The 56,805-nt window shown below is 71.0% G+C and carries 51 protein-coding genes (1 of these 51 only partly in view); 20 read left to right on the forward strand and 31 right to left on the reverse strand.

Annotated features, from left to right (window positions below; translation table 11 throughout):
• From D3272_RS11670 to D3272_RS11750, 17 genes are all read right to left on the reverse strand, one after another.
• On the reverse strand, positions 1-2,404 hold a 2,404-nt coding region (locus D3272_RS11670; RefSeq protein WP_129219357.1), incomplete at its 3' end, for an MGH1-like glycoside hydrolase domain-containing protein.
• A gap of 32 nt (positions 2,405-2,436) precedes the next feature.
• Positions 2,437-3,096 (reverse strand): potassium channel family protein, encoded by a 660-nt coding sequence (locus D3272_RS11675; protein WP_129219358.1) that lies wholly within the window; start codon positions 3,094-3,096, stop codon positions 2,437-2,439.
• Entirely contained in the window at positions 3,093-3,638 is a 546-nt protein-coding gene (gene cyoD / locus D3272_RS28395; protein ID WP_129219359.1) for a cytochrome o ubiquinol oxidase subunit IV, read from the reverse strand. The genes D3272_RS11675 and cyoD overlap by 4 nt, the downstream gene beginning before the upstream one ends.
• Entirely contained in the window at positions 3,635-4,345 is a 711-nt protein-coding gene (locus D3272_RS11685) for a cytochrome (ubi)quinol oxidase subunit III (RefSeq protein WP_129219360.1), read from the reverse strand. The genes cyoD and D3272_RS11685 overlap by 4 nt, the downstream gene beginning before the upstream one ends.
• Complete coding sequence (gene cyoB, locus D3272_RS11690; protein WP_129219361.1) at positions 4,342-6,345, reverse strand: cytochrome o ubiquinol oxidase subunit I; 2,004 nt, start codon at positions 6,343-6,345, stop codon at positions 4,342-4,344. The genes D3272_RS11685 and cyoB overlap by 4 nt, the downstream gene beginning before the upstream one ends.
• A 2-nt stretch (positions 6,346-6,347) precedes the next feature.
• Positions 6,348-7,247 (reverse strand): ubiquinol oxidase subunit II, encoded by a 900-nt coding sequence (cyoA, locus tag D3272_RS11695; RefSeq protein WP_342634176.1) that lies wholly within the window; start codon positions 7,245-7,247, stop codon positions 6,348-6,350.
• Positions 7,248-7,512: 265 nt separating this feature from the next.
• Entirely contained in the window at positions 7,513-8,100 is a 588-nt protein-coding gene (locus D3272_RS11700; protein ID WP_129219363.1) for a hypothetical protein, read from the reverse strand.
• A gap of 13 nt (positions 8,101-8,113) precedes the next feature.
• Positions 8,114-9,916, reverse strand: coding sequence for a glycoside hydrolase family 15 protein (locus tag D3272_RS11705; RefSeq protein ID WP_129219364.1), 1,803 nt, complete (start codon positions 9,914-9,916; stop codon positions 8,114-8,116).
• Positions 9,917-10,020: 104 nt separating this feature from the next.
• The gene (locus D3272_RS11710) at positions 10,021-11,292 is read right to left on the reverse strand and encodes an HlyD family secretion protein (protein WP_129219549.1); all 1,272 of its coding nucleotides are present in this window, start codon (positions 11,290-11,292) and stop codon (positions 10,021-10,023) included.
• Between the two features lie 58 nt (positions 11,293-11,350).
• Positions 11,351-11,551: a DUF1656 domain-containing protein gene (locus D3272_RS11715; RefSeq protein ID WP_129219365.1), complete on the reverse strand. Its 201-nt coding sequence runs from the start codon at positions 11,549-11,551 to the stop codon at positions 11,351-11,353.
• Complete coding sequence (locus D3272_RS11720) at positions 11,548-13,443, reverse strand: FUSC family protein (protein WP_165361319.1); 1,896 nt, start codon at positions 13,441-13,443, stop codon at positions 11,548-11,550. Before D3272_RS11720 ends, D3272_RS11715 begins: the two co-directional genes overlap by 4 nt.
• Positions 13,444-14,343: 900 nt before the next feature.
• Positions 14,344-15,207 carry an AraC family transcriptional regulator gene (locus tag D3272_RS11725; protein ID WP_129219367.1) on the reverse strand — a complete coding sequence of 288 codons (864 nt, stop codon included), beginning with the start codon at positions 15,205-15,207 and terminating at the stop codon, positions 14,344-14,346.
• A 520-nt stretch (positions 15,208-15,727) separates the two neighbouring features.
• Entirely contained in the window at positions 15,728-16,543 is an 816-nt protein-coding gene (locus D3272_RS11730; protein WP_129219368.1) for a TetR/AcrR family transcriptional regulator, read from the reverse strand.
• A 360-nt stretch (positions 16,544-16,903) separates the two neighbouring features.
• A complete protein-coding gene (locus D3272_RS11735; protein WP_165361320.1) occupies positions 16,904-17,758 on the reverse strand; it encodes a c-type cytochrome in 855 nt (284 codons plus the stop codon).
• Positions 17,759-18,002: 244 nt separating this feature from the next.
• Entirely contained in the window at positions 18,003-18,326 is a 324-nt protein-coding gene (locus D3272_RS11740) for an EthD family reductase (protein ID WP_129219370.1), read from the reverse strand.
• 132 nt (positions 18,327-18,458) lie between these two features.
• The gene (locus D3272_RS11745; protein ID WP_129219371.1) at positions 18,459-19,220 is read right to left on the reverse strand and encodes a triose-phosphate isomerase; all 762 of its coding nucleotides are present in this window, start codon (positions 19,218-19,220) and stop codon (positions 18,459-18,461) included.
• 14 nt (positions 19,221-19,234) lie between these two features.
• On the reverse strand, positions 19,235-20,164 hold the full coding sequence (locus D3272_RS11750) for a sugar phosphate isomerase/epimerase family protein (protein ID WP_129219372.1): 930 nt from the start codon (positions 20,162-20,164) through the stop codon (positions 19,235-19,237).
• 137 nt (positions 20,165-20,301) lie between these two features.
• Between D3272_RS11750 and derI the strand changes: the two genes are divergently transcribed.
• The 12 genes from derI (at position 20,302) to D3272_RS11810 (ending at position 35,451) form a co-directional block, all read left to right on the forward strand.
• The gene (derI, locus tag D3272_RS11755) at positions 20,302-20,760 is read left to right on the forward strand and encodes a D-erythrulose-4-phosphate isomerase (RefSeq protein ID WP_129219373.1); all 459 of its coding nucleotides are present in this window, start codon (positions 20,302-20,304) and stop codon (positions 20,758-20,760) included.
• Positions 20,761-21,001: 241 nt separating this feature from the next.
• The gene (locus D3272_RS11760; RefSeq protein WP_165361321.1) at positions 21,002-21,952 is read left to right on the forward strand and encodes a sugar-binding transcriptional regulator; all 951 of its coding nucleotides are present in this window, start codon (positions 21,002-21,004) and stop codon (positions 21,950-21,952) included.
• 157 nt (positions 21,953-22,109) lie between these two features.
• Positions 22,110-23,726: an FGGY-family carbohydrate kinase gene (locus D3272_RS11765; protein WP_129219375.1), complete on the forward strand. Its 1,617-nt coding sequence runs from the start codon at positions 22,110-22,112 to the stop codon at positions 23,724-23,726.
• Complete coding sequence (locus D3272_RS11770; protein ID WP_129219376.1) at positions 23,723-25,225, forward strand: glycerol-3-phosphate dehydrogenase; 1,503 nt, start codon at positions 23,723-23,725, stop codon at positions 25,223-25,225. The genes D3272_RS11765 and D3272_RS11770 overlap by 4 nt, the downstream gene beginning before the upstream one ends.
• Before the next feature lie 28 nt (positions 25,226-25,253).
• Positions 25,254-25,907: a DUF2291 family protein gene (locus D3272_RS11775; protein ID WP_129219377.1), complete on the forward strand. Its 654-nt coding sequence runs from the start codon at positions 25,254-25,256 to the stop codon at positions 25,905-25,907.
• A complete protein-coding gene (locus tag D3272_RS11780; protein WP_129219378.1) occupies positions 25,907-27,439 on the forward strand; it encodes a sugar ABC transporter ATP-binding protein in 1,533 nt (510 codons plus the stop codon). The genes D3272_RS11775 and D3272_RS11780 overlap by 1 nt, the downstream gene beginning before the upstream one ends.
• Positions 27,440-27,486: 47 nt before the next feature.
• Positions 27,487-28,560 (forward strand): ABC transporter permease, encoded by a 1,074-nt coding sequence (locus tag D3272_RS11785; RefSeq protein WP_129219550.1) that lies wholly within the window; start codon positions 27,487-27,489, stop codon positions 28,558-28,560.
• Positions 28,561-28,619: 59 nt separating this feature from the next.
• The gene (locus D3272_RS11790; RefSeq protein WP_129219379.1) at positions 28,620-29,579 is read left to right on the forward strand and encodes a D-ribose ABC transporter substrate-binding protein; all 960 of its coding nucleotides are present in this window, start codon (positions 28,620-28,622) and stop codon (positions 29,577-29,579) included.
• Between the two features lie 60 nt (positions 29,580-29,639).
• Positions 29,640-31,127 (forward strand): FGGY-family carbohydrate kinase, encoded by a 1,488-nt coding sequence (locus tag D3272_RS11795; RefSeq protein WP_165361323.1) that lies wholly within the window; start codon positions 29,640-29,642, stop codon positions 31,125-31,127.
• Positions 31,128-31,228: 101 nt separating this feature from the next.
• Positions 31,229-32,977 (forward strand): glycerol-3-phosphate dehydrogenase/oxidase, encoded by a 1,749-nt coding sequence (locus D3272_RS11800; protein ID WP_129219381.1) that lies wholly within the window; start codon positions 31,229-31,231, stop codon positions 32,975-32,977.
• An 84-nt stretch (positions 32,978-33,061) separates the two neighbouring features.
• Complete coding sequence (locus D3272_RS11805) at positions 33,062-34,153, forward strand: phosphotransferase (protein WP_245496528.1); 1,092 nt, start codon at positions 33,062-33,064, stop codon at positions 34,151-34,153.
• Positions 34,150-35,451, forward strand: coding sequence for an aspartate aminotransferase family protein (locus D3272_RS11810; protein WP_129219383.1), 1,302 nt, complete (start codon positions 34,150-34,152; stop codon positions 35,449-35,451). Before D3272_RS11805 ends, D3272_RS11810 begins: the two co-directional genes overlap by 4 nt.
• Positions 35,452-35,596: 145 nt before the next feature.
• Here D3272_RS11810 and D3272_RS11815 read toward each other — a convergent pair whose 3' ends face one another.
• Positions 35,597-36,967 carry an SDR family oxidoreductase gene (locus tag D3272_RS11815; RefSeq protein WP_129219384.1) on the reverse strand — a complete coding sequence of 457 codons (1,371 nt, stop codon included), beginning with the start codon at positions 36,965-36,967 and terminating at the stop codon, positions 35,597-35,599.
• A 357-nt stretch (positions 36,968-37,324) separates the two neighbouring features.
• A complete protein-coding gene (locus D3272_RS11820) occupies positions 37,325-37,693 on the reverse strand; it encodes an antibiotic biosynthesis monooxygenase family protein (protein WP_129219385.1) in 369 nt (122 codons plus the stop codon).
• Between the two features lie 719 nt (positions 37,694-38,412).
• On the opposite strand from D3272_RS11820, the gene D3272_RS11830 reads away from it, so the two are divergent.
• Complete coding sequence (locus D3272_RS11830) at positions 38,413-38,814, forward strand: hypothetical protein (RefSeq protein ID WP_129219386.1); 402 nt, start codon at positions 38,413-38,415, stop codon at positions 38,812-38,814.
• A gap of 186 nt (positions 38,815-39,000) precedes the next feature.
• Here D3272_RS11830 and D3272_RS11835 read toward each other — a convergent pair whose 3' ends face one another.
• Positions 39,001-39,879, reverse strand: coding sequence for an NAD-dependent epimerase/dehydratase family protein (locus tag D3272_RS11835; RefSeq protein WP_129219387.1), 879 nt, complete (start codon positions 39,877-39,879; stop codon positions 39,001-39,003).
• A 116-nt stretch (positions 39,880-39,995) separates the two neighbouring features.
• On the opposite strand from D3272_RS11835, the gene D3272_RS11840 reads away from it, so the two are divergent.
• Positions 39,996-40,541 carry a helix-turn-helix domain-containing protein gene (locus D3272_RS11840; RefSeq protein ID WP_207210196.1) on the forward strand — a complete coding sequence of 182 codons (546 nt, stop codon included), beginning with the start codon at positions 39,996-39,998 and terminating at the stop codon, positions 40,539-40,541.
• A gap of 702 nt (positions 40,542-41,243) precedes the next feature.
• On the opposite strand, the gene D3272_RS11845 is transcribed toward D3272_RS11840, so the two are convergent.
• The 10 genes from D3272_RS11845 to D3272_RS11890 all read right to left on the reverse strand — a co-directional run bounded on the left by D3272_RS11845 (position 41,244) and on the right by D3272_RS11890 (position 49,885).
• Positions 41,244-41,456: a hypothetical protein gene (locus D3272_RS11845; protein ID WP_129219389.1), complete on the reverse strand. Its 213-nt coding sequence runs from the start codon at positions 41,454-41,456 to the stop codon at positions 41,244-41,246.
• 126 nt (positions 41,457-41,582) lie between these two features.
• Positions 41,583-42,461 (reverse strand): D-amino-acid transaminase, encoded by an 879-nt coding sequence (locus D3272_RS11850; RefSeq protein ID WP_129219390.1) that lies wholly within the window; start codon positions 42,459-42,461, stop codon positions 41,583-41,585.
• Positions 42,462-42,551: 90 nt separating this feature from the next.
• Entirely contained in the window at positions 42,552-43,976 is a 1,425-nt protein-coding gene (locus D3272_RS11855; RefSeq protein ID WP_129219391.1) for an amidohydrolase family protein, read from the reverse strand.
• A gap of 22 nt (positions 43,977-43,998) precedes the next feature.
• Positions 43,999-44,673 (reverse strand): aspartate/glutamate racemase family protein, encoded by a 675-nt coding sequence (locus D3272_RS11860; protein WP_129219392.1) that lies wholly within the window; start codon positions 44,671-44,673, stop codon positions 43,999-44,001.
• Positions 44,670-45,575 carry a polysaccharide deacetylase family protein gene (locus D3272_RS11865; RefSeq protein WP_129219393.1) on the reverse strand — a complete coding sequence of 302 codons (906 nt, stop codon included), beginning with the start codon at positions 45,573-45,575 and terminating at the stop codon, positions 44,670-44,672. The genes D3272_RS11860 and D3272_RS11865 overlap by 4 nt, the downstream gene beginning before the upstream one ends.
• Positions 45,562-46,377, reverse strand: a complete 816-nt coding sequence (locus tag D3272_RS11870; RefSeq protein WP_129219394.1) for an ABC transporter substrate-binding protein — start codon at positions 46,375-46,377, stop codon at positions 45,562-45,564. Before D3272_RS11870 ends, D3272_RS11865 begins: the two co-directional genes overlap by 14 nt.
• 24 nt (positions 46,378-46,401) lie before the next feature.
• The gene (locus D3272_RS11875; protein WP_129219551.1) at positions 46,402-47,148 is read right to left on the reverse strand and encodes an amino acid ABC transporter ATP-binding protein; all 747 of its coding nucleotides are present in this window, start codon (positions 47,146-47,148) and stop codon (positions 46,402-46,404) included.
• 29 nt (positions 47,149-47,177) lie between these two features.
• Positions 47,178-48,041 carry an amino acid ABC transporter permease gene (locus D3272_RS11880; protein ID WP_129219395.1) on the reverse strand — a complete coding sequence of 288 codons (864 nt, stop codon included), beginning with the start codon at positions 48,039-48,041 and terminating at the stop codon, positions 47,178-47,180.
• Positions 48,038-48,898: an ABC transporter substrate-binding protein gene (locus D3272_RS11885; protein ID WP_245496512.1), complete on the reverse strand. Its 861-nt coding sequence runs from the start codon at positions 48,896-48,898 to the stop codon at positions 48,038-48,040. Before D3272_RS11885 ends, D3272_RS11880 begins: the two co-directional genes overlap by 4 nt.
• Before the next feature lie 30 nt (positions 48,899-48,928).
• Positions 48,929-49,885 (reverse strand): N-carbamoyl-D-amino-acid hydrolase, encoded by a 957-nt coding sequence (locus D3272_RS11890; RefSeq protein WP_129219396.1) that lies wholly within the window; start codon positions 49,883-49,885, stop codon positions 48,929-48,931.
• Between the two features lie 214 nt (positions 49,886-50,099).
• Between D3272_RS11890 and D3272_RS11895 the strand changes: the two genes are divergently transcribed.
• Positions 50,100-51,047: a LysR family transcriptional regulator gene (locus tag D3272_RS11895; RefSeq protein WP_129219397.1), complete on the forward strand. Its 948-nt coding sequence runs from the start codon at positions 50,100-50,102 to the stop codon at positions 51,045-51,047.
• On the opposite strand, the gene D3272_RS11900 is transcribed toward D3272_RS11895, so the two are convergent.
• Positions 50,996-52,324 carry an NAD(P)/FAD-dependent oxidoreductase gene (locus tag D3272_RS11900; protein WP_129219398.1) on the reverse strand — a complete coding sequence of 443 codons (1,329 nt, stop codon included), beginning with the start codon at positions 52,322-52,324 and terminating at the stop codon, positions 50,996-50,998. The genes D3272_RS11895 and D3272_RS11900 overlap by 52 nt on opposite strands.
• A gap of 294 nt (positions 52,325-52,618) precedes the next feature.
• On the opposite strand from D3272_RS11900, the gene D3272_RS11905 reads away from it, so the two are divergent.
• The 5 genes from D3272_RS11905 to D3272_RS11925 form a co-directional block, all read left to right on the forward strand.
• A complete protein-coding gene (locus D3272_RS11905) occupies positions 52,619-53,095 on the forward strand; it encodes an Lrp/AsnC family transcriptional regulator (protein ID WP_129219399.1) in 477 nt (158 codons plus the stop codon).
• A gap of 135 nt (positions 53,096-53,230) precedes the next feature.
• Complete coding sequence (locus tag D3272_RS11910; protein WP_129219400.1) at positions 53,231-54,136, forward strand: GNAT family N-acetyltransferase; 906 nt, start codon at positions 53,231-53,233, stop codon at positions 54,134-54,136.
• Positions 54,137-54,194: 58 nt separating this feature from the next.
• Positions 54,195-55,337 carry an acetylornithine deacetylase gene (argE, locus tag D3272_RS11915; RefSeq protein WP_129219401.1) on the forward strand — a complete coding sequence of 381 codons (1,143 nt, stop codon included), beginning with the start codon at positions 54,195-54,197 and terminating at the stop codon, positions 55,335-55,337.
• A gap of 148 nt (positions 55,338-55,485) precedes the next feature.
• Complete coding sequence (locus tag D3272_RS11920) at positions 55,486-56,325, forward strand: GNAT family N-acetyltransferase (RefSeq protein ID WP_129219402.1); 840 nt, start codon at positions 55,486-55,488, stop codon at positions 56,323-56,325.
• A gap of 76 nt (positions 56,326-56,401) precedes the next feature.
• A protein-coding gene (locus D3272_RS11925; RefSeq protein ID WP_129219403.1) for an aldehyde dehydrogenase family protein crosses the window boundary here: on the forward strand, positions 56,402-56,805 show its start. Its footprint extends 1,033 nt past the window's final position; the window shows 404 of its 1,437 coding nt (coding positions 1-404); the start codon lies at positions 56,402-56,404; its stop codon lies beyond the right edge, outside the window.

Consider the following 56,805-nt stretch of genomic DNA (forward strand, 5'->3'; position numbering starts at 1 on the left):
GGAAGCGTTCCAGGGCCTGGACGATCAGGATGTTGATGGGAAACCAGATCGGTCCGCGCCAGTTGCTGTTGCCGCCGAACATGCGACTATTGCCTTCGCCCGGCACGTAGTCGACCTCGAGATCCTTCCCGTCGTGGCGGACGTGGAGCGGGTGGTCGGCGTGGCGTTTCGAGACGCTGCGGATGCCGTGCGGCGACAGGAACTGGTCCTCGTCCAGCATGCGGTCGAGCAACCGCAACAGGCGGTCCTTGGGGGTGAGGGCGACGAACCAGGCGTCCGCATAGGGACCGTCCCTCACCTCCGTCCTGGCGACATAGGCGGCGAAGCGCGGGTTCTTGGCGAGCCCCTCCTCGATCTGGCGCACCAGGCCTGGCAGGCGGTCGTGCTGGTCCCGCCGCATCGCACAGACGGCGAACAGCGGGACGAGGCCGACGATGCTCTGCACCTTGACGGGCACCGGTGCGCCGTCGCCGATGACCAGTTGATCGTAGAAGAAGCCGTCCTCCTCGTCCCACAGCCCCGAGCCGCCGAAGCCGTTGATGGCGTCGATGACGAGCAGGTCGTGGTGGAAGAACTTCAGCGCCATGTCCTCGTAGACCGGCAGCACCTGGGCCAGTTCGATCGCGATCGTCAGCATGCTCGAGCAGAACAGGCCCATCCAGGCCGTGGCGTCGGCCTGGTTCAGGGTCGTGCCGTCCTTCAGGCTCAAGCTCCTGTCGAACAGGCCGATGTTGTCGAGCCCCAGGAACCCGCCGCCGAACAGGTCGTTGCCCGCATCGTCGTTGCGGTTGACCCACCACGTGAAGTTCAGCACCAGTTTCTGGAAGGCCCGCTCGAGGAAGTCGATGTCGGCCTTGCCGGTTTGGCGCCGGTCGATCGTGAACACGTCCAGCACCGCAGCAGCGTGGACGGGCGGGTTCACGTCGTCGAAGTTCCACTCGTAGGCGGGGAGCGCGCCGTTCGGATGGAGGCAGCGCTCGTTCAACATCAGGAGGAGTTGGGACTTGGCGAAGGCCGGGTCGATGCGCGCCATCGGGCCGAGGTGGAAGGCGAGGTCCCACGCCGCGAACCAGGGATATTCCCACTTGTCCGGCATCGAGATCACGTCGTGCAGCGACATGTGGCGCCAGTTGCCGTTGCGGAGGCCCGCGCGGTCCGCCGGCGGCGGCCGCCCCGGGTCGCCGACGATCCAGGTGTCGACGTCGTAGGCGTAGACCTGTTTCGACCACAGGAGGCCCGCATAGGCCTGCCGTGCCACGGCGCGGGCTTCGGCGCCGAGGCGGTCGGGGATGTGGGCGGCGTAGAAGTCGTCGGCTTCGGCGATGCGCCGCGCCAGGCAGCCTTCGAAAGCCTCGACGTCGAGCGCGCCGACTCCGGCGCCTTCGTCGCGGGCGAGGCGCAACCGCAGGACGAGAGAAGCACCGGCCTCGATCGTCTGGCGGAACAGGAAGGCTGTCTTGGTGCCGCGGTCCTCGCCGCCGGTCGCGCTCGCATCCCCGCCGACGACGACGCGATGGAACGCATCCTTGGCCCTCCCCCGCCCGGGGCTGCCGGCGAGGGTGTCGAGGTTGGACTCGTTCTCGGTGAACATGCGTTCCGCCGTGGGGCCGTCGGCACCCGGCACGACCGCGAACCGATAGGTGCCCAGCCCCGGAACCTCGGCGATGACGTCCCCCGTGCCCCCGGCAGCCGCCAACCGTGGCTTGCCGTCGTCGCCCGTCGGCTCGGACCAGGACCAGGTATTGCGCAGCGTGAGGGTGGGCAGGACGACGATCGCCGCCGCCTCCGGGCCGCGGTTGCTCACGGTGATGCGGACGAGGGTGTCGTCGGCATCCCGCTTGGCATATTCGACGACGAGGTCGAAATACCTGTTCCCGTCGAACACCCCGGTGTCGAGCAGTTCGTATTCCGGATCGTCGAGCCCTCGACGCCCGTTCTCCTCGACGAGTTCCGCATAGGGGAAGGCGGCCTGTGGGTATTTGTACAGCGCCTTGGCGTAGGATCCCGTCGGGGTAGCGTCGAGATAGTAGTAGAGTTCCTTGACGTCCTCGCCGTGGTTGCCGTCGGCGTTGCCGAGGCCGAACAGGCGCTCCTTGAGGTGGTCGTCCCGGCCGTTCCACAGCGCGGTGGACAGGCACAGGCGGCAGTCGCGGTCCGTCCACCCGAGCAGGCCGTCCTCGCTCCACCTGTAGGCGCGCGCGCGGGACGCGGCGTAGGGGAAGGAGGCCCAGGCATCGCCGTCGGCGGAATAGTCCTCGCGCACCGTGCCCCACTGGCGTTCGGGAAGGTAGGTGCCCCACAGGCGCCAGTCCCGGCGTCCCGCGACGTCGTCGGCGAGACGACGCGCCTCCTCGTCGGCCCGAGGGTCCGAGGCATCGGGCGATCGGTCGACATCATGGCTCATGACGAACCCCGGTTGGTCGTTGGGTGGCGGGCTCACGGGGCATGCCGCGCCTGCCCGTCGTCGGTTCGCGGTGCGGGGCCGAAGAGCGAGGCCGCCATGGTGAAGATGAAGACCTGGTAGAGGAGGCCGGTGCCGATCTCGCAGCACGCGGCGGTGCGGGCCAGCCCGGCGAGCGGGGCGATGTCGCCGAAACCCGTCGTCGTGATGGTGACGACGCTGAAGTACAGGGCCGATCCGAAGCCGATCGGATCGGCTTCGCCGGCCGGCAGGGTGAAGGCGTGGGGGACCCGTTCGGCGATGATGGCGTAGACGATGGCGAAGGAGATGCACGTCACCACGTAGGTCAGCGCCGCGCTGGCGACGTCGAAGCCGCGCGATAGGCGCCGTTGCTGGAAGACCCGCACGCCGACCACCACGCTGAGGCCCGGTCCGACGAGGGACGTCACGAGGCCGAGGGCGAGGACCAGCGATCCGGACGCGACGCGCCACTCGTAGAGGAGCAACGCGCTGACCTGGGTGGCGACCAGCCCGAGGTAGGCGACCTGCAGCCGATCGAGCGTCTGCCGGATGTGATGATGTCCGAAGATCGATCCTCCGGCCCTCGAGGGGGACTGCGACCGGGACCGCGTCGGTCCGCCGCCGCGCGTCCCCCCTGGATCGGTCCCGTCGCCACGGGCTGGCGGGGGCCTCATCGCCGCATGTCCATCATCGGCCCCATGGGCATCATGTTGGCGTCGAGATGCGCCATGATCCAGAGCGTCCCGCCGATCACCAGCACGACGATGAGCACGCCGAAGGCCAGCGCCATGGCGTTGTTGGTGTTGTCGGGGCCGGTGGTGAGGTGGAGGAAGAACACGAGGTGCACGCCCATCTGGGCGATGGCGAGCACGATCAGCGCGGCCGGGACGACGGGGCCCCAGACGAGGCCCGTGGCGGGCAGGCCGAAGGACAGCAGCGTCAGCAGCGCCGCGAAGCCGAGGCCGATGGTGTAGCCCTTGAGGCCGCTGGTTTCTTCCGGGTCGTCCGCATGCTCCTCGCCGGGCCCACGGTCCGACCGGCTATGGGCCGAACCCTCGGGCTCGGGCGACGGGAGCGGGCGCGGGCCGGGCCCGGCCCCGGCGGGCTGCGGTACGGCCGCCCTCGGCGGGTTCGCCCAGAGCGCGCCGAAGCCCACCAGGCCGAGCCAGGCCAAGCCGCGCAGGAGGCCGCCGCGGGCGGAGGTGATTGGCCTCATGCGTAGACCCCCATCAGGTAGACCACGGTGAACACGCCGACCCACACGATGTCGAGCGCGTGCCAGAACAGCGTCCAGCAGTGGAAGCGACGCAGGATGTCGGCGCGGAAACCCTTGGCGTAGACCTGCGCCACCATGGTGACGAGCCACAGCAGCCCCGCCGAGACGTGAAGCCCGTGGCACCCCACGAGGGCGAAGAAGCTCGACAGGAAGGCCGAGCGGCTCGGCCCCGCCCCGCGCCCGACGAGGTCGACGAATTCACGCGCCTCGAGCCCGATGAACAGGGCGCCGAGGGCGAAGGTGAGGGCCATGGCGGCGTAGAACAGCCGCGCGTTCCTGGCGCGCGCCGCCAGGGTCGCCGCCCCTCCGGCGTAGCTCGACAGCAGCAGGCACGCGGTTTCGACGGCGCTGTTGCCGAGGCCGAAGACCCCGGCCGGGGTCGGGCCTCCGTCGGTGTTGCCCTTCAGGACCGCATAGGCCGCGAAGAAGGTCGCGAACATGACGATGTCGGACAGGATGAACAGCCAGAAGCCGTAGCTCACCACGACGCTCTTGGGCGCCGGGCCGCCCGTGCCGCGTCCCCGGGCCGAGGGGCCGCCGCCGCCGGGGCCGCCGTGACCGACGTGATGGGGGTCGGTCGGGTTTCGCCGCCCACCCGCCGCGGATCGGCGGCCGGGATCGGCGGTCGGTGCGAAGGCGGAGGTCATGGGGCGGCTTCCAGGTGGGCGAGTCGGTCGGCGCGGGCGCGGCGGTTGTCGCCGTCGAGGCGGGCCACCTCGGAGGCCGGCATCTCGACCTCGGCCCGGTCCCGCCAGGCGAAGGCCACGAAGGTCGCGAAGGCGCCGAGGAGGCCGGCCCCCGCCATCCACCAGATGTGCCAGATCAGCGCGAAGCCCAGAACGGTGGCGAAGAAGGCGCAGACGAAGCCCGTGGGGCTGTTGCGCGGGATCTCGATCGCCTCGTAGTGCGGGGCGTCGGACAGGTGAGCCTGCTCCAGCGCCGTCTGCTTCATGCCCCAATAGGGCTCCTCGCCGTGCACCTGCGGCAGCACCGCGAAATTATAGGCCGGGGGCGGCGACGCGGTGGACCATTCGAGCGAGCGGCCGTCCCACAGGTCGCCGGTGTCGTCGCGCAGCTCGTCCCGGCGGCGGATCGACACGATGATCTGCACCACCTGGCAGGCGATGCCGCCGAGGATCATCAGGGCGCCGAAGGCGGCGACGATGAGCCAGGGGCGCCAGGCGGGGTCGTCGTAGTGCTGCATGCGGCGCGTCATGCCCATCAGGCCCAGCAGGTAGAGGGGCATGAAGGCGACGTAGAAGCCCGACACCCACAGCGCCCAGGCGGCCTTGCCCCAGCCCTCGTGCAGGCGGAAGCCGAAGGCCTTGGGCCACCAGTAGGATAGGCCCGCGAAGCCGCCGAACAGCACGCCGCCGATGATGACGTTGTGGAAGTGCGCGACGAGGAACAGCGAGTTGTGCAGCACGAAGTCGGCCGGCGGCACGGCGAGCAGCACGCCCGTCATGCCGCCGATCACGAAGGTGACCATGAAGGCCAGGGCCCACAGCATGGGCGTGTCGAAGCGGACCCGGCCGCCGTACATGGTGAACAGCCAGTTGAACACCTTCACGCCGGTCGGCACCGCGATGATCATGGTGGTGACGCCGAAGACGGCGTTGACGTCCGCCCCCGCCCCCATGGTGAAGAAGTGGTGGAGCCACACCATGAAGGCGAGCAGGCAGATCACCATGGTGGCGGCCACCATGGAGCGGTATCCGAACAGCGGCTTCGTCGAGAAGGTCGAGATCACCTCGGAGAAGATGCCGAAGGCCGGCAGGATCAGGATGTACACCTCCGGGTGGCCCCAGGCCCAGATGAGGTTGTTGAACATCATGACGTTGCCGCCGCCCGTATTGGTGAAGAAGTGGAAGCCGAGGTAGCGGTCGAGCAGCAGCATGGCGAGCGTGGTGGTGAGGATCGGGAAGGCCGCCACGATGAGCAGGTTGGAGGCGAGCGAGGTCCAGCAGAACATCGGCATGCGCAGGTAGTTCATGCCCGGCGCCCGCATCTTCAGGATGGTGGTGACGAGGTTGATGCCGGTCATCAGCGTGCCGACGCCGGAGATCTGCAGCGACCACAGGTAATAGTCGACGCCGACGCCGGGCGAGTAGGTGATCTCGCTGAGCGGCGGGTAGGGCAGCCACCCGGTCTTGGCGAACTCGCCGACGACGAGGGAGACGTTGACCAGCAGCGCGCCGGTGGCGGTGAGCCAGAAGCCGACGGAGTTCAGCGTCGGGAAGGCGACGTCGCGCACGCCGAGCTGCAGCGGCACGACATAGTTCATCAGACCGATCATGAAGGTCATGCCGACGAAGAAGATCATCAGCGTGCCGTGGGCCGAGAAGATCTGGTCGTAATGCTCGGGCGGCAGGTAGCCGGGCGAGCGGAATGCCAGCGCCTGCTGGGATCGCATCATCAGGGCGTCGGTGAAGCCGCGCAGCAGCATGACCAGCGCCAGAAGCGTGTACATGACGCCGATGCGCTTGTGGTCGACGGAGGTGATCCACTCGCGCCACAGGTAGGGGAGGTAGCCGGCGAAGGCGATGTAGGCCAGGGTCGCCAGCAGCACGGCGCCGACGAGACCCGCCGCGATGAGCGGGATGGGCTGGTCGAGCGGGATGGCGGCGAGGGTGAGATTGCCCAGCATGGTCAGCCTCCGGCCTTGGGGTCGAGCTTGGCGTCCGTCTCGGCCCGGGGCTTGGGCGGCGACGCGGGTTCGGGCCCCGGCCCCGGCGGGATATGCTGCAGCACGACGTGCTCGAAGAGGTCGGGGGCGACGTCGCCATAGGTCATCGGCGGCAGGCCGGTGCTTTGGCGCGACAGCGCCGCATAGGCGGCGGCGTCGAGCCGCGGGCCGGCGCCCTTGGCACCCGCCACCCAGGCGTCGAAGCCCGACCGGGCCATCGCCACGGCGTCGAAGTGCATGTCGGAGAAGCCGTCGCCGCTGAAATGGCCGGACAGGCCCGGGAAGGTGCCCTCGCGGTCGGCCTGGAGGTTCAGCTGGTCGGCCATGCCGTTCATGACGTAGATCATGGAACCGAGCTGGGGCACGAAGAACGTGTTCATGACGCTGGCCGAGGTCAGCGAGAAGTGCACCGGAACGTGGGCCGGGATGACGAGCCTGTTCAGGCTGGCGACGCCCTGGTCGGGGTAGATGAACAGCCACTTCCAGTCGAGCGCCACGACCTGCACGTCGAGGGGTTTGGCGTCGGCGGTCGCGACCGGAGGGGCGAGGGGCTTCGCGGGGTCGAGCTCGTGCGAGCCGACCCAGGCGATGCCGCCGAGGAACAGGATGGTCAGCAGCGGCACCGACCAGGTGACGACCTCGACCCGCCCCGAGAAGGACCAGTCGGGCAGGCGCCGGGCCCTGTCGTTGCCGGCGCGGAACCACCAGGCGCAGGCCAGGGTGGCGACGATCGTCGGCACCACGATGCACAGCATGATGGCGAGGGCGTCGAACAGGATCACCCGCTCCGCCCCGCCGACCGGACCCGCCGGATCGAGGATGCCGTGCGAACATCCGCCGAGTCCGGCAGCGGTCGCCGACACGGTGGCCACCGCTCGGCCCCGTCGCATCCGCAGGTCCCTCCCACTCATCGCCATGTGTGTTCTCGTCCTTGGAGGCCGGTTGGCCGGGAAAGGTGGAAGCTGCGCCGAGCGGGGTCGCGGATCTTCGCATCCGCAGGCCTGCCGCGGGACCGCGCCGCGGCCGATCGAACGCCAGCCCGGGCGCGCAGGAGCGGCCTGCCAGCCCTGCGATGGTCCGGGCCGCGATCGACAGGCGCTTCGAGGGGTCTTCACAGGAGGCGGACCGTCACGAGCACAGGCGAGCGCTCCCGTCGGCGACATGGCGCCTGCTGGAGCAGGATCGGCTTTCTCCGGGTCGCCTCGGCGACGCCGAGCCGACGGAACTGCTCTCGGTTCGAAGTTGGAGCGAATTCGCCGAAGGCGAAAGCGCTCTGGTCGCCTCGTCGATGTCGACAGAGCGGGCGCCTCGACCCTGATCCGTCGATCCGGCCCCCTGGGGGGCCGCTCGCTCGCCATCGCATCGGCGTCCGGTATCCGCCGGACCGGCGCTCTGCCGCGTCGCCGCCGATGGCGTCATGCGTCCGGCGTCATGGCGATAGTTGGCCTTGGCGGCGATGCCCGCCTCCCGCGCCGATTCCAGGCTCGGGTAGTCATCATCGCTGGTCAGCAGGACGACGCCTCCGAACAGTCGGATCTGCCACAGGTAGCTCTTCTGGCCCGGAGATCGACGCAGCACGAACGTCTCGACGTCGTCGTGCGGGCGCCGCAGTCCTTTGTTGCGCCTTCGCGCTGCCGAAGCGGCTGCCGTCGCTTGGGTCGAAGACTTCTTTCGCTTGACACGATCCGAAGATGACATGGCGTTGTTTCCCGACATGCGGCGTCTCGGCTCAGTTCTGGGCACGATGCTGTGCCGGGCCGCCCCCGCGGCTGAGGTTGTGGGCGGTGTTGATCAGCGCCACATGGGTGAAGGCCTGCGGGAAGTTGCCGACCTGGCGACCGACGCGCGAATCGTATTCCTCCGACAGCAGGCCGACGTCGTTGCTGAGCGCGACCAGGCGCTCGAACAGCGCGCGGGCCTCGTCGAGGCGCCCCGCCAGGACGTAATTGTCGGCGAGCCAGAAGGAGCAGGGCAGGAACGCCCCTTCGTGGCCTCCCGCGAGCCCGTCGATGTTGGCCGTCTCGTCGTATCGCTTGACGAAGCCGTCCTCCGTCAGCCGCTCCTCAATGGCCTTCACGGTGCGGGCGACGCGCGGGTCGTCGGCCGGCAGGAAGCCCACCATGGCGATGATGAGCAGGCTGGCGTCGAGCGCCGTGCCGCCGTAGCACTGGGTGAAATGGGCACGCTCGGCATTGTAGCCCGCGGCGCAGACTTCGGCGTGGACCTCGTCCCGCGTCTTCCGCCAGCGCGCGACGGGACCGTCGAGCCCGAACTCCTCGACGGAGCGGATGGCGCGGTCGAAGGCGACCCAGACCATCACCTTCGACGCCGTGAAGTGCTTGCGGCCGCCGCGCATCTCCCAGACGCCCTCGTCGGGCTGCCGCCAGATCGTTTCGAGGTGGCCGACGAGGGCGCGCTCCAGGTGCCAGCCGTTGTCGTCCGGCGCGAGGCCCAGGCGGCGCGCCTGGTACATGGCGTCGAGCACCTCGCCGTAGACGTCGAGCTGGAGCTGGCCCGCCGCGGCGTTGCCGACGCGCACCGGGGTCGAGCCCTCGTAGCCGGCGAGCCAGGGCAGCTCGTATTCTTCGAGGCGCCGCTCGCCCGCGATGCCGTACATGATCTGCATCTGGTCGGGCGAGCCCGCGATGGCGCGGGTCAACCAGTCGCGCCAGGCGCTGGCCTCCTCGAGGAAGCCCGAGGTCAGCAGCGCGTAGAGGGTCAGCGTGGCGTCGCGCAGCCAGCAATAGCGGTAGTCCCAGTTGCGCGGGCCGCCGAGCTGCTCGGGCAGCGACGTGGTGGGCGCCGCCACGATGCCGCCCGTCTGGTAATGGGTCAGGGCCTTCAGGGTGACGAGCGAGCGCTGCACGAGCCCGACCCAATCGCCCGCCGTATCCTCGCGGTGCTGCGCGATCCAACGCTGCCATTGGCGCGTGGCGAGGTCGATGGTCTCGGCCGCGTCCAGCTTGTCGGGCACCGGGAGGAAGGACGGCGACCAGGTCAGCGTGAAGGGCGTCTCGCTGCCGTCCTCGGCCGTGAAGGTGCCCACCGTGCGCAAGTCCTCGCCGTGCAGCTCCACCGGGGTGTCGAGCACGAAGCGGTCGGGACCCGCCACGGCGGCGACGCGCCCATCGGCGAGGCGGCTGACCCAGGGCACCACCGTGCCGTAGCCGGGCCGCAGCACCCCTTCGATGCGCATCGGCACCGAGCCCGACAGCCCGCGCACGAGGCGGGCCACGTCGCCGTGCCCTTCGCGCCGCCCCATGGCGTCGATCAGCTGGACGGTGCCCTGCGCCGTCTCGAAGGTGGTTTCCAGCACCAGCGTGCCGTCGCGGTAGCGCCGTGTCACCTTGGTGACCGGCACCGCGGGTGCGATCAGCCAGCGGCCGTTCTCGGCCGTGCCCAGCAGGGCCGCGAAGCAGGCCTGGGAATCGAAGCGCGGCAGGGCCATCCAGTCGATCGAGCCGTCGAGGCCGACGAGCGCCGCGCCCTCGCAATTGCCGATCAGCGCATAGTCTTCGATTCTGAGAGGCATGTCGGTCGTGGTCCTTCACGTGTGGTCGCAGGCCCGGTCGTTCTCAGCCGGGCCGCTTCGGGCCGGGGTCGCGCTTCACCGGGCGCCCAGGCGCGGTCGCGCCCTCATCGCGGATGCGGCGACAGCGTCATCCCAGGCGCGATGCCGGGGTTGATCTGATCGGGACGACGGGCGGCGGTCGGTATCGGCGTCGGCAGGGTGGTGGTGCGGCCTTCGAGATCGCCGATCGCCGGCACGCAATTCGCCCGCGGCACGGGCCGGTCGAACAGATCCTTGAGGGCCGTCCCGACCCCGTCGGCTTTCCGGCGCCACCACGGACCCCCATCGTCCGGGACGGCGTCGCGGATCGAAACGGTCGCCGTCATCCCCGACACCAGCGGCACCCCCGGCGGCACCTGCTCGATCCGCATCCGCACCGGCACGCGTTGCGCCAGGCGAACCCAGCTGTACACGGCATCGACGTTGGGCAGGCCCTGCGTGCTCGGCGCCGCGTCCGACACGCTGATGCCGCGCGTCACGCTCTGCACGTGGCCGAGCAGGGGCTGCGCATAGCCCATGAGCTGCGCCTGGGCGGCATCCCCCACGCCGACATGGGCCATCTTGGTTTCCTCGAAATAGCCGTCGACCCAGTAGGAATCGGCGTCGATGACCGACACGTTGCTGCTCCCCTCGCGGGCGTAGTCGCCGACGCGCATCAGGAGGTTGGTGACGAAGCCGTTGACGGGGCTCATCACCTCGGTGCGCTTGAGGTTGACCTCCGCCTGGGCCTCCTGGGCCTGGGCGGCCTCGAAGGCCCCCTGGGCCTGGGTGGCGTTGCCCACGTATTGCTGCTGCTCCTCGGGCGTGGTGGCGAGGTCGCTGAGGTGCTGGCGGCGGTCGGCCTGGACGCGCTTCACCTGGAGGTCGGCCGCCCTCTGCCGCACCGTGCTCTTCGCCATCGCCAGCGCGGACTCGAAGTCGAAGGGGTCGATGACGTAGAGCACGTCGCCCTTGTGGACGAACTGGTTGTCCACGATGCGGATCTCGGTGACCTGGCCGGACACCTGGGGGGCGACGCTCGCCACCTGGACGCGGACGCGACCGTCCCGGGTCCAGGGCGCCGTGACGTAGTAGTCCCAGATCAGCAGGGCCGCCACGGCAGCGGCGGCGAAGATCAGGACGGTCGCGAGCAGCTTCAGCGCCTTGGTGGACAACCGGGACAGCATGCCGGGCCGGCGCTGCGGCGGCGCGGGCTCCGCCGGAGGCTCGGCCTTCGACGGATGGGACGGCGCGGGCGCGGGCGCGGCGCGGGCATCGACATCGCGACCGGCCTGCTGGCGCGCCTCGCCACCATCGTCGGGCCGGGCCCGGCCCTTCAGCCGGGCGACGTCCAGCATGTCGCGCGACGCGGGCTTGAGAAGCGTGTTCGGTCGGTCGTCCAAGGTCGCACTCCGGTCAGAACATCACGATGAGGGCGGCCAGCACCAGCACGTAGAGGCAAAGGTTCGCCACGGGCGGGTTGAAGAAGGCCCGGTCGAAGGCGACGAGGCGCAGCAGCGGCCGAAGCACGAGCAGGATGGCCAGCGCCGCGACCGCGTAGCCGACGAAGGGCGCCATCAGCACCCCGCCGACCGCGAGTTCGGGATAGCCCGTCATGCCGCGACCAGACCCGGCATGAGCCGCTGGAGGGCGGGCCGATGGGCAGCGGCGAGGTCTGCGACCAGCATCAACGCCCGGCCGGCCTGCCGCACGGCGTCGTCGGCGCGGCTGTCCGAGCGCGTCGGGAGGCTGTCGGCGGCGGCGCGCAACGCCGCGACGTCCATCCCGGCGAGGGCATCTTGCACGTCTGCCGATGCCTTGCCGTCCATGCTGCCGGGAGCGAGCCGCACGAGGGCGTATCGGACGCGGCGGACGGCATGATCCAGGTCGGCGATGGCGAAGGCGTCCGCCAAGGCCTCGGTTCGCGCCGGGTCGTCCCCGGCGCCGACCGCCGCGAGCTGACCGATGCGGTCCGCCGAGCGATAGGCGGCTTCGGACGGGGTGAGGCGATCGCGTCGGCCGCGCAGCGCGGCGGACAGGTCCGCCTTGGCGGAGCGCAGCAGCCATCGCCTCTGCTGGGCGTCGCTCGCGGGGGTCAGCAGCGTCAGCCAGAATGCCAGGGCCAACACCCCCGTCGTGGCGAGGATGCTGACGGTGAGGTAGGATTGCGGGTTGTAGTTCTGCGGATTGCTGGGCGACAGGAGCACCGGCACGAAGACCAGGACGAGAAAGCCGATGACGGCCAGTTTCTGGTTGGAACTCGATTGGAGCAGGCACGCGCCGACCACGGGAGGGGCGAGGGCGATGCACAGCAAGGGGTATTGGTCGACGCCGTCGAGGACGAGGAATTCCGTGATCCCCACCGTCAAGGCGGCCAAGGGGATGCCCAGGCAGGCGAGGATGGAGAAGCCCTTCGGGTTCGGCATCGTGCTGCTGAGCGCCGCGACGGCGCCGAGGAACGTGAAGGCGATCGAGGTCTGCGGCCACGAACTGTAGATGAAGAACAGCGAGGACAGGGCCACGGCCGCGCCGACCCGGAAGGCCTTTCGCGCCGCCAGGCGCCGCGAGCGGAACAGCGGCAGGCCCGGCGGCTGCGCCGGTCGCCGGCCGGCCTTCATGTCGGCGAGCCCCTGCGCGGCGCGTCGGTCGCGTTCGGCGAGCGCCCGGCTTTCGACGGTTTCAACGCCGTCCGCGTCCGTCACGGCGGCCCGGGAACGCTCCTGCGCGGTCTCGGCGCTGGCGGCCTCGCCCAACCCCGCCGCCCGCGCCGCCATGATCTCGTCCACCAGGGCCGCCACGGTGCTCCGGGCCGCGGCCGCGCCCGTCCTGGACTCGGCTGCGAGGGCCGAGATGGTCGGGTGGAGCGCGGTCAGCGCCTTGAAGGTGTCCGCCGTCTGCGAGATGTCGAGGGTCCCGTCCCGCAAGCCGTTGCGAACCAGGTCGAGAACCTCCTGCCTCGCATCCGACACGCCGGCCAGGGCCTTCGGGAACACGTTCGGGGCCGCGAAGAGGTCGTTGACGAGCGCGACCGTCGCGATCCCGATCGCGATCGCGGCCCCGCGGTTCATCCCGGTCATGAACACGTCCTGCGGGGAGTCGACCTTCATCACCGAGACGATCGCCACCGTGTATCCCGACAGCACGGCGCCGTAGGCGCGATTGCCGTCGAGGAGGTTGGCCACGAAGACGCACAGGCCGAGCCAGCCCGCATAGGCCAGGACGAAGAGGTCGCGCTGCTGGCTGAACAGTCCCGAGATGGCGATCGAGGCCGTCACGCCGACCAATGTCGCGCCGAAGCGGTACAGGGCTTTTTCCAGCGCCTGCCCCCGCGTCGGCAACGCCAGGATCGCCACCGTGACGGCCGCCGACGACGCGCCGTCGATCTGCAGCCAGAACGCCGCATAGAGCGCCAGCATCATCGTCACCCAGACCCGCATGCCGAAGAACCAGCGCGGAAGCGCCAGTCCAGCGAAGCTCAAAGGCCGGGTTGCCGTCATCTCAGAAGACATGTGCACGACAGCTCCGCCGCGGATCCATGGCTCGGACAGGTCGAGAAGCTCGAGCATGGCATCGGCATGGGCCCATCCCTTGCCGCAGTCTTGGTCGAAGCATCACGCCCGGGCATCGACGTCGTCTCGGCATGATCGTTCCCCATCGGGCCGTGCACCGACTTGATCGACCATGGTGTTCTCGCACTCGGCTGTTGGATGGGATGGTCCGCTGGTGCCCACCATCCCGCTGCTCCGACAGGCCTGTCCGGCGTCGCTCCGACCTGCGCTGGGCACCCCGGCGAAGCCCTTGCATCATACATGCCTGTCATCCTGACACAAGTGTATGATATGAAGGTTTCCGCTCGGTCTCGGCGGTTCATCGTCGATGTGGTGCTATAGAGCGCTCGATAGGCGGACCCGTCGTCTCTCCGGGACGAGGTCATCGAGCTGTGATCTCGACGGCTAAGCCGCATTGGATCGGATACGAACCTGGCCCATGTCAGCGGCGATTCGATCTAGACTCGCGCATTATTCGTAAGGCGGCGGTGATGCCGGCTGACCCATGCACCGGTGGACGGTGCTGTTCCCGCAGGACCGAGCCTATGCTCTGGCATCTGAGGCTGCCTTCGGCATTGCGCGTGCGATCCTTTCGGACTTGCCCGCGGACGTTTCCCCTGTCGCCCTGAGATGTCTAGCATGCGGAGGCTTCGACACCACGGCCGCGGGAGCACAATGTTGCTGCGAACTCGAGCCTGCGGACAGTTCGGCAGGTCTTCGTGACGGCGACCGGTGGGTTCCCGGCCATTCGCAGTGGAGACGCCCGCTTCGCGCCGCTCCGCCCTTCGACCTCGCAAGGTCGCGGGCGTCTGGTGAGTTCCGTCCGCTCCAGCTGCATGGCTGGACGTTGCGGCATGCTGCTCACGTCGCGCGGGCGATGCCTGTTCTCGTCTGTGGAAACACCAGCCGTTTGAAGTCGCTCGGTGTCACGCCGAAGCGGCGTCTCAGCATCCTGGCGAGGTGGCTCGCATGGCTGAAGCCGAACTTCCTGGCGATACCATCCGCGTCCGCGCGTTCATCGAGGAGGGACTCAAGCGCACGTTCGAGCCTTCTGTTCAGCACGTATTGGTGCGGCGTCGTGCCGACGCTGTCGCTGAACGCCCTGATGAAGTGGAATTTGCTGAGGCCGGCCACGGAGGACAGGTCATCCAGATTGATGCCGGTGCCGATCCGGTCCTCGACGGCCTCGGTCACGCGCTTCAACTGCCAGGGCGTCAGCCCACCCGACACGCGCCTGTCTCTGTCCGGGTCGAGGGTGTTGGAATGCGATCGCAGGATGCGCTCCAGGGTGACATGCAAGGCCGTCTCCCGTGCGCCCTCCACGGTTTCCGCGGCAGCCATGCCGAACAGGTTCCTGGCCAAGACGTCGTCCCGCACGCAGACGCGGGACTTCAAGGCGACGTGCCCGGGCGAGACCGAGGACTCCTTCGCCAGCCAATCCTCCATGAGGTGCCACGGAACCTCGTACATCAAGGCGGATGCGACCCCCGCGATCGTCTGCGAGTACCGGCACCCGGGCGGAAGGATGGAGATGGCGCCGACCTTGGGCGACACCTCGTCCCTCACGCCCTCGCAAACGCTTGTGATCCTGCAGGCTTCATTCAGGCTGAGAACGACGATGAAGTTATCGCCGGTCTCCTTCGAGACGTGGAAAGCTCCGGTGGTGATCTTGCTGGATCTGATCCAATCCCCATCGGGTCTTCGAATGTCGTCGGTCGTCGTCAAATCGGACATCTCCTGTTGTCGAACTCGGACAAGCGTTCGTTCGGGTCAGGCGGTGTCGGTGGACCATGCCGGTGATCCAGCCCGGCGTCGATGCCGCCGGGAAACACCTCCACGCCGTCTTCGCCGGCCCGGTCTCCGCCGGTACGACGCGCTCCGTCCAACGTCGCCGGCTGTGCGCCTCGCCGGCCCGCGCCACCCCGCCCTCGGACCGTCGCGCGATGGCGAGCGCGCCGCAAGATCCATGCCAATGGCGTGCGATGGTCACGCCGTTGGCGCGACCGGAGCTCGGCATCGTGTCGCGACGGCCCGGCCATCGACCGGAGGGCCGCGCCGACGGTTCCTGCCTGCGATGCGCCGGGCAGGTGGCGTCCGAGCCGCAGGGGCGAGGCGCGACCCTGCGCGAGCGCCGGCATGGCCTGCGAGGCAGCGGGGCTCGGTGGGATGGGCAGGGCCCGTGCCCAGGGCGGATCGCCTCCGGCGAGCGGATCCGATCCCTCCGCCCGACGAGCCGCCACACGCCCTACCTCACCGCGGTCGTGTCCCGGCCGAACGAGACCTCGTCGTTCCGCCACCAGGGTATGTTGCCCGGTGCCTCACGCACGATGTAGTCATAGGCGTCGGAAACACTGCTCCTCGCTTGTGAACGGTTCACGCCAAAGCTCATCAGGAGCTGCTCGGTCAATGCGTGGACGTAGGAAAGATCCGCCTGCCCGGAGATGATCCTACCGATCGCCTGTGTCTTGGCGCCCAACAACAGTTCGGCAGCGACGGCGATGGATGATACATCGTAATCGCCTGTCCCGACGCCAAGCGCGATATCGTCGATGATCTTCGTCAGCATCGCATTATCGACCTGCAGCAGGCCGATATGCATCATGAAGGCTCCCCAGCCCTTGTCCATGCAGGCCCGTAGAAGATACATCTGGAACCCACAGGCCGTTCGCATCTTCGGATCGGCGAGCGAATCATAGACCGTCAACACGGAGCTGAGCATGTCTTCCGTGATCGTTCCCGCCAGTTGGGCGATGGCGTCGTTCAGGGATGGAAAGTATTGATAGAACGTGCCGCGCGAAACGTTGGCGTGGGTGATGACGTCTTCGATCACGATGCGGTCCGTGCTTGGGCGCTCGTGGAACACCTTGAGCACCGAGCGGAGCAGGTGGGCTTCCATCCTTTCGCGCCGCTCACGCGCGACGCGCTTGCGATGATCTTCTTTGATCATGGACGACTTTTCCGGACTCACGGGCGCGCTCGCATGATGCATGTCCTCGATCGTCCCGGATGCGCCGTTCGGTGTGTCGTGTCCGGCAGCGACGCTGGACAGGTTCAGGATCAACGGGCGTTCCGGTCCATGATCGTCGGAATGGGTCCTTTGCCGTGACCGATGGCGCCCGACCCTCGACCTCCATAACGCACAAGCCCGGCTGTCGTCCCAGGGTGTTTCCTCTTCCCAGCGGTTCGAACCTCCGGCCTGGAGGGAGTCGGCGCGTTCTCGCGGGCGGAGGCGAAGGATGGCTTCGGCCAGGGCACCCGGCAGGTCCGGTCAAGGCCGCGGCGGCCTGGTGGCGGGACCACCCGGCGGCGGGACCACCCGGCGAACCTCGCCCCCTGACTCGCCCCGGTCCGAGCGGCCGGCCTCGCGCGGCAGGACGATCGATGCCGTGTCGGCGCGCCGCGCCCGGCGCGGGCGCGGTCCTCATTGCACGACGGCGTTCTCGATCGGGGGCAGCGACCGCAGCCAGGCGACGAGGGCCCGGAGATCCTCCGGCTCCATGTGGTCGAGGTAGGGCCAGGGCATGATGGCCGACAGCGCGCTGCCGTCGGCCGCGATGCCGTGCGTCAGCGCCGCCGTGATCTCGGCGTCGGACCACGCGCCGATGCCGGTCTTCGGATCGGGCGTGATGTTGGCGGACAACCGGTTGACGGTGGCGGTTTCGACCGGGAACCCGCCGGCGCCGAGCCGGTGCGCGTAGTCCCGCTTGCCGTCGGCCCCGGCCGGCGTGTGGCACAGCATGCAGTGGCCGAGGTTGGCCAGGTAGGCGCCGTAGGCGATGGTCTCAGTCCGCGACACCTCCGGCACGTCCGCCACCGGCGGCCCGTAGCTCGTCGGCGTCGGGATGCTGTAGGTCGAAGCCGGAACGCGGTTGACCGTCGGCGGCAGGCTCTTCAGATAGGCGGCGATCGCATGGGCGTCCCGGTCCGACAGCGATCGATAGAAGGGGACCGGCATGGGGGGACGGAGGATCTTGCCCTCCGGGGTTCGACCGTCCCGAAGCGCCGTGACGATCTGATCCTCGCTCCAGCCGCCGATCCCCGTGTCCGGGTCCGGCGTGATGTTCGGTGGGTAGGCGGTGAAGGCCGGAGCGAACACGGCCCCGCCGCCCGACAGGGCTGGCCCGTTCCGATTGCCGTTCTGGTCGACGGGGCTGTGGCAGTTGCCGCAGGCCCCGATGGTCTCGACCAGATAGGCGCCGCGCTCGCGCGGCGTCTCGGCCCGGCAGGCCGTGGCGGCGACCAGCAACAGGAGCGCGGCGATCGGCGACCGTATCATGGGCAGGCTCCAGAGGAGACCGGCGACAGCGCGTCCGCAGGCCAGCGTGCGGAGGCGCGTCGGGTCAGATAAGCTGTCGCTCATCCTGACCGATCCCATGGATTTCACAACAGCCCCTCGTCGCATTCCCTGTGCGTCGGCTCGCGATCGATTGCAGGTGGGCGAAGCGGGCGCCGTCGCCCCGCCGTCGAGGCCCCGCGCCCGCCCGCATCGACCGACCCGAAACGGGGTCGGGAGAACGCCCTTACGACGACGCTCCGGCCAAGTCGCCGATCACGACGATCGGGTCCCTGTTGCTGAAATTCGGCACATCTCCGAAGACCGGGCCCCCTTCGGCCGCGACGGCGGCCCGGAACTGGTCGGCTGTGTCGAATTCGAGGGTGCAGATGACGCTGAAGGCGGGCTTGCCGCCGAACGGCGTTCCGACGGCTTTCAGGACGCGCCAGCCTTTGATCCCGTAAGGTTTGAACCTTTCGTCGACGAGCGGAAGATGCTTGGCCAAGTAATAGTCGAGGTCGAAGGTCGCGTCGTCGACGTTCTCGTACAGAACCGTGATGGTGGTCGCCATGTCGGCCTCCCTGTTGCCGCGACAGCGGTGCAAGTCACGTGCCCGGCGGGATGCAGGGCCGGGCCGGCGCGACGGAGATGCCGCATCGCGGCGGCAGAGGGCGGGCGGGCGTCGGGGCGACGCCCGGCCGCGTCACGGCGCGTCGACCTGGCCGACGATCCCGAGGAACCCCTCCGACTGCCAGGCCGAGCGGCCGATGAACAGTCCGTCGATGTTGGGCCGGGCCGCGAGGGCGACGCAGTTCTGTGGGTTCACGCTGCCGCCGTAGAGCACGCGCAGCTCGTGTCCGGTGACGTCGGCCAGCGTCGCCTTGATGCGGGCGTGCTGCTCGTCGGCGAAGGCGGGCTCGGCCGGCGTGCCGCCCTCGCCGATCGACCACACCGGTTCGTAGGCGATGACCACGCGCTCGGCCTCGGCGCGGGACACCTTGGACACGGCGGCCCGCACCTGCCGGTCGAGAGCCTGCGCGGTGCGGCCGGCGTCGTGCTCCTCGCGCGTGTCGCCGACGCAGACGAGCGGTGTCAGGCCGTGGCGCAGCGCGGCGGCGACCTTCATCGACACGGTCTCGTCCGTCTCGCCGAAATGGGTGCGCCGCTCGCTGTGACCGATCTCGGCGATCGTCGCGCCGCAGTCGGCCGCCATGGCGGCGGAAATCTCGCCCGTCCAGGCGCCAGCCTCGGCCCAGTGCACGTTCTGCACGCCGACGCGCACCCGTGTCCCGGCGAGGCGGTCGGCCACCTCGGCCACGGCCGTGAAGGGCGGGATGACGAAGAGCTGCGCGGTGGTACGGCGGGCGAGGTCCGATGCCGCCAAGGCTTCGGCGAAGGCCCGCGCTTCGGCGCGGACCTTGTTCATCTTCCAACTCGTGCCGATCCAGAGCGTGTCGAAGGGCATGGGTCCAACTTCCTTCAGGCTGCGCGCGCCGGGCGCGCCGCGACGTGGGCGGCCCAGAAGGCCACCGATTCCCGCATCTCGCGCACCACCGCCCGGTCGCTCGGCTCGCGCTCACGCCAGGCGAGCTCGAGGCAGAGCTCGTTGTCCCTGCCGCCGCCCTCGCCTACGGCGGCGAGCAGCGGCCCGGGCTGGATGCGGCCGTCGCGGTTGCGCTCGGCCGTGAACGGCCAGTGGCCGCCCTTGTTCATCGTCGATTGCTTGATGTGGATGATCGGCGACCGTGCCGCAAAGTTGCGGGCCCAGGCGTAGGGGTCGGTGTCGACCGGGTCGGGAGACGAGACGTCGCCGTGGTCGATGTCGACCATCGGCAGCAGCGGGATCGGAAGCGCGCCGGCGTCGATGTCGGACTGGAGGTCGCGCGTCGCCGCCTGCGTGTGGCCGAGTTCGCGCCCGACCGACATGGGCTCCCAGAACAGCCACGTGAGGCCGCGCTTCGCCGCATGCTCCGCCACGGCCCGCCAGCAACCGAGCGCTTCCGCCAGCAGGGCCGAACGCCGGGCGGGGTCGTCGTAGTCGCGAAGCGTCAGGATGGCGAATTGCGTGCCGATGGCCGGGCAGCCGAGATCGGCGGCGATGTCGGCCAGCCCCTTGAACCAGGACACCGAATGGGCCCGCGCCTCGGGGTCGGGATGGCCGAAATGGTTGAGGCGGCCGTAGGGGCCGGTCATCATCGACGTCACGGCGAGCCCCTCGGCCGCGCAGCTCTTCGCCATGCGGGCCGTCGTGCGCCGCACCAGCGCGGCCGGCCATGCGGGGTCGATGAACTCGTGCGTCAACTGCAGACGGCCGATGCCGATGTCGCCGGCCAGCACGGCCGCCAGCTCCTCCGGCTCGGCGAAGCGGTTCACGAAGGGATTGGTGCTCAGCGACAGCGTGAAACCCATCCCGTCCCTCCCTGCAGGCCGTCTCGCCGGCGCGCCGCCGTTGTCGGCCGGAAGGAAGCAGGCTTGAAAAAAGATTGCAACTGCTGAAATTTATCACAGGTGCTCGGCTTGGCCGGGCGGACCATCGGGAGGACATCATGAAGCTCGTCATCGGCGCGGACGGCGCCGGCAAACCGCTGCTCGACGTCATCGCCAAGCATCTCGCCGCCAAGGGCGTCGACGTCACGGACCTGTCGCCGCCCTCCGGATCGACGCCGGAGTTCTACGCCGACACGTCGGAGCGCGTGGGCCTGGCCATCACGCGGGGCGAGTTCGACCGCGGCATCCTCTTCTGCGGCACCGGCATCGGCGTCTGCATCTCGGCCAACAAGGTGCCGGGCATCCGCGCCGCGCTGACGCACGACACCTATTCGGCGGAGCGGGCCGCCAAAAGCAACGCCGCCCAGATCATCACCCTCGGCGCGCGCGTCGTCGGACCGGAACTGGCGAAGGCCGTGGTGGACACGTGGATGGCATCGGAGTTCGATCCGGCCGGCAGCTCGGCCGGCAACGTCGGCGCGATCGACAAGCTCGACGGGAAATATTCCAAGGCCTGACAGGCCGACCCGAACGGGTGAGGCCGCCGAGGGAAACGCCGCTTCCCTCGGCGCGGCCCACCCGCGGCGACGCCGCGCCAGACCCGCCGTCCGGGTCGGGCGCGACCGCCGGGCGACGCCGTCGGTCCGACCCGGACCCGGATTATGGCTTGACGGACGGTCGGCGCCATGAAAGTTTTTACACGATGAGAAGGATTTTTCAGGGCAGGACGCAGTGACCCGGGCGCCGGACGCGACTCCCTTGACCGAGGACGACAGCAGCCTCGCGGCCCGCGCCGCCTGGCTCCACCACGTCGGCCGGTTGACGCAGAGCGAAGTCGCGACCCGGCTCAACATCCCCAACGTCAAAGCCCATCGCCTCATCGCCCGCGCGGGCCGCGAGGGCATGGTCCGGGTCTTCGTCGACGGCGAGATCGCCCGTTGCGTCCAGCTCGAGCAGCAGCTCTGCCGCGCCTATGGCCTGGCTTTCTGCGAGGTGGCGCCCAACGTCGACGACGATGCCTTGCCGCTGCGCTCGCTCGGCGTCCTCGGCGCGCGTTACCTCCGCCTCGCTTGCGAGAAGGGGGCGGACCCCATCATCGGCCTCGGCAATGGCCGGACCCTGGCGGCCTGCGTCGAGCGTCTGCCGCGCGTCGACGTGGGCCGCACACGGTTCGTGTCGCTGCTCGGCGGGTTCTCGCGCCGCTTCGCCGCCAACCCGTTCGACGTCATCAACCGCATCGCCGAGCGGACCGGCGCCGAAGCCTATGTCATGCCGGTCCCCTTCGCCATGAACTCGGCCGAGGACCGCGCCGTGCTGATGGCGCAACGCGGGGTCGCGGAGGTTTTCGCCCTGGCCCGCGGCGCCACGCTGCGCTTCACCGGCATCGGCATCGTGGACGGACACGCCGCCTCGCTCGCCACCTCCGGCATGATCGAGCCGGCCGAGTTCGACGAGGTCGCCCGAGCGGGTGGGTGCGGCGAGATCCTCGGCCATTTCTTCGACGCCGGAGGGCGCCGGGTCGAGACCGAACTCTCCGCCCGCATCGCGGCGCTCGACCACGGCGACCTGAAGACCGGCAAGCTCGTCGCCGTGGCGGGCGGCACGGCCAAGCCGGATGCGATCCGCGCCGTGTTGTCGAGCGGGCTGCTGCACGGGTTGCTCACCGATGAGCGCACCGCCGGCACGCTGCTGGGACCGAAACAGAACTGATGATGCGCCGGGCGGGTCCGTCGCGACCGGCCCCGAGACTGGAACCGCACGAGGGCGCCGAAGGCAGAACGCCGCGCGCCGCAACAGGGAGGGAGATCGGCATGGACCACGCGCACCACGACCGCAGCGCCGCTCGCCCGCACCGGGACATCCGCTGATGGCGCGCGACCTCCTGGTCGGCGTCGACGCGGGCACCTCCGTCATCAAGTCGGTGGCCTTCACGGCCGCGGGCGAGCAGGTCGGGGTCTGCGCACGGCCGAACCGATACCGCACCGTCGAGGGCGTCGGCGCCGAGCAGGACATGTCCGACACCTGGACCGACGCCGCCGCGACGCTGCGCGGCCTGGCCGAGGTCGTGCCCGGCCTCGCCGAGCGCGTCGCCGCCATCGCCGTGACGGCGCAGGGCGACGGCACCTGGCTGGTCGACGCCGACGGCGAGCCGGCCGGCCCGGCCCTGATCTGGCTGGACGCCCGCGCCGCCGCCCTCACGGCGGAGCTGCGCGCGTCGCCCCAGGGCCGCCGCCACTTCGAGAGCACGGGTTCGGGGCTCGCCGCCTGCCAGATGGGGCCGCAGCTCCTGTGGCTGGAGCGGCACCGGCCCGACGTGATGGCCCGCGCCGCGACGGCCTTCCACCTCAAGGATTGGCTCTACTTCAAGCTGACGGGGGACCGCGCCGCCGACGCGTCGGAGGGCGTGCACTCCTTCGGCGACTTCCGCACGATGGACTATGCGGCGGCGACGATCGACGGCCTTGGGCTCCGCGGGGACCTGTTGCCGCCCATCATCGACGGTGCGTCGCGCACGGGATCGCTCGGCCGCGCGGCCGCCCGCGCCATCGGCTTCGGCGAGGGCCTGCCGGTGTGCCTCGGACCCATCGACATCGTGGCGACGGCGCTCGGCGCCGGCCTCTACGACCGGGAGCGCGACACGGGCTGCACCATCGTGGGCTCGACCGGCATGCACATGCGCCTCGCCCGCTCGGCCGAGGCCGTGCGGCTCAATCCCGACAGCACCGGCTACACGCTGGCCTTCCCGGTGCCGGGCACCTTCGCCCAGCTGCAGAGCAACATGGCGTCGACGCTCAACATCGACTGGCTGGTCGACCTCGCCCGTGGGGTGCTGAAGCAGCACGGGGTGGAGAAGTCCCGCACCGACATCTTCCTCGACCTCGACGACCACGTGCTGAAGGCCGAGGCGGGGACGATCCTCTATCACCCCTACATCTCCGAGGCGGGTGAGCGCGGGCCCTTCGTGGACGCCGCCGCGCGGGCACAGTTCCACGGCCTGTCGGCCCGCCACAGCTTCAACGACCTGATGCGGGCCGTCTACGAGGGGCTCGGCTTCGCGGCGCGCGACTGCTACGCCGCCATGGGCCCGATCCCGCCCGAGGTGCGCATCACCGGCGGGGCGGCGCGCTCGAAGGCCTTGCGCGTCATCCTCGGCGCGGCGCTGGGCACCCGGATCCGCACCTCGAAGCGCGAGGAGGCGGGCGCGGCCGGCGCCGCCATGGTGGCGGCCGTCGCCACCGGCCTCGCCCCCGACATGGACACCTGCATCGACCGCTGGGTCACGCCGACCCTCGACGAGGCCCAGGACCCCGACCCCGCCCTGGCCGGCCGCTACAACCGGCTGTTCCCGGCCTACACGGCGGCGCGCCGAGCCTCGGCCCCCGTGTGGCGGGCGATGAGGGAGGCGCGCGACGCCGACGACCGCGAGGCCGCGGGCTGGCGCATGCCGCGAGGCGACCAGAGCGAGAAAGAGAACGCGCCATGACGGATCACGGAATCGTCGACTTGGCGATCATCGGCGGGGGCGTCAACGGCGCCGGCATCGCCCGCGACGCGGCCGGGCGGGGCCTCAAGGTGCTGCTCTGCGAGAAGGGCGACCTCGCCGAGGGGACGTCGTCGCGCTCCGGCAAGCTCGTCCACGGCGGCCTGCGCTACCTCGAATATTACGAGTTCCGCCTCGTGCGCGAGGCCTTGATCGAGCGCGAGGTGCTGCTGCGCGCGGCCCCGCACATCATCTGGCCGATGCGCTTCGTGCTGCCGCATTCGCCGGAGCAGCGCCCGGCCTGGATGGTCCGCACCGGCCTGTTCCTCTACGACAATCTGGGTGGCCGCAAGATGCTGCCCGGCTCACGCAAGCTCGACTTGCGGAAGGCGCCGGAAGGCCGCGCCATCAAGAAGGACTACACGACCGCGTTCGAATATTCGGATTGCTGGGTCGACGACGCGCGCCTCGTGGTGCTGAACGCGCTCGATGCCAAGCAGCGCGGCGCCACGATCCTCACCCGCACGGCCGCCACCTCGGCCCGCCGCGGCGAGGACGGGCTGTGGCTCGTCTCCTTGAAGGGTGCCGACGGCGCGGCCAGCACCGTGAAGGCGCGGGCGCTCGTCAACTCGGCCGGGCCCTGGGTCGAGGACGTGGTCGGCCGCGTCGCGGGCCGCAACACCTCCTACAAGGTGCGGCTGGTGAAGGGTTCCCACATCGTGGTGCCGAAGTTCTGGGAGGGGCCGCAGGCCTACCTGTTCCAGAACGACGACAAGCGGGTGATCTTCGTCAATCCCTACGAGGGCAACCTGTGCCTCATCGGCACGACGGACATCCCCTACGAGGGCAACCCTGCCGACGTGTCGATCGAGCAGGCGGAGATCGACTACCTGCTCCGCGTCGTCAACCGCTACGCGGCGAAGCCGCTGAGCCAGGACGACATCGTCTCGTCCTTCTCGGGCGTCCGGCCCCTCTACGACAACAATGCCGAGGCCAACGCTTCCGCGGTGACGCGCGACTACGTCTTCGAGGTCGACGACCCCGAGGGGCAGCCGCCGCTGCTCAGCGTCTTCGGCGGCAAGATCACGACCTTCCGCAAGCTCGCCGAGCACGCGCTCGACCGGCTGACCAAGACCTTTCCGCGCATGGGCAAGGCGTGGACCGCCGATGCGACGCTGCCCGGCGGGGACCTGCCGGGCGCCGACTTCCCGGCCTTCCTGTCGGCGCTGCGGGCCGAGTATCCCTGGTTGCCGGCCGACCTCGCCGAGCATTACGCCCACCTCTACGGCACGCGGGCGCGGGCCCTGCTCGGCGATGCCCAGGGCCTGGACGCGCTCGGCCGCCACCACGGCGCGCTGCTCTACGGGCGCGAGGTGGACTTCCTGCGCGACACCGAATGGGCGCTGACCCCAGCCGACGTGCTCACCCGCCGCACCAAGCACGGGCTGCACATGAGCGTCGACGAGCGGCTCGCCTTCGAGCGCACCATGGAGGCGGCGTGACGCCGCCGCGGAACCGGAGGTCTTCCCGATGAGCACCGTTCCTTCCGCCGCCCCGCGGCGCAACAAGGCCCAGATCCGCTCGGCCGTGGCCGCCGCCCTGGCCGTGGCGCTCGTCGCCGCCATGGCGCTCGACACCACCTGGGTGAGGAGCGGCGGTGCCGGTGACGTCCCTCCCGGCACCTTCTCGCCCCTGGCCTACGGCCAGAAGACCTTCCCGGCCGTCCAGAAGGCGATCCAGGGCCGCGCCGTGCCGGCCTCCGCGCTGGCGGCCGCCATCGCCAAGGACCCGGCCGCGGCCGCCAAGCAGTACGGCGTCGAGTCGGGCGTCGGCGTCGAATATCCCGTCTCCTTCACGGGCGTGCTCGGGGACGGCGATTTCGGCAACTACGACGTGCGCGTCGACGGCATGCCCGACACCCCGAAGGTGGCGCTGCAGACCGGCCCCGCCATCATGGGGACCGACCTGCGCGACGCGACCGGCACGATCCAGTTCGGCCAGTTCACCAACCAGATCGACTATCAGAACGCCGGCTCGGCGCTGAACAAGGAGATGAAGAAGCAGGTGCTGTCGAAGCTCGACACCACCGACCTCAAGGGCAAGACCGTGTCGGTGGTCGGCGTGTTCCAGCTCACCGATCCGGCGCGGTGGCTCGTCACCCCCGTGTCGCTGGAGGTGAAGTGATGGGTTCCGCCGCCCCAATTGCCGGCGATGTCGTGCTGACGGCGCGCAACGTCGCCAAGTCCTATGGCAACATCGACGCGCTGAAGGGCGTCAACTTCGACATCCGCGCCGGCCGCGTGACGACGCTGTTCGGCGAGAACGGCGCCGGCAAGTCGACGCTGATGAAGATATTGTCGGGCGTCATCAGGCCGACCTCGGGCGCGATCGAGCTGCGCGGCGAGCCTGTCGTCTTCTCCTCGTCGTCCGACGCGCGGGACCGCGGCATCTCCATCATCCACCAGGAGCTCAGCCTCGCGCCGAACCTGAGCGTGCGCGACAACATCTTCATGGGCCGCGAGATCGGCGGTCCCGCCGGCATCGACTTCGCCGAGGAGGCGCGCCAGGCCGCCGCCCTGATGGCGGAGCTCGAGGAGCACATCGATCCGATGACGCCGGTCGAGGAGCTCCGCCTCGGCCAGCAGCAGATCATCGAGATCGCCCGCGCGCTGTCGGTCGATTCCCGCATCCTGATCATGGACGAACCCACGTCCGCCCTGAGCGCGTCGGAAGTCGAGGTGCTGTTCAAGGTCATCCGCGACCTCACGGCCCGCGGCGTCGCCATCGTCTACATCTCCCACCACCTCGAGGAGGCGCTGGAGATCACCGACTATGCGGTGGTGCTCCGCGACGGTGCCATGACGGCCAAGGCCGACCGGGCCGACATCGACCTCGACTGGATCGTCCGCAACATGGTGGGCGAGGGCTACGACCTCGGCGCGCCGCCGACCGGCTATCCTTTCGGCGCGGTCGCGCTGTCGGTGCGGGGCGTCAGCGTCGCCGACAAGGCGGGGCACGGCGCCATGGCGGTCGACAACGTGTCGCTCGACGTGCGCGCCGGCGAGATCGTCTGCATCTACGGGCTGATGGGCGCCGGGCGCACCGAACTGCTCGAATGCGTCTTCGGCAAGGGTTCGAAGGTGTCGGGCGAGGTGTGGCTCGAAGGGCGCGAGATTTCGCGCCTCGGCATCGCCGAGCGCATCGCGGGCGGCCTCGCCCTCGTGCCGGAGGATCGGCAGCGCGACGGCCTCGTGCAGACCATGTCGGTGGGCGAGAACCTGTCGCTCGCGTCGATCGCCGCCTTCGTCAAGGGCCTGCTGCTGTCGCGCCCGGCCGAGCGCAGGGTGGTGGACGATTCGATCCGCGCCGTCACGGTGAAGACGTCCGGCCCTGCCGCGGCCATCGGCTCGCTGTCGGGCGGCAACCAGCAGAAGGTCGTCATCGGCAAGATGCTCGGCACCCACCCCCGCGTCATCATGCTGGACGAGCCCTCGCGCGGCATCGACATCGGCGCCAAGGCGGAGGTGTTCCGCATCCTGGCCGAGCGGGCCCGTGCCGGGCTCGCCGTGGTGTTCTCGACCTCGGAAGTCTCCGAGTGCCTGTCGATCGCGCACCGGGTCGTGGTGATGAGCCGCGGCCGCATCTCGGCCGAGTTCGGGCACGACGTCACCAAGGAACAGATCATGGCGGCCTCCGGCGAAGCCGTGGCGGCGTGAAGACGAGATCGAGGGAGGACGCGACCGTGACCCAAGCCAGCCCATCCCTGGACCGCTCCCGTGCCGGCGCGGTCGGTTCCGGCTTCGACATCGGCCGGGTGCTGCTCGAAGGCCGCGCCTATTTCGCCCTGGTCGCCATCGTGGCGGTGTTCTCGGCGCTGTCGCCCTACTACCTGTCGGTGTCGAACTTCCTGACCATGTCGTCGCATGTGGCGCTGTTCGGCATCCTGGCCATCGGCATGCTGCTCGTCATCCTCAACGGCGGGATCGACCTGTCGGTCGGCTCGACGCTGGGCCTGTCGGGCGTGATCGCCGGTGCCCTGATGCAGGGCGTGCCCTTCGGGCCGCTCGGGGTCGTGGCCTACCCGCCGGTCTGGGCGGTGGCGGTGCTGTGCTGCGGGCTCGGCGCCGCCATCGGCCTCGTCAACGGCGTCCTGGTGGCGCGCTTCAAGGTTCCGGCCTTCGTGGCGACGCTCGGCGTCATGTACATGGTCCGCGGTGTGGCGCTGCTGATGACCAACGGCCTGACCTACAACAACCTCGGCGGCCAGCCCGCGCTCGGCAACACCGGCTTCGATTGGCTCGGCTTCAACCGCATCGCTGGCGTGCCGATCGGCATCGTCGTCATGGTGGTGATCGCCGTGATCGGCAGCGTGGTGCTGACCCGCACGCCCTTCGGCCGCTGGCTCTACGCGTCGGGCGGCAACGAGCGCGCCGCCGAGCTGTCGGGCGTGCCCGTGAAGGCGGTGCAGGTTTCCGTCTACATGATGTCGGGCGTCTGCGCCGCGGTGGCGGGGCTGATCCTGTCCTCGCAGCTCACCTCGGCGGGCCCGACCGCCGGCACGACCTACGAGCTGACCGCGATCGCGGCCGTGGTGATCGGCGGCGCCGCGCTGACGGGCGGGCGCGGCACGGTCCGCGGCACGCTGCTCGGCGCCTTCGTGATCGGCTTCCTGTCCGACGGCCTCGTCATCATCGGGATCTCGTCCTACTGGCAGACGGTGTTCACCGGCGCCGTGATCGTGCTTGCCGTGCTGCTCAACGCCGTCCAGTACCGAGGCCGCGCCAAGCGCCCCGCCACGGCGGCCGGCCCAACCCCATCCCCGCGTCCCGCGGCGTGAGCTTCCGCCGGCCGAAGCACGGCCGGCGGTCGGATACCAAGAAACCCAGGGAGACACCCATGTCTATCAAGGCGAAGCTTCTGGCCGTCACGGCCCTCGCGGCGCTGGCCGCGCCCGCGCTGACCGCCACGGCGGCTCAGGCCGCCGGTGGCCTGATGACCATCATCGTCAACGACCCCTCGAACCCCTACTGGCTGACCGAGGGCAACGTCGCCGCCGCCGAGGCCAAGAAGCTCGGCTACGAGGCCAACGTCGGCGCCTCGAAGGGCGACACCAACACCGAAAGCAACCTGATCGACACGGCCATCACCAACAAGTCGGTGGCCATCATCCTCGATCCCGCCAACGCGTCGGGTTCCGTCGGCGCCGTCAAGAAGGCCATCGCGGCCGGGATACCGGTGATCCTCGTCAACGCCGAGATCAACCAGGAAGGCCTCGCCAAGGCGCAGCTCGTGTCCAACAACGCGCAGGGAGCCGCATTGGGCGCGCAGCAGTGGGTGAAGGATGTCGGCCAGAAGGGCGACTACGTGGAGCTGCTCGGCGCCCCGTCGGACAACAATGCCGCCACCCGCTCCAACGGCTACGACACCGTGCTCAGCCAGTACGACAACCTGAAGCGGGTCGGCCAGCAGGTCGGCAACTGGGACCGCACCCAGGGCCACGACAAGATGCAGAACCTGCTGCAGGCCCATCCCGGCATCATCGGGGTGATCTCCGGCAACGACGAGATGGCGCTCGGCGCCATCGCGGCGCTGAGGGAGGCGGGCAAGCTGTCCTCCGTGAAGGTCGGCGGCTTCGACGGTTCGCCGGACGCCGTGTCGGCCATCAAGGCCGGCGACCTACAGTATACCGTGCTTCAGCCGGTGGCCAGCTTCGCCGCCAAGGCGGTGGACGAGGCCGACAGCTTCATCAAGACGGGGAAGACGGGCGCCGCGCAGGAGAAGCAGCTGTTCGATTGCGTGCTCATCACCAAGGCCAACGCCGACAAGATGACGGCGCCCTTCACGCTGACGAAGTAAGGCCAAGGTCGGGGTCGGCCGCGACATGCGGCCGGCTGCGACGTCGAGGTGGGTGACACGATGCTGCTGGGACTCGATTGCGGCTCGACGGCCGTCAAGGCCGTGCTGTTCGACGCCGACGGCCGCACGCTCGCGACCGGCGCCCGCCGGACCGAGCCCCGCCAGCCCGGGCCGAACCGCGTCGAACACGACATGGACCGTCTCTGGGACCTCGCCGCGGAGGCGATCCGCGACGCGCTGGCGGCCGCGCCGGCCGGCAGCAGGGTCGAGGCGATCGGCGTCACCGGCCACGGCGACGGTCTCTACCTCCTCGACCGCGGCGGCCGTCCACTCGGTCCCGGCATCCAGTCGGTCGACAGCCGCGCCCATGCCGTCACGGCCGGCTGGGCCGCCTCCGGCCTGCTCGACCGCGTCGCCGCCATCACGGCGCAGCGCCCCTATCCCTACGCGGCCTCGGCCCTGCTCGCCTGGATGGCGCAGCACGAACCCGAGCGCTTCGCCGCCATCGGCCATGTGCTGTTCTGCAAGGACTGGCTGCGCTTCCGGCTCACCGGTGTTCTCGCGGCGGACCCGACCGATGCCAGCACGGCCTTCACGGAGGCCCGCAGCCAGACCTATTCCGACGACCTGCTGGCATCGATGGGCCTCGACGCGCTGCGCCCGGCGCTGCCCCCCATCCGGCCGAGTAGCGGCGTGATCGGAACGGTCTCGGCGGCGGCCGCGGCCGCGACGGGCCTCCGCGAAGGCACGCCGGTGGCGGGCGGCATGCACGACGTCACGGCGAGCGCGGTCGGGCTCGGCATCCTCGACGCCGGCGCCCTGGCGATCACGGCCGGGACGTTCAGCATCAACGAGACCCTGTCCGACCACCTCGCCCCGGATCCGCGCTGGACCGCGCGGGCCGGGCTGCGGCCGGGGCAGTGGATGAACATGTCGATCTCGCCCGCGTCGTCCAACACGGTCGACTGGTTCCTGCGGCAAAGCTACGGCGCCGAGGCGGCGCTCGCGGCGCGGGGCGGGCCGTCGCTGTGGGACGCCGTCGAGGCCGACCTCGCCGCGCCGGCGGCCGATGGTGCGCCGCTGTTCCATCCCTTCCTCTACGGCTCGCCCTATGACGTGCCGGCCAGCGCGGCCTTCCTCGGCCTGCGCTCCTGGCATGGCCGCGCCGACATGCTGCGGGCCGTGGTGGAGGGCGTGGTCTTCAACCACCGCCATCACTGCGACGCCCTGCGCTCGGCCTTTCCCGCCGACCGCGCCCGCATCACGGGCGGCGGCACGTCGCGCGAGCGACCGGCACGGCTCTTCGCCGACGCGCTCGGCCTGCCGGTCGAAGTTCCCGAGGCCACCGAGGTGGGGGCGCTCGGCGCCGCCCTGGTGGCGGCGGTCGGCGTCGGGCTCCACGGCTCGCTCGACGATGCCGTCCGTCGGGCCTGCCGGGTGACGGCCCGGTACCTGCCCGATGCCGAGCGGCACGCGGCGCTGACGCGGCGCTTCGAGCGCTACCTGGCGCTGGCCGACGCCTTGCGGCCCCATTGGTCGGACGGCTGAACGACCCGCATGCTTCGCCGCGACGCCGGCCCGGATCCCGCCAGGGCGGCGGGCTCTGACCTCTCCGCCTTTCGCACCGTTTCACTGTCGAGGCCGACGCCATGACGACCCAGACCTCGCAGGCCCGCCGCGCCGGCGCCCTGCAACGTTTCGAGGCCGACCCGAACGTGCCGGTTCTCATCGTCGGCGGCGGCATCAACGGCGCCGGCACGTTCCGCGATCTGGCGCTGCAGGGCGTGGACTGCCTCATCGTCGACAAAGGCGACTGGTGCTCCGGCACCAGCGCGGCGCCGTCCCGTCTGATCCACGGCGGGCTCAAATATCTCGAGACCGGCGAGTTTCGCCTCGTCGCGGAATCGGCGCGCGAGCGCAACCTCCTGCTGGGCAACGCTCCGCACCTGGTGAAGCCCCTGCCGACCGTCGTGCCGATCCATTCGGTCTTCGGCGGCATCGGCCCTTCGGTGGCGCGCTTCTTCGGCCGGAAGGCCAAGCTGGCCGATCGCGGCTTGCTGATCGTGGAAGTCGGGATGGCGCTCTACGATTGGCTGGGCCGCCATCGTCGCAGCATGCCGCGCCATCGGATCTCGCTCCGCGGCGCCACCCGGCGGCGCTTTCCCGCCATGGCGCCGACCCTCGCGACCGCGACCTACCACGATGCCCGCGTCACCCAGGCCGAGCGCCTGTGCTACGAACTCATCGCCGATGGCGAAGCCGCCCATCCGGGGGCACGGTCGCTGAACCACGTGGCGGTGACGGGGGCGGCGGACGGCCGCGTGACCTTGACCGACCGGCTGACCGGCCGGCCCGTCACCGTCGTTCCCAGAATCGTCGTCAATGCCGCCGGCCCCTGGATCGACCGGGTCATGGGTTCGGTCGGGCTGAACAAGCGCTACATGGGTGGCACCAAAGGCTCCCACCTCGTCGTGGACGACCCCGATCTCGTGCGGGCTCTCGACGGCCACATGATCTACTTCGGCTCCGCGGATGGCCGCATCTGCTTGGTCTATCCGTTCTTCGGCCGCGCGCTGATCGGCTCGACCGATATCAAGGCGGACGAGCCCGACACGGTCGCCTGCACGGATGCCGAGACCGACTACATGCTGGCCATGGTCGGCGAGGTCTTCCCCGGCCTCGATCTTTCGCGCGACAAGATCGTCTACCGCTATGCCGGGATCCGGCCGCTCCCGGCCGCCGACGTCGACGACCCCGGCGAGATCAGCCGCGATCATTCGATCGGCCGCGACCGGCTTCCCGGAAGCGCCGTGCCCATGCTGTCGCTCGTCGGCGGCAAGTGGACCACCTTCCGCGCCTTCGCGGCACAGGTGACCGACGAGGTCCTGGCCGAACTCGGCCAGGCGCGGCGCGTTTCGACCGAGGCGGTGCCGATCGGCGGCGGGCGCGACTTTCCCACCGCCCCAGCCGACCGGGCCGCCTGGATCGAGCGCGTCGCCCGGCAGCAGGCGATCGATCCGCTGCGGGCGGACGTGCTGCTCGACCGCTACGGCAGCGGCGCGGAAGCGCTGCTGACGTCGCGGGTTTTACCGGACCCGCCGCTCGCCAGCCTCCCGGACTACGGCCGGGCGGAGGTGAGCGCCGTGATCCGACACGAGCAGGTCGTCGATCTCGAGGACCTGCTGTTCCGACGCCTGCCGGTCGCGGTCTCGGGCCGTCTGACGCAGGCGGTCGTGGTGGAGGTGGCCGGGATCGCCGCCGAAACGTTGGGGTGGAGCGATGCGGAACGCGATCGTCAGATCGGCCAGCTCGAAGCGCGAGCGGAGCGGAGCCATGGCGTGTCTCTCGGCGGAACCCCGCTTCCAGACCTCGCGACGCCCCCCGTCCCCGTGCCGTGAGATGGAACCGATCCCCACGCTGTCCGGCGTGAAGGCGGTCCTCACCGTGACCCTCTACGGCCTGCGGGCCGCCGCCCCCGCGTGATGTCCGCCGCGCAGCCCCGTGCGGGCCCGGCCGCCGCCGGGCCCTCGCCCGGCGAGGCCGCCGAACTCCTGTCCACGCCGCCGCCCCGCGTCGACACGGCGCTCGCCGAGGCGGCACTGCTGCGCCATTACGGGCTCGTCGGCCGCGCCAGCATCCTCGCCGCGGAGCGCGACCGGAACTTCATGGTGACGCTCGCCGACGGCACGCGCCGGGTGTTCAAGGTCTACAACGCGGCGGAAGACGCGGCGGCGCGCGAGTTCCAGAACGGCGTCCTGCTCCACATGGAGCGGGTGGGCGTCGCCTGCGCGGTGCCGCGCCTCGTCCCGACGCGCGAGGGCGCGGTGGACTGCGGGGTCGCGGTCGGCGGGCACGACTACCGCGCCATCCTGATCAGCGTCGTCCCGGGCGAGGCGCGAGACCTCAGCGGCGCGAGTCCGTCGCTGCGGCGCGACCTCGGCCGGGTGGCGGCCGAAGTCGGGACTGCCCTCGCGGGCTACGACCACCCGGCGGCGCGGCGCGTGCTGCTGTGGGACCCGATGCAGCTCGGCCGGCTCGCCGGCGTGGTGGAGCTGATCCCGGACCCGGCGCAGCGCCGCTGGCTCGCCGGCGTGGTCGAGCGCTTCGTCGCCGAGGTGAGGCCGCGGGCCCTCGCCCTGCCGGCGCAGGTCATCCACAACGACATGAGCGGCAGCAACGTCCTCGTCGACGGCGACCGCGTCAGCGGCGTCATCGATTTCGGCGACATGGTGCTGGCGCCGCGGGTCAACGAAATCGCGATCGCGTCGAACTACGCCGTCGCGGCCGACCGCGACCCCCTGGCCGCCATCGCCGACGTGGTCGAGGGCTACGAGGCGGTGCGGGCCCTCGCGGAGGCGGAGGTGGCCCTGCTCTACGACCTCGTGCTGGCCCGCCTCGCCGTGCGGGTGCTGATGTACCGCTGGCGGGCGGAGCTGTTCCCGGAGAACCGGGACTACATCCTGCGCAACGGCGCCACGGGCGCGCGGCTGGCGGAGGCCTTCGCCGGCCTCGCACCCGGCGCCGGACGCGACGCGCTGCTGAAGCGATGGACCTCGGGGAGGCGGATGCCATGACGGCCGACGACATGACCGCGGCACTGGTCGAGCGGCGCCGCCGCCTGCTCGGCCCGGCCTACCGCCTGCTCTACGATGCGCCGCTCCATCCCGTGCGCGGCGAGGGCGTGTGGCTCGTCGAGGCGGACGGGCGCCGGGTGCTCGACTGCTACAACAACGTGCCCTCGGTCGGCCATTGCCACCCGCGCGTCGTCGAAGCGCTGAGCCGGCAGGCCGCGATCCTCAACACCCACACGCGCTACCTGCACGACACCGTGCTCGACTATGCCGAGCGCCTGCTGGCCACGGTGCCGGCCGAGATCGGCAACGTCATGTTCACCTGCACGGGCAGCGAGGCCAACGACCTCGCCGTGCGGGTGGCCCGCAGCGTCACGGGCCACGCGGGCTTCATCGTCACCGCCAACGCCTATCACGGCGTCACCGCCACGGTGGCGGAGATGTCGCCCTCGCTCGGCACCGCCGTGAAACCGGGCGACTACGTCCGCACCGTGCCGGTGCCCGACGTCTACCGCGACGGCCCGGAGGGTGCCGCGGCGGCCTTCACGCGCGCCGTCGAGGCGGCCATCGCCAGCCTCGCCGAGGCCGGGATGCGGCCGGCGGCCCTGCTGTTCGACACCGTCTTCGCCAGCGACGGCGTCGCCGTCGATCCCCCGGGCTTCGTGGCGGGCGCCATCGCGGCGGTGCGGGCCGCCGGCGGGCTCTACATCGCCGACGAGGTCCAGGCGGGCCTCGCCCGCACGGGTTCGCACATGTGGGGCTTCGAGCGGCACGGCGTGGTGCCGGACCTCGTGACGCTGGGCAAGCCGATGGGCGACGGCCACCCCGTGGCGGCCCTGCTGGCGCGCCCCGAGCACCTGGCCGAGTTCGGCGCGCGCTCGCGCTACTTCAACACCTTCGGCGGCAACCCGGTCTCGGCCGCGGTGGGACTCGCGGTGCTCGACGTGATCCGCGACGAGAACCTGATGGACAATGCGGCCTCCACGGGCCGGCGGCTCCATCTCGGCATGGCGAGGCTCGCCGAGCGCTTCCCGGTGATCGGCCACGTCCGCTCCGCCGGCCTCTACATGGGCGTGGAGATCGTGACGGACGCGGTGTCGAGGAGGCCGTCCGGGGCCCTCGCGGCGCGCCTCGTCAACGGCCTGCGGACCCAAGGCGTGCTCGTCGGAGTCTCGGGCCCGGCGGCCAATGTCATCAAGGTGAGGCCGCCCCTGCCGTTCGGCGCCGCCGAGGTGGAGATCGTCCTCGACCGGACCGCAAGGGTGCTGGGCGACCTCGAAGCGCAGGGGGCCCTCACGTGATGGCGGGCGTTCCGGCGCAGCCTGTGGGACGGCAGCGAGGTTCGAGCCGGCGTCGGCCGACGTGACGACGTTTCCGTGAAGGCTTGTCGGTTGGCGGCGTCCCCCGTCGGAAGGATCGCCGTCGCCGAGACCGGACCGGCCGAGGTCAGGCTCGCACCCGCGCGCTCCGGCCCGCGAACAGTTCCTTGCTGACCAGGACGTCGAGCTTGTCGATGCGGGCCGGCCGCGCCAGCAGGTCGTTCGATCGCTCCATCAGGATCGCCGCGCCGCGTCCGCCGAGGTGGGCCTGTCGGGCGGCGTCATCGGGGAAGGCTTCGAAGATCCCGAAGGTCGTGCGCGTGTAGCGGACGCCGTACCAGGGTCCGGTCCGCGGCTCGCGTCCCACGCAGGCCAGGATGTCGTCGAGGAGGTCCTGCACGTCCTCCTCGTGGCCCGGCCGGGCTTCGAGGTGGATGTGGAGCGCCTTGGCGATCGTCGCGTCGACCGAACCCGTGATCGTCGCCGGGCTGTGCGGCAGGGTCTTGAGCAGGGTGCCGGCCGCGAGGCCCAGGCCGGCCACGATGGCGCTCGCCAGCACGGGATGTTCCATCGCCTTGGTGTAGAGGCTCACCTTCTGCGTGTGCCCGGGGTAGTTCCCCATCGTGACCAGTCGTTCGGAGGGCCGGTCGAGGATGCTCTCGTCGGCTGCCCGCAGCGGCGGGTGGCCGCTCGGCGTCGCCGGTGCCACGGCGAAGGCCATGCCCTTGTCGACCAGGCCCGGGGCGAAATGCTCGGCCTCGGCGATCATCTTGCCGCCGCTCCCGACGAAGATGTCCCGGGTCGGCACGGTGGCGCAATGCAGGATCGCGTCCGCCACGGTCTCGGCCGCATAGACGGGAGGGACGTGCTGGGGCTCGCTGTCGAGGTAGTTCTTGGCGTTGACCGTGAAGGGCGTGTCGATCGCCGCCGGTTTCACGAGGGACACCGACACCGGCGCGCCGTCCATTTCGACCCCGGCCCGGAACTCGTCCGTGAACGCCTTGACGGCGTGTTTCGTCGCGGAATAGACGCCCTGCAGGGCGATGGCGCGGTGGGACTCCACCGAACCGAGGTTGATGAGGGCGCCGCCGCGCGTCTTCAAATGCTTCAGCGCTTCGAGCGAGCCATGGACGACGCCCCAAACATTGACGTCGAACAGCTTCCTCATCTCCTCGACCGGAATGCCTTCGATCCGCCCGTACATGCCGGTCCCGGCGTTGTTGACCCAGGTGTCGAAGCCCCCGAACCGTTCGATGGCGCCCTGGGCGATCCGGGCGACGTCGTCCTGCTTGGCGACGTCCGCCACCACGACGAGGGCCTGGCCCCCTCCCGCGATGATCTCCCGCGCCAGCGTGTCGAGCGCATCCCGGCTCCGCGCCGCCAGGACGAGCTTTGCCCCCCGGGCCGCCGCCATGCGCGCCGTCGCCAGGCCGATCCCGGAGGACGCCCCCGTGATGACGATGACCTGATCGGCGATCGGCTTGAGTGAAACGGACATGACGACTCCCTGTTCGACACGGGGACGGGGCAGGGGGCGCACCTGCCGGCGATGCGGGCGCGGACGGCGTGCCCGAACCCCGTCGGGTCCGGATGTCCGGTCGCCATCCCTGCCGTGCCTTCCATCCCAGTTGCCGCGATCAACGAGGTGGTGCGGAGAATCGTTCAAACCTGGAGCGCTTTCGCCTTCGGCGAATTCGCTCCAGCGCTCGAGTGGAGAGCAGTTCCATCGGCTTGGAGTCGCCAAGGCGACTCGGGAGAAAGCCGATGCTGCTCCAGGCACGACGCCCACCGCCGGCCCGTCGACGGCCGTGCCCTCGGACCCGACCCGATCCCGGCCGGGGGCTGCCCCGCCTGCTCAGCCCCCGCAGATGCCGGGCACGGCGACCTTGCGGAACAGGTGCGGGCTGACCGTGATGCCATCCGGATAGGCGGCGAGTTGCGCCCGGAACTCCGGGTTGGTGAAGGCGGCGCGGAAGCTGGCGACCGAGTCCCACTCGGCGTAGTTGAGGAGAAGTCCGCTCCCCGCGATGCCGCGATGCAGCTGGGTCGAGACGAAGCCGGGCTGGCGCTGCATCACGGCCGCGTCGCGGGCCCAGGCGGCCAGCGTCTGGTCCATCGCGGCGTCGGGAACCGTGAAGCTGTTGATCAGCACGACAGGGCCACCGTCCTCCTTGAGCTGCTGGGCGAGGGTGACGCTCGCGTCCATCTCGATGAATATCGGCATGTCGGGCTCCTGTGGTGTCGAAGGGTGGGGGCGGCCGAGCGCTCCTCGGCACCTGGACCGGTCGCAGCGGCACCGGCGCGCTTCCGATTGTCGGCGGATGAGCGCCTGCGGGTCGTCCTTCTCGGAAGCGACGCACAATCCTGCCAATTTGACAGAGTGTTGTCAAATTGGTCGTCGAGCGGAGCGTGACGGCACGGAAGGCCGCCCGCGTCAGGCCACCATCAGCCGGCCTGGGCCTGGCGAAACGGGTCAGAGGGGCAAACCCCCGGGCAGAGGTCTGATCTTTTGCCAGATCGACTGGCTAGGCAGGGCCTCGCCGCCCGACCGCGTCGGTGTCCTCCGGGCATACCCCCAAGAGAACCGGGCACTTCAGAACCGGGCACTTCGGTTGCCGCTGGTTGGGCGCGGCCACTCCCGATGCCGCCGCACGCTGCTTGCTGCACCCCAGCCACATGCGCTAGCTTCTCGCGTGAGCAATCGTGAGTCGACGCTATGCACAGCAAGCTCGATCTCTCTGCCGTTGATGTCGAGCGCGGTACCGACTACCCGCCGCCATTCGATGCCCCCTGTCGCAACCACGAGCGGAAGCTTCTTGGCGACGCTGCAGGTCTGAGTCAGTTCGGCGTCAATCTCCTCCGCGTTCCGCCTGGGACTGGTGAAGCCAGCGACATTGGCAGATCGCAAGCGAGAGGAAGAGATTGCGGGCCACTCGATCTTCGATGCTGATCGGCAGCATGAGCGAGCCGCTTGAACATGACCGCTCGGCCGCGATCGGCATGCCCGTCTCGCATGTCTGGCGTGGTCATGGCTCGGCGCTGTTCATCGAACTCGGCGCGCTGGCACCAAGGACGCGTCGTGACGGCTCTCGGGGACGAAGCGGCCGAGCGTCTCGAACACCTCGCAAGCTCGTCGGATCGGATCTCGGGGACGCTGCTGCTCGATCTCCTCGGTCGGGTCGCGCAGGTCATCTGGGCGAGTTCACAGCCCACGAGAATGGTCAGGACACGTCCTGGGTGACCGTGCGAGCCATCGACAGTTCGTGGTGCGAGGTCGAGACAGACGACATCGGTGTCCTGGATCGCGTTCGTGAGACCTTCGTGGACGTGCGGATGGACCCGTGAGGGGCCGCATGCCAACCCCGCTTCGGACCTCGACGGTCCGCTTTGGGTATACCCATAGCGAACTCGGCATTTTGGTCGGTTTCGGCCCGAAGCTGCCTTCTCGGTGTGGGGTCAGTCCTGCGCTATAGGCCGCAGGACGATGCTACCGATCTCGATCGTCGTCCGGCTGCTCGATCGCGAAGGCAATCATTGAATGTTCTCCAGGTCCTGGAGAAGGCTCGGACCCACCGGTTTCCACCCCAGCGCTGCACGGGTACGGGCGCTAGATGCAGGTTGGTCCATGGCGAAGATCGGCCCGAAGGGACCAAAGGTCTCGTCGGGCACGGCCTGGACCGGCAGTTCCAGGCGCCGGCCGATCACGACGGCGATGTCGCGCACCGCGTCGCCCTCGTCGGCGACGGCGTGCCAGGACGTGCCCGCCGGTGCCGACTCGAGCGCGATCCTGAACAGGCTTGCCGCATCGAGGGCGTGAACGGCCGGCCATCGCTGCTGGCCATCGCCGGGGTAGCCCACGAGGCCGCTCTGCCGCGCCTGATCGGCTAGGAGGCCGGCGAAGCCCCCCTGGCCCTTGTTGTGAACGGTCCGCGGCATCCGCACGGCGATGGCGCGGACCCCACGCGAGGCGAGGGCCAAAAGAGCGTTGACGGACTGCGCCCGGCCGGCGACTGGCCCTTGCAGCGGTAGCGGGTCTGCCTCGGTGGACGCGCGTCCCGCCACCCAGGGCGTGCCGGAGACGGTGACGACTGGACGGTCGCTGCCGATCAGCGCTTCGCCCAGAACCGCCATGGCGGCACCCTCCTCCGCGATGGCAGCCGCGAGCCCCTCGGCGGTGCCGTAGTTGGGCGTGAAGGCGAGGCTGATGACGCCGTCGGCTTGTGCTGCACCAGCTCGCAGCACGTCCAGGTCATCGAGTCCGCCCCTGAGCACCTCGGCACCAGCGCGCTCCAACACATCCGCCGAGCGGTTCGAGCGGGCCAGCGCCAGGACGGTGTGGCCATGTCGGAGGAGTTCGGCGACAACGGGACCGCCGATCGTGCCTGTTCCGCCGGTAACGAAAACACGCATATAATTCCCTCTCGGTGATGCGACCTTTGTCCTGTCGCACATGCAAACTGATGGCACAAGAGTCCCATCACAAAGGGAAGCTGATGGTCCGATGGGAGCCCGGAGCCCGCGAACGCTTGGTTGTCGCCGCCGTCGATCTCTTCTTCGAGCACGGATACGACGCCACGACCGTCGCCCAGATCGCCGAGCGAGCAAGCGTTACGAAGAGCACCTTCTTCCGACATTTCTCCGACAAGCGTGAGCTGCTGGTGGCTGGGCAGGCGACGTTGAGTCGGCTTCTCGCCGAGGGCATCAGCGCAGCCTCCCCGGACGCCACGCCGCTTGCCGCCGTGGCCGAAGGTCTAAGGCGCGCGTCTCGTGAGATGGGGCCAGTGAGCCGCAAGCTCGGATCTCGCATCAAGGCCGCCGTGGCGGCGAGCACCGAATTGCAGGAGCGGGATGCGCTGAAGAGCGTCGGCTTGGCGGCGGCGATGGCGGACGCCCTCGCGACCCGCGGCGTGCCGGCACTTGCCGCGCGTGTCGCGGCCGAGTTGGGCCTCCTGGCGTTTAAGCAAGGCTACGCTTCGTGGGTTGAGGCCGACGGTGCGGACGATATTGGGCTGGAGCCGTATGCTCTGGCAGCCCTCGACGAGTTGCGCTCGGTGACACGGGCCTTAAGCTAATTTGTTTGCCGTAAGACCAATGTCCGGCGTGGGTCGAAACCAGTCGGAAATCCCGGTTCGCTTTGCGTATACCTTGGGCGGACCGCCTCGCTAGAGCAGTATCGGCTTCTTCGAGTCGCCTTGGCGGCTCCAAGCCGATGGAACTGCTCTGGATTCGAAGTTGGAGCGAATTCGCCGAAGGCGAAAGCGCTCTAGAGCTGTCGCCGCTCGCCTTGGCCCGCGACTTCAGCTCTAGTGCCATGTTTTTGCGAGCATCTTCACGCGATCAGGTGACTCGACCTGATCGCGATCTGCTCTAGTGCGTCTTGGGTCTCAAGGCCCACCACCCAAAACGAACTTTTCGAAGCGAACCATCCAAAACGAACCCACCATAAGCCGGGCTCAAGGCGCGCTTCCTCTACCGTGACGACCTGGCGAGTCGATCCCCGTATCTACGGCCCGATCGGGTCGAGAGCGGCCGCCTTGTCGGTTGAGTTTGATTACACTCACATCAGAGCGCACGATCTCACCAGCATCACCCGACATTGTCGGGTGCATTGCTCGGGACGTTTCACCCTCGACTGAGACTGCATCCCGTCAATCCACCCGCGTTTTCGAGCCGGCGCGTGTCGGCGGCGGCCTGACCCACGCCGGCCGTCGCCGCGGCCGCAGGCGGGCGGGGCGTCCCCGCGGTCCGATGTCCGGACGACGACGGCGCTTCGGTCAGACGCGCTCGGCGATGCGGGTGGCCATGAGCTGGCGGATGCGTTTCCTGGCCTTGCGGACCACGTCGTCGAACTGATCGTCCCGCACCAGCATCTGCGGGAAGGCCCGGCACGTCGCCTTGACCCGTCCCGTCACGTCGCGCTTGAACCGGACACGGTGCCCGCTCAGCCTGAGTTCGAGGGGCAACTCCTGGTCGAGCACTTGGGTCATGCGGGCCCCCTCTTCCTCTCAGCCGACGCGGCGATCTCCTAACCTATGTGTAGAAATGTGATCCGTCCAGGCGCCGGACCGGACGCGTCCGGCGCCGGGTCATGGCGGCCTCGCGGCGCGGCCCCGTCAGCCGGGCGCCTGCCCGGCGCGATCCTCCGCTTCCGCCCGGGCGAGGGCGACGTAGAGCGCCATGAGCCGCCGGGCGTGCGGTCCGGGGCGCCCGTCGCCGATGTCGCTGCCGTCGATCGCCACCACGGGCACGACGAAGTTCGACGCGCTGGTGAAGAACACTTCCCGCGCCGCGACCGCCTCGTCGACCGCGATGGCGCGCTCGTCCAGCGCCAGGCCCGCCTCGGCGGCGAGGCGCATGACGGCGAGGCGCGTGATCCCGGGGAGGACGGCGTGGGACAGCGGCCGCGTGACGAGCGCGCCTGCCGCCGTGACGACGAAGACCGTGGAGGACCCGCCCTCGGTGATGAACCCGTCCTCGACCATGAAGACTTCGGCGGCACCGGCCGCGGCGGCCTCGCGCTTCGCCATCACCTGGGCCAGCAGCCCGACCGACTTGATGTCGCGCCGCGCCCAGCGGAGGTCTGGCCGCGTCACCACCCTGGCGCCGCTGGCCTGGACGGGCGCGCCGACGATGGTCTTGGGCTGCGTGAACATCACCACGGTGGGGACGAGGTCCGGCCCGTAGCCGAAGTCGCGCTCCGCCGCGCCGCGCGTCACCTGGATGTAGACCACGCCCTCCGCGAGGCCGTTGCGCCGCACGAGCTCCGCCTGCAGCCGCGCCCAGGCCTCCGGCGCGTGCGGGTTGGCGATGCCGATCGCGGCGAGCGAGCGGTCGAGCCGCGCCAGGTGGGCGTCGTTGTCGACGAGGCGGCCGTCCAGCACGGCCGACACCTCGTAGATCCCGTCGGCGAAGAGGAAGCCGCGGTCCATGACGGAGACGCGGGCGTCGGCGGCCGGCACGAAGGCGCCGTCGAGGTAGATGGTGCGGTCCATGGCATGTCCGAAGGGTGGGGCGGTCGGCCGGGGGAGGGGAGTGGAGGAGGGGGATGAGGGAGGGGGAGGCACGCCGCAGGGGTCCTGGCGTCAGCCCGCGAAGGCGGCCCGGGCTTCGGGCAGGTCCCAGATCCTGGCGATGGCGGCGGCGCCGGCGCGCGTCACCGCGGCCTCGTCGACCATCGTGGCGCGACCTTCCGCGATCAGCAGCCGGCCGTCCACCATCACGGCGTCGAGGTCGGCGCGGTTGGCGAGCCAGACCAGGGCGCGGCGCGGGTCGTGCAGCGGCTGGGTGAGGGGGCCCGACAGGTCGACGACCGTGAGGTCGGCCTTGGCGCCGGGCCGGATCGCCCCGAGGTCCGGGCGCGCGATCGCCGCCGCCGCCGCGTGGGTGACGGCGCCGATCAGCTCGGGCGCGCTCGCCGCCTCGGCCCGGCCGGACACGAGCTTGGACACGGTGGCGGCTGCGTTGAGTTCGCCGAGAAGGTCCATGTTGTAGCCGTCCGTGCCGACCAGCGTGCGCAGGCCGCGGCCGGCGAACCGGCCGAAGGCCGCGGCCGTGCCGGCGCGGGCGAAGACGCGCGGGCAGTTCAGCACGGAGGCGCCGCGCGCCGCCATGAGGTCGAGGTCGGCGTCCGAACAGTCGACGCAATGGGCGGCGAGGAGGTCGGGCCCGAGCAGGCCGAGCCCGTCGAGATATTCGGCCGGGGTACGCCCGCCGTGCCGCGCCGCGATCGTCGCCACCTCCGCCTTGCTCTGCGCGAGGTGGATGGTGATCGGCGCGCCGAGCTCGCGCGCCCGCCCCGCCGCGGCGCGCAGCAGGTCGGGCGCGCAGGTGTCGGTGGCGTGGGGGCTCATGGCGAGCCGGATGCGGCCCCGGTCGCGCCCCTCCCAGGCGGCGTGGAGGTCGTTCCAGCGGCGCAGGTCCGCCTCGCCGCCGTCCGCGGTGCCGTAGTCGACGCGGCCGGTCGCGTCCGCCTGCGGGGCGGCCCCCGAGAACAGGTAGGGGGCGCCGTAGAAGCGGATGCCCATCTCCAGCGCGGCGTCGAACATCTCCGGAATGCCGTTGCGGAAGGGCTCCATCACGGTGGCGGCGCCGCCCTTGAGCAGCTGCAGGATGCCCAGGCGCGCCACCGCCATGCGCTCGTCCCGCGACAGGATCTCGATGCCGCGCTTCGTCAGCGGCAGCAGCACCGTGTAGACGATGCTCTGGTTGTTCCGGCGCCCCGCGCCGTCCTCCGTGTGGGTGCGGGCCACGGCTTCGCTGAAGCAATGGTTGTGCAGGTTCATCAGCCCCGGCAGCACGAAGCGCCCGGGCCTGTCGAGCACGCGGTCGGCGCCGGCGGGGCGCCCGGGCGTGACGGCCGCGATGCGGTCGCCCTCCACCAGCACCCAATGGTCGCGCAGCACCGTCTGCACGCCGTCGACGAGCGCGAGGACGTGCGAGCCGAAGACCGCCGCCGTGCCGGAGGCGGGGGCGGGGGCGCCGCCGGAGAGGGTCGGGCCGTGCTGCATCGCGTCCGTCTCCCCCTGCCCGTCAGCTCGCCGCCAGCCGCAGGGCGCCGAGCGCCGCCGCGACCGCCCATTGCGTGGGCTCGACCACGGGGCGGCCGATCGCGTCCGCGACGGCGCGGCGGTGGCCCGCCATGCCGGCGCAGCCCAGCACCACGACGCCGGCGCCCCGGTCGGCGACGAGGTGGCGGGCCGCCGCGATCAGCCGGTCCCGCACCGCCTCGCCCGCCGTCTCCTCGGCCGTGGCGGCGATGGGCCAGGACCCGGCGTAGCGGGCGCCGAGCCCCATCTGGCGGACATAGCGGGCCTGGCGCTGCACCGAGGCCGGCGACAGCGCCACGATGCCGAACTGGTCCCCGAGCGTCAGGGCGCGCAGCAGCCCCCATTCGGCGATGCCCATCACGGGCCGGCCGCCCGCGGCCTCGCGCACCGCGTGGAGGCCGGGATCGCTGAAGCAGGCCAGCACGAAGGCGTCGGAGGGGTCGCGCGCGACGAGGTCGCAGAGCGGCACCACGACGCTGTCGGCGTCGCGCTGCGTGGCGATGCCGGGCGGCCCGGACCGCAGCCGGTCGACCGCGATGGCGGGGCCGCCGGGCTGGCGCAGGGGCTCCACGGCGGCGTCGATGGCGGCCGTGACGGCCTCGGAGCTGTTGGGGTTGAGGACCAGGATGCGGCCCGGCGAGGCTGCGCGCGCGCTCATCGGGGTCCGCTCGCCTCGAACCGGGCGAAGCGGCCCGCGATCTCCGCCCCGGTCGCGATCCACACGTCGCCGCAGCCCTGGGCGTAGAGCAGGAACTCGCGCAGCAGGCGCATCCGCATCGGCCGGCCGCTGCATTGCGGGTGCAGCACGGTGGTCACCATGGCGCCCCAGTCGCGGATCTCGTCGAGTTCGTCCGTCCAGATGGACAGGACCTGCTCGCGGGACAGGATGGGCCGCGGGCTGACGCGGGTCGAGAGGCCCAGCACCCAATCGTCGTAGGAGGCCGTCACCGGCAGCTCGATCGTGCCGGCCGCGCCGTCGGCCAGCACGTGGCGGTAGGGGCGCACGTCGTCGCGGAACGAGCTCGAGTAGAGGAACCCGTGCCGGACCAGCAGGGCGCGAAGCTCCTCGCAGAACTCGCCCGAGGGCGCGCGATAGCCCTTCGGCACGACGCCGAGCCGGCGCTTCAGCGCGTCGAGGCCGCGCTCGACCTCCTCGACGATGAAGGGGCTGCCGGGGTCGGGCAGGAGGTGGTGGTAGCCGTGGTGGCCGATCTCGTGTCCGGCCTCGAGGATGCTTTCCGCCATGGCGGGGTAGGCGTCGACCGTCCAGCCCGTGATGAAGAAGGTGGCGGTCAGGCCGAGCCGGTCGAGCAGCTCCAGCAGCTTGGGCGTCCCGACGCGGGCCTCGTAGCCGCCGTAGCTCATCGTCACCAGCCTGTCGGCATGGGCGGGGTTGCCGCCCGTCCAGGCGCTCTCGGCGTCGACGTCGAAGCTGAGGAACATGGCGGCGCGGTGGGGCTCGGGCCAGGGAAAGGCGAGGGCCGGCGCGGCCGCGCTGGCGGGGCGGACCGGGATGGCGTCGATCGCGGCGCGGCGCGCCTCCACGTCACTGCCCGGCATCGATCGTCGCCTTCTCCACGCCGTCGGCCGACAGCTGCCACTTGTCGAGCAGCGCCTTGTAGCTGCCGTCCGCGATCAGGGCGTCGAGGGCCGCCGCCAGCGCGTCCCGCATCGCCGGATCCGCCTTCGACACCGCGATGCCGGTATATTGCGTGCCGAAGGCGGCGCCGACCGGCGCATAGGCCTTGGGCTCCTGGCCCATGACGTAGGGCAGCGTCTCGTTGCCCTGCACGGCGGCGTCGATGCGCCCCTGCTTCAGCTGGGTGCGGGCGTCGCCCGACCCTTCCGTCCCCACCACCGTGATGGGCTTGTCGGCGCAATGCGCCGCGCTCCAGGCCGCGACCTCGCCGGGGAAGGAGGTGCGCCGGCTCGTCCCGACCTTGTGGCCGCAGAGCGCCGCCATGTCCTTGAACTCGTCGGCGCGGGCCTGCTGCACGAAGAACTGCGGGCCGGAGCGCAGGTAGTCGACGAAGCTCGACGCCTCGTGGCGCGAGGCGAGGTCGCTCATGCCCGAGATGATGGCGTCGACGCGGCCGGTCTGCAGGGCCGGCATCATGGCCTCGAAACCCGTCTCCTGCCAGGCGAGCTTGACGCCGAGCTTGGCGGCCAGCGCCTCGGCGAGGCCGACGTCGAAGCCCGTCAGGGCATTGGTGGCGGGGTCGCGGAACTCCATCGGCGGGTAGTTCGGCGTCACCGCCACTTTGAGGACGCCGCTGGCCTTCAGGGACGCGGGCAGGTCCGGCGCCGCCAGGGCGAGGCCGGGCGACAGCCCGAGGACGGCGATGGCGAGGAGGCGTTTCATGCGGGTGTCCTTCGGGCAGGTCGGTCAGGCGATCACGGCGGACAGGAAGGCGCGCGTGCGCGCCTCCCTGGGGGCGCCCAGCACCTCGGCGGGCGACCCCGATTCGACGATGGCGCCGGCGTCCATGTAGACGACCCGGTCCGCCACCTCGCGGGCGAAGCCGAGCTCGTGCGTCACCACCATCATGGTCATGCCGCTGCGGGCCAGTCGCTTCATCACGGCCAGGACCTCGCCGACGCGTTCGGGGTCCAGCGCCGAGGTGGGCTCGTCGAAGAGCATCAGCTTGGGCTTCATGGCGAGCGCCCGGGCGATGGCGACGCGCTGCTGCTGCCCGCCCGACAGCTGGGCCGGGTAGTTGCCGGCCTTGTCGGCGAGGCCGACGCGGGCCAGCAGGTCCAGGGCCTCGGCGCGGGCCTCGGCGGGCCGGCGGCGCTGCACCTGCACGGGCCCTTCCGTGACGTTCTGCAGCGCCGTCATGTGGGCGAAGAGGTTGAAGCGCTGGAACACCATGCCGGTGTTCATGCGCTGGCGGGCGATCTCGCCCTCGCCCAGCGCATGCAGCCTGTCGCCGACGCGGCGGCGGCCCTGGAGCTCGCCGTCGAGGTAGATGGCGCCGCGGTCCACCGGCACGAGCTGGTTGACGGTGCGCAGCAGGGTGGTCTTGCCCGAGCCCGAGGCGCCGACGAAGCACAGGACCTGCCCGGCCTCGACGTCGAGCGACACGCCGCGGAGCGCCTGGAACGGGCCGAACGCGACCGCGACATCGCGCATGGCGACGAGCGGCCGGGCCGGGACCGGGTTCACCGTCGACCCCCTGCCACGCCGCGGGCGAAGCGGCGCTCGAGCAGCATCTGCAGCGGCGTCAGCACCGACACGACCGCGAGGTACCAGATCCCGGCGACGATCAGCAGCTCGATGACGCGGCTGTTGGCGTAGTAGATGTTCTCGGCGTTGTGCAGCACCTCGGGATATTGAATGACGCTGGCCAGCGACGTCGTCTTCACCATGCCGATGAACTCGTTGCCGAGCGGCGGGATGATGACCCGCATGGCCTGGGGCAGGATGATGCGCCGCAGCGCCGTCATCCGGCCCATGCCGATCGTCTGGGCCGCCTCGTACTGGCCCTGGTCGACCGAGAGCAGCCCCGCCCGCACCACCTCGGACGTGTAGGCGCCCTGGTTGATGCCGAGCCCCAGCAGGGCGGCGAAGAAGGGCGTCATGAGGTCGACGGCCCGCCCCGACCACAGGCCCGGGATGCCGATCACCGGGAACACTAGGGCGAGGTTGAACCACAGCAGCAGCTGGAGGATCACCGGCGTGCCGCGGAACAGCCACGTGTAGCCGGCCGCGACGGCGCGCAGCACCGGGTTCGGCGTGAGCCGCATGATCGCCACCGCGACCCCGAGGACGATGCCGAGCGCCATGGCGCAGACCGCCATCACCACCGTGGCGACGATGCCGTCGAGGATCACCGGCACGGTGAGGAAGCGCCCCACGTAGTCCCACTCGATCTGGCCGCGCGCGAAGGCCCGGACCAGCAGGGCCAGCACGGCGAGGATCAGGGCGGCGGCCAGCCAGCGGCCCCCATGGGCCCGCCGGGCCGTCCTCAGCTCCGACAGGTCGCCGAAACCGGCCGCCAGGGGGACGGGCGCCCCCGTCGTCACGGATGGGCGCCGTTGACGGCGACGGAGCCGACGGCATTGCCGCCGAGCCCGTATCTGGCGACGATCGTCCCGTAGGTGCCGTCCGCCATGAGGCCGCGCAGGGCGTCGGCGACCGCATCGCGCAGCGCCGCCTCGTCCTTGCGGAAGGCGATGCCCTGGGCGCCCGTCGCGAAGGGCGCGCCGAGCGCCCGGAAGGCGCCGGGCTCGAGGCTCATGGCGTAAGGGACGGTCTCGCTGCCCTGCACGGCGGCGTCGATGCGGCCCTGCTTCAGCTGCGCCCGGGCATCCACCGTGCTCTCGGCCGGCACGACCACGATGGCGGGCTTGCCGGCCGCCACGCAATGCGCCTGGCTCCAGGCCGCGATCTCGGCCGGGAAGGAGGTGGAGCGGCTGGTGCCGACCTTCAGGCCGCAGAGGTCCTCGGCGGCCTTGGCGGGGCTGGCGGCGAGCGCGTAGAACTGCGGGCCGGTCCTGAGGTAGTCGACGAAGTCCATCGTGTCGCGGCGGGCCGGCGTGTCGGTGAGGCCGCTGATCAGGAGGTCGGCGCGGCCGGTCTTCAGCGAGGGGATGAGCTGCTCGAAGGCGCTGTCCGACCAGGCCACCGTGAGGCCGAGCCGCTTCGCCAGCGCCTCGCCGAGGTCGATGTCGAGCCCCGTCAGCCGCCCCGTCGCGGCATCCTTGTATTCCATCGGCGGGTAGATGGCGTTGACGCTGGCGTGGAGCGTCCCCGCCTGCCGGACGGCGTCCGGCACCTCGGCGGCGGAGGCGGCAAGACCTGAAGCGACGAGGCCTGAGGAGGCAAGGCCTGAGGTGACGAGGGCGGCCGCGGCGACGGCAGCGAGGCGAGCGAGCATCATCGGCAATCTCCCGGCGGGCGCCGCGGTGGGTCAGATGAGCGTGGCGGGCACGGGCTCGACCACGCCGGCCCGCTCCGTGATGGCGCCATAGTGCTCCGGCCGGCGGTGGGCCGCGAAGTTGAACATCTTGTCCTTGCCCTGACGGCACAGGTCGAGGTCGCAATCCGCCACCACCACCTCGTCGCCGAGCGTCGTGGCCTCGGCGACGACGAGCCCGTTGGGGTCGACGATGCAGGAGCCTCCGATCAGGCCCGAACCGTCCTCCTCGCCCGCCTTGGCCACGGCGACCGCCCAGGTGGCGTTCATGTAGGCATTGGCCTGGGCGACGAGCCTGGAATGGAAGGTGCGCAGCCCGGCATCCTCCGTGGTGCCGCCGTTGGGGTCGTAGGCGGCCGAATTATAGCCGACCAGCACCAGTTCGACGCCCTGCAGCCCCAGCATGCGCCACGATTCCGGCCAGCGCCGATCGTTGCAGATCATCATGCCGGTGATGGCACCGTGCCAGGCCGGCCCGGCGCGGAAGGCCGGGAAGCCGGCGTCGCCGTAGTCGAAATAGCGCTTCTCGAGCTGCTGGAAGCGCGCGCCCTCGCGCGGCTCCACCGAGCCGGGGAGGTGGACCTTGCGGTAGCGGCCGAGGATGCGCCCGTCGGCCTCGACCGTGATGGCGGTGTTGAAGCGCCGCCCCTCGGGGGTGAGCTCCGCATAGCCGACGTGGAAGCCGATGCCGAGCGCCGCGGCCCGGTCGAACAGCGGCTGGACCTCCGGGTTCGGCATGCCACGCTCGAAATGGGCGTCGAGCGCCGCGCCGTCGATCAGCCATCGCGGGAAGAAGGTCGTGAAGGCGAGTTCCGGGAACACCGCCAGCGTGGCGCCGCGGGACGCCGCCTCCTCGAGGAGCGCGATCATGCGGGCGAGCGTCGCCGCCCGGCTGTCCGCCTTCTGCGTGGGGCCCATCTGGGCGGCGGCGATCCGCAGCACTCGGCTCATCATGCACCTCGGGGCTTCGGCGTGTGTCGGGCCGGTGCCGACACGCGCCAGCTTTCGAACGCGCGCCTGTTCACAGGCAGGTATCGAAGGTCGGCTTCGACATGCCCGGGGCCGGCTCTCGCCGCCGGTCTCGCATGAAAATTGCATGCCGGGAGGTCTCGGGCAATCCATCGTGCTATGCTGATTCCGCGATCGCTATTCACCGGAATGATCGATGACGCTGAGACAGCTGGAGATTCTCCGCGCCCTGATCCTGTGCTCCACCACCGTCGCGGCGGCGCGGGAGCTGGGCATGTCGCAGCCGGCGGTGAGCAACGCCCTGAAGGCGATGGAGGCCCGGGCCGGCTTCGCGCTGTTCCTGCGCAGCAACAACCGCCTGTTCCCGACGGCCGAGGCCCTGGACCTGCAGGCCGAGGCGGAAACGATCTTCGCCCTGCACGGCCGCCTCGAAGCGAGGGTGCGGGACCTGCGGGACGGCCGCTCGGGGCACCTGCGCCTCGTGTCGACGCCGCCGCTCGGCTACAGCGTCATCCCGCCGGCGCTGGGCCGCTTCGTCGCGGCGCGGCCCGGCGTGCAGGTGTTCTTCGACGTGCGCCGCTACGAGGGCGTCATCGAGAGCGTGGCGAGCGGCGTGGCGGAGCTGGGCTTCGCCCTGGGGTTCGATCACCACCCGGGCATCGCCTCCACGGTGATGGCGCGGGGCGAGATGGTCTGCGTGATGCCGCCCGACCATGCCCTGGCCGCCCTGCCGGCCGTATCGCCGCCCGATCTCGCCGGCCATCCCTTCATCGCGCTGGAGCGCGGGACGCGCCTCGGCGAGGCCGTGAGGGCGAGCTTCGCGGCGACCGGCACGCCCTTCCGGTCGGCGATCGAGGTCCGTTACTGCAACACCGCCTGCGTGCTGGCCGGCGCGGGCGCCGGGGCCGCCGTCGTCGACCCCTTCTCGCCCGTCCAAGGCGGCAGCCACCGGCTGGCGGTCCGTCCCTTCCGGCCCGAAACGCCCGCCGTGTCCCACGTGCTCTGGTCCGAAGCGCGCCCGCTGTCGCGCCTGGCCGAAACCTTTCTGGCCGAAATCCACCGCGCCACCCAGGCTTTGAAGCCGGGCCGGGTTCAGAATTCCGCGACCTTGCCCCAGGCCGAGACGGCGAACCGGTCCGGGTGATAGGGGCGCGGGTCCACCGTCGGGGTCGCGCCCGTGACGAGATCGGCGACGAGGTGCCCCGACCCCGGCCCGGTCCCGAACCCCTGGCCGCTGAACCCCGCCGCCAGCAGGAACCCGGGCAGGCCCGTGACCTCGCCGATGGCGGGCACGCCGTCCGGCGTCGAATCGATGTAGCCGGCCCAGGCCGCCGCCACCGTCGTGCCGCGCAGCGCCGGCAACAGGGCGACGGCCCGGCGGTGGGTTTCGGAGATCAGGCGCGGGTCGGGCCGCGGGTCGAGGATGCGATGCCGCTCCATCGGGGTCGGCGCGTCGAGGCGCCAGCGCCGGAGCGTTCCGTGGCTCCAGCGCAGGCCTTCGGCCCCGCCGGGCCGGAGCAGGCGCCAGCGCCGGGCCAGCATGGGCGCGAACTCGCGGGAGAACAGGATGTGCTGGGGCGTGACGTCGACGCTGCCCCGCCCGCTGATCGCCAGCGTGTGGCCCTCGCCCTCGCCGCGGCGCGTGATCGACACGCCGGGCGTGTGCAGGGCGTCCGGCAGGCCCGCGACGGCGTCCCGGATGGCCAGGATGGACTGGCGCACGGACGATTGGGGAAAGCGGATCCCCAGCTGCCGGCAGAAGGACGAGGCCCAGGCGCCGCCCGCCATCACGGCCGTGCGGGTGCGGATCGTGCCCCGCTCGGTCACGACCGCGCTGACCCGGCCGGCCTCCGTCTCGATGCCGCGGGCCGCGCACATCTGGTGCACGCTGCCCCCCGCCGCCAACACGCCGCGGGCCACCACGGGCGCGGCCCGCGCGGGATCGCCGATGCCGTCGGAGGGCGAGAAGACGCCCCCCTTCCAGGCCCGCGTGGTGCCGGCCCCGCGCGCCGCGGCCTCGTGCCGGTCGAGGATGTGGGTGGTGACGCCGGCCTGCGCGGCGACCTCGCGCCAGGCCGCCCAACGGGCGATCTCGGCCTCGTCCTCGCTGAGGTAGAGGAGGCCGCAGCGGCGGAAACCCGATTCTTCGCCGAGTTCGGCCGACAGCCGGCCCCACAGGTCCAGGCTGTGGGACGCGAGCGACAGGGTGCGGGCGTCGCGGTTCTGCTGGCGGCACCAGCCCCAGTTGCGGCTGGACTGCTCGGCGCCGATCCGACCCTTCTCGAGCAGGGCGACGTCGACGCCCCGCCGCGCCAGGTAGTAGGCCGCGAAGGCGCCGACCACGCCGCCGCCGATCACGACGACGTCGGCGGCCTTCGGCAGGGTCGGCGTCGTTTCGATGGCGAGGAGCGGCGCTGGCATGGGGATCTCCGGCTGCCCGGCAGGCGCGGCGCGGAACGATCGGGCGTGCCGTCCGGCCCGCCCTTATAGGCCCGTGGGCGGGCGGGTCGGCGCCGTGCGGCGCGGCCGGCGCGGCAGAACCTCCGGCATTGTGCGGCCCGGACGGCGTTTTATGCGGCCGTCCCCGCCGCCCCGCGCCCGATGGGGAGCTGGAGCGGAGCGCCCGAAGGCGAAGGCGCGCCGGGGCGAAGTGTCGTAGACTGGCGCTCGGACCCCGGGGCACGACGGAGTCCGGCTTCCAGCATCGGACCGCCCATGAAGCTCGATCGCATCGACATCAACATCCTGTCCGAGCTGCAGAAGAACGGCCGCATCACCAACGTCGAGCTCGCCACCCTGGTCAACCTGTCGCCGAGCCCCTGCCTCATCCGGGTGAAGAAGCTGCAGTCGTCCGGCTACATCGACGGCTACGCGGCCCGGATCAACACCGACCGGCTCGGCCAGGTCTGCACGATCTTCACCGAGTTCACGCTGAAGAACCACCGGCAGGTGGACTTCTCCCGCTTCCTCGCCGCCATCGAGCGCGAGGAGGCGACGATGGAGTGCAACCTTATCTCCGGCGGCTACGATTACCTCGTGAAGTTCGTGACCGGCAGCATCGTCGAATACCAGGCCATGATGGAGCGGCTGATCGACCTCGACATCGGCATCGACAAGTATTTCAGCTTCGTGGTGCTCAAGACCCCCATCGCCCGCACGACCCTGCCGCTGAAGAGCTTGTTCCAGCTGTGAGGTCCCGTGACGCCGAGCGCCGGGCGTCTTCGGGGCATCGTGGCGGGGCGGGGGCCGTTTTCGGCCGTTTCTGCCGCGCGCGAGCGTGTTCCCTGCCGTGACGGTCGTGCACGGCCGATCAGGAGCGCCGGACCCATGCGACTCGACCCCTTCGAACTGACCGCCGTGGACATCGCCGGGGTCGACGTCGAGGCCCTGCACGCGCTGTCGGTCGGGGTCGGCTGGCCGCACCGCGCCGACGACTGGCGCCTCCTGATCGACCTCGGCCAGGGCGTGGCGGCGCTGGACGAGATCGGCCGGGTGCTCGGGTCGGCCATGTGGTTCCCCCAGGCCGAAGCCTTCGCGACGGTCGGCATGGTCATCACGTCGCCGCGCCTGCAGGCGCGGGGCGCCGGCGCCTGGCTGACGGGGGCGGTGCTGGCCGCGGCCGGCGACCGGCCGATCGGCCTCAACGCGACCCGGGCCGCGACCCGCCTCTACCACGGCCTCGGGTTCAGGGCGGAGCGCCCCGTCTTCCAGCACCAGGGCGAGGTGGGTCCGGCACCCGGCGACGGGGGGCTGGCGTCAGGGACGCTGCCGGCGGGAGCGATGCCCCAAGGGACGCTGTCGCGCGACGCGGAGCCGGCGGACCTCCCCGCCCTGGTGGCGCTCGACGCCGCCGCCTTCGGGGCGGCGCGCCCGGCCGTGCTGCGCCGGCTGCTCGCCCTGTCGCAGGGCCGGGTCCTCGTGCGGGACGGGCGCGTCGAGGCCTTCGCGCTGCGCCGGCCCTTCGGCCGCGGCGCCGTCATCGGGCCCGTGGTGGCGTCCGGCGACGCGGAAGCCGTCGCGGTGACCCGGCCCCTCATGGCGCTGCCGGACGGCGGCTTCCTGCGGCTCGACACACGGCAGGCGGAGGGCGACTTTCCGGCCTTCCTGTCGCGCTGCGGCCTCCCCCTCCACGACACGGTCGAGACCATGTCGCGCGGCCGGCCCTGGCTGCGTCCCGGCCGGCCCGGGGCGGCGCCGACCACCTACGGCCTGGCCAGCCAGGCGCTCGGATGACGGCATCCACCACATCGCGCGCGGCATCGGCGCCGCGGCGCCCGACGGGAGCGGACCCATGCAGACCATGACGGACATCCTCGACAGGCTGGTCGGCTTCCCCTCGGTCTGCCGCACGCCGAACCGCGATATCGTGGCCTATGTCCGGGACCACCTCGCCGCCCTCGGCGCCGCCGTGACCGAGATCCCCGGCCCCGAGGGCGACCGGAGCAACCTCTTCGCGACCTTCGGGCCGCGGGACGTGCCGGGCTACATCCTGTCGGCCCATCTCGACGTCGTGCCCGTGGCGCAGGACGGCTGGACCGGCGATCCGTTCCGGTTGAGGCGCGTCGGCGACCGCCTCGTCGGGCGCGGCACCACGGACATGAAGGGCTTCGTGGCCTGTGCGCTGTCGGCCGTGGCGGACCTGCCGCCGACCCTGTCCCGCCCCCTCCATCTCGCGCTGTCCTACGACGAGGAGGTCGGCTGCGTGGGCGTCCGCCACATGATCGCCCGCCTGCCCGAACTCTGCGCCCCGCCGCTCGGCTGCCTCGTCGGCGAGCCCTCGGGGCTGCGTCCCGTGCTGCGCCACAAGGGCAAGGCCGCCGGCCGCGTCGTCGTGACGGGCCGGTCCGGCCATTCGTCGCGGCCGGACCTCGCCGACAACGCCATCCATGCGGCGGCCGAGGTCGTCCTCGCCATCCGCGCCCGGCACGACAGGTTCGCCGCGGAGGGGCCGTTCCACGACGCCTTCCTGCCGCGCGCCACCACGCTCCAGGTCGGCATCATCGGGGGCGGCACCTCCGTCAACACGGTGCCGGACGCCTGCCGCGTCGATTGGGAGGTGCGGGCCGTGCCCGGCGTCGAGCCCCTGGCGGTTGTCGAGGAGGTGGCGGCGGAGGTCCGGCGCATCCTGGCGCCGCACGGGGCGGCCGGGCGCAGCTACGCCGCCACCTGCGAGGTCCTGTCGGCCTATCCCGCCCTCGACCTCCCGGCGGACTCGGAGCTTTGCCGCCTCGTCGCGGCCGTGTCGGGCCGGGAGGTGCTCGGCGCCGTCAGCTACGGGACCGAGGCCGGCCTGTTCCAGGCCGCCGGCGTGCCCGCCATCGTGTGCGGCCCCGGCGACATCACCGAAGCGCACCGGCCGGACGAATCCATCGCGCTGTCGGACCTCGACGCGTGCCGCGCCATGCTGCTCCGCTTCGCCGCCGCGGTCGCGTGAGGGCGGCGGCGGGCCGCGCCGCAGCAGATCCTGCCGTCTCCCGCCGCCGAAAGGCGCGGCGCCGCGGCGGACGGGCCGCAAAGCCGCACCCGGCGCGCCGGCGCGGCCGGTAGGACTGGTCGGGAGGCGGACGGCCACGGAGGCACGGATGACGGATGGCGTGACATTTCGGGCCCTGGCGCCGGACGACGTCGCGGCGGTCCACGCCCTGTCGGCCGAGATGCGCTGGCCGCACCGGCCGGACGACCTGCGGCTGTTCGAAAGCATCGGGCAGGGCTTCGTCGGGACCGAAGCGGGCGGCGCGGTCGTCGCCGCCGGCATGTGGTGGCCCTATGGCGAGGGTCTCGCCACGGTCGGCATGGTCATCGTCACGGCCGGCCTGCAGGGCCGCGGGATCGGCCGCGGCGTCATGACCCGGCTCATCGCCGCCGCCGGCGACCGGACCCTGCGCCTCACCGCCACCGTGGCCGGCCGACCGCTCTACGAGGTCCTCGGCTTCCGGGTGACGGGGGCCGTGGCGCAGCACCAGGGCGTGGCGTCGGCGGGAGCGATACCACCGTCGCCCACCGTCCGGCCGGCCGGGCCCGGCGACCGGCCGGCGATCCTGGCCCTCGACGGCCAGGCGAGCGGCGGCGACCGGGCCGCGCTGCTGGCGCGCCTGCTGGCCGAGGGCGAAACCTCCGTGCTGGAGCGGGACGGCGAGGTTTGCGGCTATGCGGTGTGCCGCGGGTTCGGGCACGGCCACGTCGTCGGGCCGATCGTGTGCCGGGACGAAGCCGACGCCGTCGCGCTCGTCGGCCCCCACCTGCAGGCCCATCACGGGACCTTCGTGCGGGTCGACGCGACCGTGACGGAGGGGCGCTTCGTGGATGCGCTCGCCGGGAGCGGCCTCGCCTCCGTGAACCACAGCGTGCAGATGACCCGGGGCCCGGCGGGCGAACCGGGCCCGGCCCGCATCTACGGCCTCGCCAGCCAGGCGCTCGGCTGACCCTCGCCGGCCGAGGCACTCGGCCGCCTTCGGAACAGGCCGGGGCGCAGGCGCGACCTCGAGAACAGGCGAAACCATGGACATCCCGACGTCGGACCGGTTCTACATCGACGGCGACTGGCGGCGGCCGTCGACGTCGGAGCTGATCGCCGTAATCGATCCCAGCACCGAGGCGGTCGCCGGACATGTGGCGGCGGGCGGCCCGGACGACGTCGACCGCGCCGTGGCGGCGGCGGCCCGGGCCTTCCCGGCCTTCTCGCGCACCTCCGTCGCCGAACGGTCGGCGCTGCTCGGGCGCATCGCCGACCTGCTCGAGGGCAGGAGCCGGCGCTTCGCCGACGCGCTGGTGGGGGAGATGGGGGCCGCGGTCGGCTTCGCCGTCGCCGCCCAGGTCCCCTTCGCGCTCGCGCATGTCCGGGTGGCGATCGACGTGCTGGCGCGCTACGCCTTCGTGAGCCACCGCGGCACCACCGCCACCGT

The sequence above is a fragment of the Lichenibacterium ramalinae genome (genome assembly GCF_004137085.1).
GTDB classification, from domain to species: domain Bacteria; phylum Pseudomonadota; class Alphaproteobacteria; order Rhizobiales; family Beijerinckiaceae; genus Lichenihabitans; species Lichenihabitans ramalinae.

What these genes read in the sequence shown, in the direction of transcription:
- D3272_RS11870 (WP_129219394.1), bottom strand. Translation starts at nt 46,377, where the DNA reads ATGAAACGCCTCCTCGCCATCGCCGTCCTCGGGCTGTCGCCCGGCCTC.
- D3272_RS11740 (WP_129219370.1), bottom strand. Translation starts at nt 18,326, where the DNA reads ATGGCGACCACCATCACGGTTCTGTACGAGAACGTCGACGACGCGACC.
- D3272_RS11800 (WP_129219381.1), top strand. Translation starts at nt 31,229, where the DNA reads ATGACGACCCAGACCTCGCAGGCCCGCCGCGCCGGCGCCCTGCAACGT.
- derI (WP_129219373.1), top strand. Translation starts at nt 20,302, where the DNA reads ATGAAGCTCGTCATCGGCGCGGACGGCGCCGGCAAACCGCTGCTCGAC.
- argE (WP_129219401.1), top strand. Translation starts at nt 54,195, where the DNA reads ATGCAGACCATGACGGACATCCTCGACAGGCTGGTCGGCTTCCCCTCG.
- D3272_RS11895 (WP_129219397.1), top strand. Translation starts at nt 50,100, where the DNA reads ATGACGCTGAGACAGCTGGAGATTCTCCGCGCCCTGATCCTGTGCTCC.
- D3272_RS11705 (WP_129219364.1), bottom strand. Translation starts at nt 9,916, where the DNA reads ATGCCTCTCAGAATCGAAGACTATGCGCTGATCGGCAATTGCGAGGGC.
- D3272_RS11845 (WP_129219389.1), bottom strand. Translation starts at nt 41,456, where the DNA reads ATGACCCAAGTGCTCGACCAGGAGTTGCCCCTCGAACTCAGGCTGAGC.
- D3272_RS11750 (WP_129219372.1), bottom strand. Translation starts at nt 20,164, where the DNA reads ATGGGTTTCACGCTGTCGCTGAGCACCAATCCCTTCGTGAACCGCTTC.
- D3272_RS11675 (WP_129219358.1), bottom strand. Translation starts at nt 3,096, where the DNA reads ATGAGGCCCCCGCCAGCCCGTGGCGACGGGACCGATCCAGGGGGGACG.
- D3272_RS11850 (WP_129219390.1), bottom strand. Translation starts at nt 42,461, where the DNA reads ATGGACCGCACCATCTACCTCGACGGCGCCTTCGTGCCGGCCGCCGAC.
- D3272_RS11745 (WP_129219371.1), bottom strand. Translation starts at nt 19,220, where the DNA reads ATGCCCTTCGACACGCTCTGGATCGGCACGAGTTGGAAGATGAACAAG.
- cyoD (WP_129219359.1), bottom strand. Translation starts at nt 3,638, where the DNA reads ATGAGGCCAATCACCTCCGCCCGCGGCGGCCTCCTGCGCGGCTTGGCC.
- D3272_RS11920 (WP_129219402.1), top strand. Translation starts at nt 55,486, where the DNA reads ATGACGGATGGCGTGACATTTCGGGCCCTGGCGCCGGACGACGTCGCG.
- D3272_RS11685 (WP_129219360.1), bottom strand. Translation starts at nt 4,345, where the DNA reads ATGACCTCCGCCTTCGCACCGACCGCCGATCCCGGCCGCCGATCCGCG.
- D3272_RS11710 (WP_129219549.1), bottom strand. Translation starts at nt 11,292, where the DNA reads ATGCTGGACGTCGCCCGGCTGAAGGGCCGGGCCCGGCCCGACGATGGT.
- D3272_RS11860 (WP_129219392.1), bottom strand. Translation starts at nt 44,673, where the DNA reads ATGAGCGCGCGCGCAGCCTCGCCGGGCCGCATCCTGGTCCTCAACCCC.
- D3272_RS11905 (WP_129219399.1), top strand. Translation starts at nt 52,619, where the DNA reads ATGAAGCTCGATCGCATCGACATCAACATCCTGTCCGAGCTGCAGAAG.
- D3272_RS11720 (WP_165361319.1), bottom strand. Translation starts at nt 13,443, where the DNA reads ATGTCTTCTGAGATGACGGCAACCCGGCCTTTGAGCTTCGCTGGACTG.
- D3272_RS11700 (WP_129219363.1), bottom strand. Translation starts at nt 8,100, where the DNA reads ATGTCGGGAAACAACGCCATGTCATCTTCGGATCGTGTCAAGCGAAAG.
- D3272_RS11885 (WP_245496512.1), bottom strand. Translation starts at nt 48,898, where the DNA reads ATGATGCTCGCTCGCCTCGCTGCCGTCGCCGCGGCCGCCCTCGTCACC.
- D3272_RS11815 (WP_129219384.1), bottom strand. Translation starts at nt 36,967, where the DNA reads ATGTCCGTTTCACTCAAGCCGATCGCCGATCAGGTCATCGTCATCACG.
- D3272_RS11810 (WP_129219383.1), top strand. Translation starts at nt 34,150, where the DNA reads ATGACGGCCGACGACATGACCGCGGCACTGGTCGAGCGGCGCCGCCGC.
- D3272_RS11775 (WP_129219377.1), top strand. Translation starts at nt 25,254, where the DNA reads ATGAGCACCGTTCCTTCCGCCGCCCCGCGGCGCAACAAGGCCCAGATC.
- D3272_RS11805 (WP_245496528.1), top strand. Translation starts at nt 33,062, where the DNA reads ATGTCCGCCGCGCAGCCCCGTGCGGGCCCGGCCGCCGCCGGGCCCTCG.
- D3272_RS11855 (WP_129219391.1), bottom strand. Translation starts at nt 43,976, where the DNA reads ATGCAGCACGGCCCGACCCTCTCCGGCGGCGCCCCCGCCCCCGCCTCC.
- D3272_RS11820 (WP_129219385.1), bottom strand. Translation starts at nt 37,693, where the DNA reads ATGCCGATATTCATCGAGATGGACGCGAGCGTCACCCTCGCCCAGCAG.
- D3272_RS11900 (WP_129219398.1), bottom strand. Translation starts at nt 52,324, where the DNA reads ATGCCAGCGCCGCTCCTCGCCATCGAAACGACGCCGACCCTGCCGAAG.
- D3272_RS11890 (WP_129219396.1), bottom strand. Translation starts at nt 49,885, where the DNA reads ATGAGCCGAGTGCTGCGGATCGCCGCCGCCCAGATGGGCCCCACGCAG.
- D3272_RS11765 (WP_129219375.1), top strand. Translation starts at nt 22,110, where the DNA reads ATGGCGCGCGACCTCCTGGTCGGCGTCGACGCGGGCACCTCCGTCATC.
- D3272_RS11770 (WP_129219376.1), top strand. Translation starts at nt 23,723, where the DNA reads ATGACGGATCACGGAATCGTCGACTTGGCGATCATCGGCGGGGGCGTC.
- D3272_RS11735 (WP_165361320.1), bottom strand. Translation starts at nt 17,758, where the DNA reads ATGATACGGTCGCCGATCGCCGCGCTCCTGTTGCTGGTCGCCGCCACG.
- D3272_RS11835 (WP_129219387.1), bottom strand. Translation starts at nt 39,879, where the DNA reads ATGCGTGTTTTCGTTACCGGCGGAACAGGCACGATCGGCGGTCCCGTT.
- D3272_RS11795 (WP_165361323.1), top strand. Translation starts at nt 29,640, where the DNA reads ATGCTGCTGGGACTCGATTGCGGCTCGACGGCCGTCAAGGCCGTGCTG.
- D3272_RS11790 (WP_129219379.1), top strand. Translation starts at nt 28,620, where the DNA reads ATGTCTATCAAGGCGAAGCTTCTGGCCGTCACGGCCCTCGCGGCGCTG.
- D3272_RS11780 (WP_129219378.1), top strand. Translation starts at nt 25,907, where the DNA reads ATGGGTTCCGCCGCCCCAATTGCCGGCGATGTCGTGCTGACGGCGCGC.
- D3272_RS11910 (WP_129219400.1), top strand. Translation starts at nt 53,231, where the DNA reads ATGCGACTCGACCCCTTCGAACTGACCGCCGTGGACATCGCCGGGGTC.
- D3272_RS11865 (WP_129219393.1), bottom strand. Translation starts at nt 45,575, where the DNA reads ATGCCGGGCAGTGACGTGGAGGCGCGCCGCGCCGCGATCGACGCCATC.
- D3272_RS11875 (WP_129219551.1), bottom strand. Translation starts at nt 47,148, where the DNA reads ATGCGCGATGTCGCGGTCGCGTTCGGCCCGTTCCAGGCGCTCCGCGGC.
- cyoB (WP_129219361.1), bottom strand. Translation starts at nt 6,345, where the DNA reads ATGCTGGGCAATCTCACCCTCGCCGCCATCCCGCTCGACCAGCCCATC.
- D3272_RS11830 (WP_129219386.1), top strand. Translation starts at nt 38,413, where the DNA reads ATGCTGATCGGCAGCATGAGCGAGCCGCTTGAACATGACCGCTCGGCC.
- D3272_RS11715 (WP_129219365.1), bottom strand. Translation starts at nt 11,551, where the DNA reads ATGACGGGCTATCCCGAACTCGCGGTCGGCGGGGTGCTGATGGCGCCC.